This window comes from Rhizobium sp. PRIMUS64 (assembly GCF_023006465.1).
In the GTDB taxonomy this organism is placed as follows: domain Bacteria; phylum Pseudomonadota; class Alphaproteobacteria; order Rhizobiales; family Rhizobiaceae; genus Rhizobium; species Rhizobium leguminosarum.
Map to the genome: position 1 here is coordinate 1 of NZ_JALBGX010000045.1, position 51,850 is coordinate 51,850.

Genomic DNA, 51,850 nt, shown 5'->3' on the forward strand with positions numbered 1-51,850 from the left:
ATCGGCTCGTCGGCCGGAACGCTCAGCTCTTCATCGCCCGCCGGCTCCTGAAGAAGCGGATGGCCGACGTCGTTGGCGGCCCGGAGGCGGTTGCCGAGGATGGTTTCGATGCGGTCGACCAGCGGTGCGGTGCGCGCCGCCCTGGCGCGCTGCTCCTCCAGCACCCGGCCGATGGCGCGCAGCAATTCGGCCTCGGGCGGCGCAATATCAGGCCGGCTCGACCGGGGCACCCCGAAGGAACCCTCATGGGCACGCGGCCCTGCGGCTGCGCGATCCTGGAAGCTGTTTCTGGCCCTGATATCGTACATTTGCGCCACATCTCATGCACATGATGGCCGAGTTCGCTCATCCGCACGGACGCAGATGATTAAGCCACTCTAAATAATCATGGCAAAGAAATGGTTAACCGCAGCGGGTAAGAACTAAGCATAGTCCCTTAAATCGGAAACGATTTGAGGATAAAACTATGCGGCAATTTAAAGTGCTGCAGCGTCCTTTGCGCGTCTCAAAAGACGCGCGGCGCTGTGGGTCAGCTCGCCTTCTTGCGATCCGACTGCGGCTGCAGCGCGCTGCCGTGCTCTTCCGGATAGCTGAGGATCCTTTCACGCCGGCGGAAGCGATAGCGCAGGACATGGAAGAGGAAGACCGGGATGCCGATGACATAACGGCGCCAGAGGCGCGCCGGCTCCTGCAGCAGGCGATAGGCCCATTCCAGGCGCATCATCCGCACCGTCCTCGGCGCGCGTGGGACGGCGCCTGAGACGAAGTCGAAGAGAGCGCCCACCGTCAACACCAGACGCGCATGATCGGTGCGAATATGATCGTGAACCCACTTCTCCTGCAGCGGCGTCCCCATGCCAACGATCAGGATATCGACCTTCTGGCGCTCGAGCTCCTCGATGACATCAGTGGGATCGACCTTGTCGAAGTAACCGTCGGAAACGACGACGAATTCGTGCCAGGGCGTGTGCCTGCGGAAATTTTCCGCCGCCGCCTCGACGACCGAACGCTTGCCGCCGATGAGGCCGATGCGGCGCGGGGCCTCCATGAAAGTCAGGAAGGCCGGCACGAAATCGGTGCCGTTGAGATTGGCCGGAAACGGCGAACCATGGGCGATCTGCGATGCGATGTTGAGGCCGATGCCATCCGGCAGCACCAGATTGTGCGACATGATCCGGTAATATTCGTCGTCGCGCAGCGTGGTCAGCATGTTATGGGCGTTGACGAAACAAACCACGGTCTGGCCGACGGGAATGGAGGCCAGCTCGTTGATGAAAACGAGGGCGTCGTCCCAGCCGAGATCGCAGACCGGCAGATCGAAGATCGTCCGCCGCGATGCGAGCACCGCGAAGTTTGCAATCAGATTCATTCCTACCTCCTGCCGAGGGTGCTGCATGCGCCCGACATCCCGGAAAACAAGCCCATATTTCCGCACCGGAGGTCTCGAAAGGACCGGTCGCGTCCCGCCGGGACGCGTCGCTCCGAATCCCGGATAAGCGGCGCATGCCAAGCTGTGACACCTGATATAACAGGACGGTTTCAAACAACCCTTAGGAAAATTCCTTGAATTTCCATGCTCGCATAAGTGGTTTATTAACCACGCGCGCCAACGACAAACGGCGCCATCAGGCGCCGTTTGTCGTCAATGATGTGATGGTCCTTAGTGGGCCGCTGGCGCCGGGGCTTCACCGGCCGGTACGGTCTCGACGATCTTGACGGGTGTGCCGACCTTCTTCGGCTGACCGGCGGAGCTTTCCTTGACCTCTTCCTTGGAGAGATAGTCGAGCTGCTCCAGCATCACGTCGGCGACGTATTCGCCACCCAAACGCTCGTTCATGCCCTTCTTGATCTCCTCGCGGAAGGCGTTCGGATCGAAGGATTTGATGTGGGCGATATCGACCATCTTGTTGCCGACGAGCAGGCTGAAAAGCTCGTCCGTCGTCATCTCGCTCAGCGGCAATGTCACGCCTTTCAGCATGTCCTTGTTCATCATGAACGAAACGCGGCCGAGGAAGTAACCGGTGATCGCACCGTTACCGATGATCGGTACCGTGATCGTTTCGCCCTTCACCAGTTCGAGCGCGTTCTGCTTGGAATCCGTTGCCGCCGGCGCCGGCGCGGTCGCCAGGTACACCGAGAAATAGACCGATGCCAAGGTGATGGCGCAAACCCAGACACCGGTGAGGACGAGCTTGATCATCAGTTTCCACGCGCGGCGAATTGTTCCTGGGAATAGGTGCCGTCGGCATCGGCGTCCTGAACTGCGTTCTTCAGGAGGTCGGCCACGGCGCGAACCGCTTCGAGATGCGCCTCGACGCGACGGGCATTGAGAACCAGTTTCTTCTTCAGGCCGTGCAGCTGATCGAGATGGGCAGCGGCAAGCTCGGCCGGATCGGTGTCGCGGAAAAGCATCGACAGCTCGTAGAGGCAGCGGCTCTTATGCGCATTGGAGACCTTGAGATCGAACTGCGGATCGTTGCCGATCCGGGTGTTCTCATTGTCGATGATCATTTCGAGGCGTCCGAGAACGGATTTGATCCTGTATTCGTTCGAAACTATTTCCATTGTACCCCCGGTTATGCGTCGCTTAGAGCATGATGCCGTGCGCGGTTTTCGGACGACATCATGCTCTAACTATTTAATTGAGAACAAGATTCAGATTTTAGGCCAACGGGCCTAAAGTCATCCTGTTCTATCGGACTTGGCTTCGGCGGTCGGCGTGCCAAAAGTCTTGCGCTGGAAGTCATCGATCATGCTGAGCGCGGTGTTGCGGTCATCGTCATCGGTCGAGGCATTGACGATCTTGCCTTCCTGCCGGCGCAACTGCTCGCTGTACATCTGCTTGGCAATACCGATGCCGTCACCCTTGGCCATGGTGTTGCCGAGCTGTTCGGCCATCATGCCTTTCCAGATATCGCCGGTCGCGCCCTTGCCGTAGACATCTTCGCTTTCGCTCGGCAGCATGGACTTGACGAAATTCTGCAAGACCATGGCTTCGAACTTCCGGTAGCTTTCCGGAACTTCCTCGGCCTTGGTGCGGTTCTGGATGTTGGCGAGGCCGCTCTTCTGGCCGATATGGTCGAGAACGTCGACCGTATTGGAGAAGCCCTTGCCATTCTCGGCGAGACTCGTTGCGGCAAAGGCCGCACGATTTGCCTTCAACTTTTCCTGGGCCGCCTGAACCTCCATGGGGTCGGCAGCTTTGACAACGTCCAGGACCAGATCACTGGGGGGCGAAATAGCCACGTTACAATCCTCTGAATTTATGATCGTAACGACTATGGTTTTTGAAGCTTGCTGGAGGCTGGCGTTGCGAATTGCTGGTCGATGACATCGTAGACGGCGTTGTCATCGGCCTCGCGGCGCTCGGCGTCGAGGGCTTCCTGCATGCCCTCTTCAAAGCGGTCGCCCTTGGCGCGCTCGCGCGCCAGCCGCATCTCGTGGATCTGCTGCATGCCGGTCAGTTGCTGGTCCTTGATGCTGAGCCTGCCGAATCGGTCGGCGTAATTCTGCGAGAAGGCGTGGTGGACGGGGTCCATCGAGCCGAGGGCGATGATGACGTCGTCCATCGCCGCATTGACCTCGACACGCTGACGGCTGGTTTCGGCCAGGTCGTTCTCGGCCATTCGTTCGATATGCCGCTGCACCGAGAGCAGTCGCTTGAGCTTCTGGGAGCGCTTCTTTTCGATCATATCAGCCTCATCGCCCGATATAGATCGAGCCGAAGGACTGGCCGAACTGGCTGAGCAACGCCGCAATCGAGAAATAGATCAGGAAGAGCCCGCCCATCAGCAGATAGGGCGTGGAAATGAAGTAGACCGGGATCTGCGGCGCCAGCTTGTTGATGAAACCGATCGAGACGTTGAAGATCATGCCGTAGATCAAAAACGGGCTCGACAGCCGCAGCATGATGTAGGTGGTCTGCTCCAGCGTGTCGGTGAAGGAGATCAGCGTCGCGCGCATCTGCATCAAGCCGCCGAAAGGCATGGTCGTGTAGGAATCGATCAGCGCGCGGAAGACGATGTGATGAAAATCCATGATGAAGAGAATCATGATGCCGGCAAAGGTAATGAAGCCGGAAAGGCTGGTCTCCGGCGTGTCTTCGAGGATATCGGCGGAACCCGGCTGAGTGTAGCCGACCATCATCGCGATGATCGTCGCGGCGAATTGCATGCCGATCGTGTAGATCCTCGCCAGCATGCCGTACATCACGCCGATCAGCGATTCGCTGAAGATCAGTCCGATATAGGTTCCCGAACTTGTGTGAACGGCCGGGTAGACAGTGTCCCAGAGCAGCGGCATGACAGCGATCGAGAGCGCGCCGGCGATGAAGACGCGCAGCTGTTCGGGCACGCGCGCCGAGGAAAAACCCGGAAGAGCCAGCACACAGCCACCGATCCGGCAGAAAACCAGAAACAGCGCGAGAACGGTCCCTTGCGGGTCTGTTATCATGAAATAGAGCCCAAAATCTTTATCTCGATGCCCTTGGCCAGTTCGACATGCGACAGGACCGGGAGCGTGGCGAACAGCCGTTCGATGATCATGCGCACATAGGAGCGTGTTTCCGGCGACGTGACAAGGGCGAATGGCAGGCCGCGATCCATGAACTCACGGATAACTTTGGTGGCCTGCTCGCTGAACTCTTCCAGGCTGCGCGGATCGATGTCGAATTCGATCACCTCGCCCTTGGCGTCGCGCTTCAGCGCCTGGTGGAAAGCCAGATCCCATTTGCTGCCCAGCCGCAGGACGCGCAGCACGCCGTTGTCGGCCAGGTCGCCGCAGAGCTGCTGGGCCATGCGGATGCGGACATGCTCGACGATCTGCTCGGTCTTCCTGACATGTGGGGCGAGCTCGGCCACCGCTTCGAGGATGAGATGCAGGTTGCGGATCGAGACGCGCTCGGCAAGCAGCAGCTTGAGCACCGCCTGCAGGCCCGAATAGGACATGTGCGACGAGCAGATCTCGTCGGCAAGCTTCTTGTATTCGGGATCGAGCCGATCGATCAGCACCTTCACGTCCTTGTAGGACAGAAGCTGCGGCAGGTTGTTGCGGATGACCTCGCTCATATGGGTCAGCACGACGGAGACGTTGTCGATCGGCTGGAAGCCCTCGCGTTTCAGATCGTCGGCGAAGTTTTCGAGGATCGAGACGGCAGGCATACCGAAAGCGGGTTCACGGATTTCATCGCCGGGAATGCTCGGCCGGCGGCCGGCGCCGGTCACGACGAGGACTTCGCCGACGCGCAGCAGGTTGGAGGCGACCGTCGTGCCGTGGATGCGGATCTGGTAGGACTTCTCGGCGATGGCGATATCGTCGGTTACCTTGATTTCGGGCACGACGAAACCGTATTGCGTGGCGAACTTCTTGCGCATCTTGCCGACACGGAAGGCGAGCTCCTGATGGGCGCCGAGCAGGCGCGTCGAGACCATCTTGCCGAGTGCGAGCTCGATCTCCGAGGTGCGCAGCACCGACTTGACCGAATCCTTTTCCAGCTCCTTGTTCTGGACGACCTTCTTTTCCTCCTGCTCGCGGCGAAGCTTGTTTTCAGCTTCGACCTGACGCGGGATGAACCAGGCGCCGAAGGCGAGAAGACCGCCGAGGACCACGAAGGGGACAAACGGCAGGCCCGGCATCAGGGCCAGGACGAACATCAGCACGGCGGAGACAGAAAGCGCGCGGGGATAACCGCTCAACTGGTTGACGACCGCCTGGTCGGTGGAGCCGACGGTGCCGCCGCGAGAGACGAGAAGGCCGGCGGCGAGCGAAACGATGAGGGCCGGCATCTGCGAGACGAGGCCGTCGCCGACGGACAGCTTGACGAAGACGTCGGCCGCTTCGCCGATCGGCATGCCGTGGCGGAAGTAGCCGATGATGATGCCGCCGAAGACGTTGATGCAGGTGATGATGAGACCGGCGACGGCATCGCCGCGCACGAACTTCGACGCACCGTCCATCGCGCCGAAGAAGGAGCTTTCCTCCTCGAGTTCCTTGCGCCGGCGCTGGGCTTCCTTTTCGTCGATGATGCCGGCCGAGAGATCGGCGTCGATCGACATCTGCTTGCCGGGGATGGCATCCAGGGTGAAACGCGCGCCGACTTCGGCGATACGCGTGGCGCCCTTGGTGATGACGATGAAGTTGATGGTGATGAGGATCAGGAAGACGATCAGACCGATGACGAAGTCGCCGGACATCACCAGGCTTGCGAAACCGGCGATGACGCCGCCCGCTGCTTCATGGCCTTCATTGCCGTGGGACAGGATGACGCGTGTCGTCGCGATGTTCAGCGCCAGCCGGGTCATCGTCGCGATCAGTAGAATGGTCGGGAAAGACGAGAAATCGAGTGGTTTCTGGATCCACAGCGAGACCATCAGGATCAGCACCGAGAAGGCGATCGAGAAGGCCAGTCCCATATCGATCAGGAACGGCGGAATCGGCAGGAAGAGAATGCAGATGATGCCGATGATGCCAAGGGCAAAACCGACATCGCGCAGGCTCGGGGCGACTTTTGGAAGGGGGAGTGCAGGTGGTTGCGCCATGACGATTCCGTCTCTTCATGAGAGGAGGCGGACATGCGGCCCGCCCAATTCGGATCGAGAGTTAAATGGCGAAGCTTGCGCGAAGGTGGCTCAGAGCGGTTCTACGCAATCCCGGACGCAAAACCGCTGCGCACTTTTGCTGGAATTGCTCTAGAAGCCGGATTGGATGCGCGAGAAGACCAGATTGGTGAAAATGGAGATCTGCGAGCCGGCGAAAGGTGCGGTGACGCCGACCGTGATCAGCACCGCGACGATCTTCGGCACGAAGGTCAGCGTCGCTTCCTGCACCTGGGTCAGCGCCTGGATCAAGGCAATGATGAGACCCACTGCCATCGCGACGATGACGGCGGGACCCGCGGCAATCAGGACGGTCCAGATCGCTGCCTGGAACAGATCCAATGCATCAGCTTCATTCATCCGAAGGCAACCTCATATCGCCTTGAAGCAGCCCCGCCGCAGCCGGACCACCACTGGTTGGTATCACTCGACGCATCGGCGCCGCTAAGGTGCGCGGCGCTGTCGTATCAGGTATCGCTGCTGGGAGCCTTGTCGGCAACAGTGATTCCCGCTTGCACCAGTATATTACCGCCAGCCGTGGTCGTCGCTATGATTCCGTCGGAATAAACCTTGACGGATTCGATGGTGCCTTTGACGCTGCCGTCGGCGCTTTCCATGTATTTACCGACGTAGCTGCTGGCCTGGGTGAGGCTCGAGCTTGCGAGCAGCGTGTCCAGCTTGGTGTTGGTCTGGATCGTCTGTTCGACCTGCGAGAAGCTCGCCAGCTGCGACATCTGCTCGCTGGCGTCGACCGGATCCGTCGGATCCTGGTTCTTCATCTGCGCGATGAGCAGCTGAAGGAAATTGTCGTAATTCAGCGTTGCCTTCTGCTGAGCCGAGCTCGTCGAGTTCGAAGTGCCCGTCGTGCTCACGCTTGATGTGGCATCTACCGCCATGGTGCAATCTCCCTGCGAATCTGCTCGACCATTGTCGGCGGCATTTCGTGGTTGTTGAGAATACTGTCTTCGATCGTGTAGAGGCCACGGATCGCCTTGAGCGCATCGAAGGCGCGGCCCGTCGAGACGAGCGCATCAATGCGCTTCAGTTCGGCGAGGATCTCCTCGTTCTTGAAGCAGGAGAGCAGCATGGTGATCGACTTGCGGAACATCGCCGTCGAGTGGTCCTTGCCCTCAGGGTTGATGAGGATCATCTGCGCGATGAAATAGAGCTGACGCAGGGGCGTGGTGGCGCCCTCCGGCTGAAGGACGTGGTTTTCGAGAAGGAACGTCACATCATTCAGGAATTCCAGCGCGACCTTGCGGTCGACGCGCAGGACGGCGCCGTTGATGAAGATTCTTTCTCCGGCTTTCAGAGAAATTCGAAGTGTACTTTTCATTTAAGTCCATCCCTGATGATGGTGGTAACGTCGATGATGCCCTGGTAGTTATTGGACTGACGTTTTCTGATCCTGTCACATTCCTTCAATATCCAGATCGCGATCGAGATGAGGTTGGCCCTGAGCTCGATCTCCAGCTGGTTGTCGGGGTGTTTCAGATCCTCGATGAAGCTGATCCACACCCGGCGTGTATAAAACAGGGCTTCAATGGCTTCGCGGCCGTATTTTTCCTTTTCGCGCGCCAACGACAGCAGGTCTATGGACCGGTCAAGAACCTGCCATTCCCGCTCTTTCGCGTCGGCCACCGAGTCCTGCATGACTTCGGCATATGAGAACTGATACATTCATGCATCCTTCTTTATTGCGCGCCTTTGCTCATCAAAGGTAGTTTACAAGACTCAACTGCTGGATCTTCGAGACGATCGTGTAAGCGGTTTCAAGCTGCGTTTCCAAAGTCTTGACGAGGGTCGAGGCTTCGTAGGGATCGACACCCTGGAGATCGACCAGCTTGTTCTTGATGATGTTCGACTGGGCGTCGAGAGCGTCGTTGGACTTCTTGACGCGCTCCTGGGAAAGGCCGAGCTGGCTTGCCTGCGTTACAAGGCCGCTGGTCGCCTTCGTCGTATAGCTGATCGCCTGCTTGGACACCGTGCTCATCGCATCGCTGCTGAGGTTCTGGCCCAACAGCGCCGAGGTCATCACCGAGGCGAGCGCGAAGTAGCGCATGCCTTCGGAATTGGCGTTGGTCGAGGATTCGATCACTTCCGAGTTGCTGATGCGGCTCGTCATGTTCTGGCTCGATGCCTGCGACCAGCCGGTCGTCGGGTCGGTCCAGGCGGTCTCGCTGAACATCGGCTCTACCGTCGTGGTGATGAAGGTGCTCATTTCGGCGCCGGTGAGATCACTAACCGCCTTGCCGAGGCCCGTTGCATAAGTGTTCAACTGCGTGACGATCGCTGCGCTCGTCCCTGTCGTCTTGTCGGTCAGCGGCTGCACGTCGGTGTTAATGCCCGAGAACAGATATTCGCCGTTCACCATGGTATTGGCAGTGTCCATCATGGTGGACAGGGCGCTGGTGGCGGACTGGATGGCGACGGTGATGCTGCCGGGATCGTGGCTGCCCTGGAGCGCCGTAAGCTTCGAAACGAGGCCGTCGCCGACGTCCTTCATCTTGGAAAGGCCGAGCTGCGATGATTCCATGCGTGCGTTGACGAGCGAATTGCTTGATTTGATCGAGGCTATCCTGTCGACCTCGCGGCTGAAGTCGACGCTCCTGGCGGCGTTGCCGCCGAGCGAGACACCGATATCCGCATAGACTCCCGTCGTCGCCTCCATCGTTGCTTTCGTCATCTGGTTCTGCGCCTGACGGATCGTCAACCGCATCGCGTTCTGAATGGCCGAACTTGAAATAAATGAGCTCTTCATGGCTTAACTCGCAATATCCAGCAATGACTTCAACATTTCGTCAACGGCGTTCAGGATCTTGGTCGCCGCCTTGTAGGACTGCTCTATGTCAAGGAGCAGCGTCAGCTCCTCGTCGAGGTTGACGCCGGTCTCATTGGAATAGGCTTCGTCGGAGCGCGACAGCGCCGCCGAGGTGTTTTCCGCCGCCGTCGTCGCGTTGCTGCGGTACTGCTCGAGCCAGCCGAGGGAATTCGTGGCGTATTCCATGATGCTGACGTTCGAATCGATGCCGGTCGTGGCGTCGAAGCCGACCGCCGGTCCCGCCGCCGGATCGAAATCGATGTCGGAGCCCAAGGCGGTATAGAGACGATCGAGGTCCGTCGTATAGCCGCTGAGGTGGGTAGGGTTGTTGACGACGCCGTTGGCGTTGACACCGCCATCGCGCAAGCGCATCGGATCGCCGCCCTGCGAGGTGATGACGGTGCTGCTGACGCTGATGGTCGACGCCATGCCGGCAACCGCAGCGCTGCCGGTATCGACCGTGCCGCCGCTCCAGGTGAAGAGACCGGGCACATAGGCCGGCGTGCCCGACGTGCTCTGCTCCTTGAAGAGCGAGACCATGCCGCGGGCGATTTCATCGAGTTGCTTCTGGAAGTTGGGAGCGATCTCGTCGCGGACCTGGAGGAGAGACTGAAGGCTCCCCTGCCCTGTCGTCGTTGATCCGCTACCGCGCGGAAGTGCCACACCGTCGACATAGACCGAATTGCCGACAGTGGTGGCGGTATAGATGTCCTGAGACTTGAACGTCACGGTGCGCGGAACCGTCTCGAAGAGGATCGTCCCGTCAGACGTGCTCAGCACCATGTCGTTATTGTCGCGCGTCGTCGCGTTGACGCCGACGATCTGCGAAATCTGCTTGAGAGCCTTCTCGCGTTCGTCGAGGGCGCCGGATGCATCCGCACCCGAGGCTGTGGCGGTCTTCACCGCGTTATTGGCCTTCTCGAAGTCACTTAGGAGCGTATTCAGCTTACCGACGTCGGTGGCGATCTGCTTGTCGGCGGTGGCGCGAACGTCCTGAACGGATTGCGAGGCATTGTTCAGCGAGTTGGCGACATCCTGGGCGGCGGTGATGGCGCCCTGAGCGGCGACAGTGCTGCCCGGCGCCGTGCGGAAGGCCTGAAGCTTCTGCTGGAAAACACCGAGATAGGTGGATGGCGACGTTTCGTAATCGTTGCCACCCATGATCGACTTGAGGTCTTCGAGACCGCCGAGCAAAGCCTGCTGGGCGCTGTCCTGAGAGGATGTCTTCAGGTATTGACGCAGCAGGGCATCTTCCTGTGCCCGGTCTATCTTGACGACCTGCGCGCCATTCAAGGACGTGGTGAGCATCGCCTGCCGGCGCACGTAATCTTTGTTGCCCGCATTCGAGATATTGTTCGATACGACACTGCTCTGCGTGCCGGTATTGTTGAATATGCTCTGCGCGGTATTAAGTGCGGATGTGAGCGACATGGCTTACCCGGTACCTTGCTTATCTCTTGAGGTTGACGAGGACGTCCATAATGTCGGACCCCGTCTGGAAGACCTTGGAATTGGCGGTATAGCTGCGCTGCGATTCGATCATCTCGGTCAGCTCACCGGCGAGGTCGACGTTCGAACCTTCGAGAGCGCCTGATTTGATCGTGCCGAGGCCGTTGGTCTGCGGGAAGCCGGTGACAGTGACGCCCGACTGGCCGTTGGCGCTGTAGACGTTGCCGCTCTGGAGCGTCAGCTTGTCCGGGCTGGCGACGTTGGCGAGTGGGATACGGTAGAGCGGCTTGTTAGTGCCATCCTCGTACTTGGCGTAGACGATGCCGTCGCCATCGATCGTGACGTCCTTGACCGGGCTTGCAGCCTGGCCGTTCGGCGTACCGGTGCCGGCAAAATCGGCGCCGAGTTGGGTGAAGCCGGTAAGATCCATGTTGATCGTCTGGCCGGTCACCGGATCGACGATGTTGACGGCGCCGCCCGAGACCATCTTGCCGTTGGCGTCGAAGTTGAGCGTTCCCAAGCCGACATCGCCGCCGGCGGTTGTGTAGGGGAAGGAAGTCGTGCCGCCTACCGCCGCATCGGCGTTGCGGTAGATCGAAACCTCCCAGCTGCTGTTAACGGCGGGAGGTACCGGCGGCGGCGCTGCCGCGACCGATGTCTTGGTGAAGTAGAAGTCGTACATCACCTTGTTGCCGAGTGTGTCGTAGGCGACCATGGAGAACTTCTTGGTGTCGGCTGTCGGCGTGGCGGGGTTGGCGCTCGGCCGCGTCGCAGCGGCCGCAACGACATTGGCGCCGGAATCGAGATTGCCCTTGAATATCCCGGATGTCGAGGCGATGGCGGTCAGCCCTTCCTGGTTGACATTGACGGGAACCAGGCCATCGAAGCCGTTGACGACAACAGCAGGAGAGCCGGAGTCGTAGGAGTAGCCCATCAGCATGAAGCCGGCGGCATTGACGAGGTTACCTTCGTCGTCTTTCTGGAAGTCGCCGGCGCGGGTCAGAACCGGCGTGCCATCTGCTCCCTGGACGATGAAGAAGCCATCGCCCGAGATCGCAAGGTCGGTGCTCGAGGTGGTGTAGGAAATATCGCCCTGGTCGGAGACAGACTGGCGGACCGAGGATTGAACGCCGCCGGAATTGTAATTGCCGCCCGAGGAAGGCAGAACCAGCGACGAGAAGCTCGTCGACACGGACTTGTAACCGGTCGTGTTAACGTTGGCGATATTGTCGGCGACCGTGCTCAAGCGGTTAGCCTGAGCGTTCATCCCCGATACTGCCGTCTTCATGCTGCCGAAAATGCTCATCTGAAAACCTCGTTTTACCTGTTATGCACGAGAGTATTTGTCGGGCCTTGCGTGAAGCTGTCTGTCATGGCGAGTCGCGAGGCCAAGTTTAAGGTTCAGCCGGGCGCCGCCGCCCGGCCGAGAAAATCAGGCCCAATCAATGCAGTAGCCAAGGAAGCGCTTGGAATCGACCGGATCGACGCCGAGCTTTTTGCGCAGCTTCTTGCGCAGCTTCGAGATGTGGCTTTCGACGACGTTCTCCTCGACCTCTTCATCGAAGATGCCGTAGATGGCGTTGAAAATCTGGGTCTTGGTGACCCGGCGACCGCGATTGGCGATCAAATATTCGAGGATGCGGCGCTCGCGCCGGGGAAGCGCGAAGACTTCGCCGTTGATCTCGGGGTCACGGCCATCCGAGAAGACGCGGATCCCGCCGATCTCTGTGTAATTGGTGATCGCCTTCAGCCGGCGCCGGATCGCAGCCGCTCTTGCAAGGATTTCGCGGGGATGCACTGGTTTGCGCACCACGTCGTCGACGCCGCAGTCGAACAGCGCGAGGGTGTTTTCGAGCGAGTGCTGGTCGCTGACCGCAATCACCGGCGCCATCGACCGATCCCGGATCGCCCGGGGCAGTTCGAAGTTGCGTTGGCCCTGACCGATCAGAAAGGCCTCGACTGCAGCTATATCGGAATCGGCGGCGGTCTGTACCCACTCGCCAAATTCCGCTGGATCAAAGCCGGTGGAGGGAATGCCCTCACGACCAAACAGAGATGTGTATCCATCTTTCACGAGCTCACGCTCATCAACCACTACGATCATTCGTCCGCCTCCGAATCAGTGTGGCACTTCGATGATCTATGGGTACGAATCGCACGAATCGGCGACAACTCGTTAAAGTTAATGGCAGAAACTAATAATTGATTAAGATCTGGGTAGCGATTTGATCTATATCTAGTGGGTGCACCTGTTTATGCACACCAAAATTTCGTGGAAAAGTTAACGGTCCGTTAATTATGGCTTGCGCACAGGATTCACGCCGGATTCCTGCCACATTGTGACACAGTTTCGTCACAATGCGCCTCTTCCATCTTTGGTTGAATCAATTTTGACAAAAGTTACTCGCATTGGGAGTCCACTTGCCGTAGCCCGTGGCGACCAGATTGGCGATGACGCGGCAGACATATTGCTTCTGTGCCGGATTATTGTTGGGTCCGGCATGGTATCTGGCTACCGCCATCGTCCATGTCTCGTGACGGTCATGTAGGTTGCGGAGAAATTTTGCAGCATATTCCACGTTGCGATGCGGGTCGAACATCTCCTCAGCGGAGCGGAAATTCTCGCCGTGAAAGTAATGGTTGATCTGCATGCAGCCGATGTCGATGAGCTTCGCGCCGCTGTTGCGGGCGACATCGAACTGCCTCATCGCGTCCTGCTCCGAGGGCGGAAAGATCGCTTTGCCTTCGACGTTCATGGCATAGGGATAGAGTGAGCCCTTGCGGCCGGTCTCCGTCAGGCCGACCGAATAGAGGATGCCTTCCGGGATACCGTATTTGGCCGCTGCCGACTGGATCTCGCGCTCGCAGGCGCCGGTAGAAGCGACCGCCTCAGAGGTAAACGCCGCCAGTGCCGCTGCTACCGCCAGCACGAGCGTCTTCAATACCCGTCTCGCCTGCGCCATTGAAGCCTCCGTCCGTCCGCTGTGCCGTCTGATTGTGGCGCTCGCGCGCCTCGCCGCCCTGCCCCTGCTGGGGGAGCGACTGCTGCTGAGAGGCCTGGCTGCCCGCCTGGTTGCCGGCGTCGGGACGCTCGACCGGCGCCATGCTGATGGTGACGTTTTCGACCGCGTAGCCCTGGCTGCGCAGAGCTTCGAGAATCTTGCCGTGATCCTCCTTCATTTGACGATAAGCCGCCCCGGTTTCGACCTTGAGGTCGACGTTCAGAGCGTCGCCGGACAGGCGCATGGTCGCCGTCACCAGACCGAGGTCGAGCGGGTTCATCTGGATCTTCAGCGTATTGACCACCTTGCCGGTGCTCGTCCATTCCGCTGCGTTGGAGAGCGCCGAGCTCGGCTCCATGGCGCGCGCCCATTCGGAATCGCCCGAGAGAGCAGCGGTCACGGCGGCGGAATTCGAATTCTGCATCAGGCCGATATAGCGTCGCGATTCGAGCACTGAAACGTTTTCGACATCGGCTTTCTTCGAACCATCCTTCGGTCCGGCCTGATCGGTACCGATGTGAACATCCATCGACACGCCGCGGCCATCGGCGCGGCTGATCCTGAATGTCTTGCCATCGGCGGCTTCGGCATTCTCCGATCCGGGAACCTTGCTGTCATCCGCCTTGCCGCTCTCGATGTTGCTGCTGACCGCCGCCAGGGCGTCGGACGCATGGCCGCCCATCTTGGCGTCGATACCGTCGAGCTTCTTGTCGGCCGTTCCAGCCTCATCGACCTTGGCGGAGACGTGATGCGCGGCTGCCGCCGCCGGCAAAGTCACTGCACCATCGGCAGGTTCCTGCTTCAGCAAGCCGAGAACATCCGAAATGCCGCCGTCATCGTCATCGCTGGTCTTGTCCGTGTCGGTTTCTAATGCGTCGCCCTTGGCGTGCTTGGCGCCCTTGGCGGCCGGAGCGACCTCATCTGCGGAACGGTCCTTCGGATCGAGCTTGCCCAAGGCGAGATCTGCCGGCACTTTGACCTCAGCCTTTGCGGGTTTTGCTGCGACCTTGTCGACACTGGCGATCGTTGCCGGCTGAACATCAGCCTGCGCCTTCAGCGCGGCGTCGCTAAGATCGATCAATGGCTTTGCGCTGCTGCGGCCGCGGATCGTCTGCGCCACTTTGTCGGCGCTTCCATCGGCAACCACGCCCTGATCCCCCTGCGCATCATCGGCATCGTCATTGGCGGTACCGCTGCTCGCCTTGGCCAGCGCGTCGGAGAAGCCATTCTTTTGGCCGGCGGCATCGTCTTTTCCGGCCGGTCGCGCAGATTTCGCAATCGCGGCGGACTCCGCACCGGGGGCTCCGCCCGAGACGCTCATATCCATCATTGTTCGTTGCCTTCCTGCGCCAGAAGACCGTCGATCTCGTCGAGCTTGGATCGATTGGTCGTCACAAATGCGTTGAATGAGGGGTCGGTATCCTGGCTCTGGCCAGTCGATGCCACACCTCCCGGAACAGGCTCGGGAAGCGCGCCTGGCGCTTCCGATTGCGTGGCTATTGCCACAGCCTTTTCAGAAGTGATTTCTTGATGATCAGTGTTAGGGTTGGAGGCTTGCGTCAAGCTTGCCGGCTCGGGAGCGCGCAGGATCTGCTCGGCAACGGATCGCGCCGCCTCCTGCAGCGCCTGATCCCGCGGCGAAAGTGTGTTGCCGTCGATGCCGCTGACATTCTTCGCCGCCCGGTCGATATCCTCTGTGGGAAGGCCGGCCATGCCGCCATAGAAATCCGCGAGCGGACCGAAGGCATTGTCGGTGCCGCCGCCAAGCGACTGCACCCGTCCGACCGCCATGCGCGCCAGCTCCGGCTTGCCTGATATCGCGGCGGCGCGGGCGATGCGCAGATAGACCTCGCGCTGGCGCGGAGCGTCCATGAAGGACAGGATATCGATGACGTCCTGCGGTTTCACGTCGTGATCGTGGCCGACGACGAGCGTGACGAAAAGATCGGCGAACTGGCTGGCATAGGGCGAATGCAGGAAGCGTCTGACATAACGCTGCGAATAGGCCATTCCCTTGTCGAGCATCCCCTTGTCGACGCAGATGGCAACGGAGCGGCGCAACGCCGCTTCCTCGACGATCGTACCGGGTGCTGCAAGACGCGCCTGGTCGTAGAGATCCAGCGCGTCTGTCGGTTTCGTCGCGATCAGCACGTTGCCGCCGATCAGCGCAAGATAGGGGCCGATCTTCTTGTCGCGATATTCCCTGGCCGTCTCCTCCAGCGTCTTGGCGACAAGCAGCCCCTTGCCGCTCAGATATTTGCGCAGCACATCGGTGACGCGGTTGTCGAAATAGCCGTTGACGTCGTGGGCGATTAGATATTCGAGCGTCTGGGGATTGCCGCCGCTCATCGCGTAGATCAGCGCCGCGTCGACATTGCGGTCGTCGTCGAACGTCGAAGGATCGACAGTGCGCAACCGCTCGTCGATCGTGCCCAGCATGAAGCGCTGCATCTCGCCGGCCGAATGATCGCCGCTGACGACGGAATCCTGCACGAATTGCAGCGACCGCAGCATCTTGTACGGCGCAAGATCATCCGGATCCTGTGCATTGCCTGCGGCCGGCGAAAGCATCGCCAAGCCAAGGGCCACAAATCCGACGTAGCGATGCTGCCGACGCGCCATTCGACTATCCTTGATCCGCCTGCACCAGAATCTCGATCCGGCGGTTGGTCGCGTTGAACGGGTCAGACGGCAGCTTCAGCCGACGGTCGGCGAAGCCGGAAACCTGGGAGATGCGTTTCTCGTCGAGCCCGCCGCGCACAAGCATGTAGTAGGCGCTCTGGGCGCGATCCATCGAAAGCCGCCAATTCTCGTTCTGCGTGCCCTTATACTGGCGCCCGTCCGTGTGGCCGCGGATGGCGATCGCACCACCCCTCGCCTTCAGGATCGCACCGATCTTTTCCATGGCGAGCACCATCTCCTGGCGCGGAACCGCAGAACCGATATTGAACATCGAATCGTCGGTCTGGTCGGAGATGCTGACCAGCAATCCGCCCTCGGACGCCGTCACGGTCAGGCCTTCGGCGAGCTTGCCGGCGACACCGCCGATCTGCTGGGCGATCTGGGCCTGCAGCTGCTCGGCTTCCTTCTTCTGCTGCTGCTCGGTCTCGGAGGCACTCTTGTCCGCATCCTTCTGATGATCGGCGTCTTTCTGAGCGTCGGCTTTCTTGCCCTCAGGCGACTTGCCGTCCTTGGCTTCGACCGCGCCCTTGGTTTCCTTGGTTTCCTTGGTTTCTTTGGTTTCCTTGGCCGCCTTCTGATCGGTGGTCAGCGGTATCGGCTGCATATCCTCGACCTTGGCGATCTCGCTTGTCTTGCTCTCGACCGCCTGCTGGTCGTCGCTCTTGCCGGGCGGCAACGTCTTGCCGGCTGTCGTGACCTCGACCTGCTTCGTCCAGAAATCCGGATCGAAGGGATCACGATAGGCCTCGCCGCCGTCGGCGCCGGTGGCCGGGCCCGAATCGGCGGCACCGCCGTCGCCCTTGGCGCTGACATTGGCCTGCTGGCCGACCTCCTGGGCGATCTCGGCAAGAACCGAATACGGATTTTCGAAGAAATCGGCCTCGGAATAATTGGTTTGGTCGCCTGATGTCGATGTCTGGTCGTCACCATCGGCGGCAGCCTTGCCGTCGTTCGGATCTTCTTCCTTCTGCTTCGACTTCTCCTGCTTCTCTTCGCCCTCGGCGTTGTCGACGGGCTTCTTCAGGCCCTTCTCGGTGGGCTTTTCGTCGGACAGTTTGATCGGATTGAAATAGGTCGCGACCGACGCCTTGGTCTCCTCGTTGGCGGCATTGACCAGCCACATGACCAGGAAGAACGCCATCATCGCCGTCATGAAGTCGGCATAGGCAATTTTCCACGCACCGCCATGGGCGCCATCGTGATCACCGCCGCCATGTCTCTTGACGATGATGATCTCGTTCTTGCCGTGGTGGTGGTTTTCGCCTTCGCTCATTCGAGAACTTTCTTCAAGCTGGCTGCCCAGGCGGACATACGGGTGACGATGACGGATTCACCGATTTCAACGGCGAGATCGATATCGTCGGTCTCAATGTGGCGAACCGCCCCGGCATGTTCGCCGAGCTCGGCCTTCACTATGTCGAAAAGCCGGGTCGGCCCCCTGACGACGATCGCTCCGGCCGCGCCTTCGAGGATCGCGTCGCGCAGCAGGGCCGCGAGGCTTTCGGCAGCCTTGGCGGCGAGCGCGTCCGTCATCACAGGCGCGATGGCGACGGCGGCGCCGGCGCTGACCAGCTGAGCGACCTCTTCGGCGATATCGCGGATGCGGGATGCAATGACCGCCGCCGCCTCGACTTCGTAGCGAAGCTTCAGTTCCTCGAGTTCACGCGCATGGACCTCCGCCAGCGCCCGCGCCTCGAGTTCGTATTTGTCAGTCAATTCCGCGGTCGCAGCGGCATGACCTTCCGCATAGGCTTCGCGGCGCTCTGCCTCGATATCGATCGCCGGTTCGCTCGGCATTTCGGGGAAAGCGTCGCCGCCGAAATCATCCATGTCGAGGATTGGCGCTGACGATTCCGGTTCACCGAAATCCTTCAAATACCGGGAAAGCGAAATGCTCATAAAAAAACCATCCAGCATTCGGGAGGCATGCAACATGCCCGCCCCCGCTCAAAGTGACCTTGCGCGCCGCCATCCCCTTCGAAACGGACAAGGGCCTGACCTTGCGCCGGCACGGATTCGGACGATGCCTTCATGCCGGAAACTAGGAAGTCAAACTTGCGCGAGGATGAATGGCGCCGCCGCCACCCGTGATCGCGCCGCCCCTATTCCAGCAGGATCAGGATCTTGCTTGCGGCCGTGTTGAGGATCGAGATCGCTTCGACGGCCATTTGTTTCTGGGTTTCGATCGCCTTCTGCCGAATCGAAGCCTCGTCCATGTCGGTATCGACGAGCGCACCGACGCTCTTGTCGATCGAATCGGACAGATCGGCGGTATAGTCGATCTGATCATCGATGCGCGTCTTCATCACCCCGATGGACGCGGCCGTCGTCGTCAGCGAGGAGAGCAGCGAGTCGGTGACGTCAAGCATGTCGGTGAGTTGTGCATCGGTCGTGGTTTTGCCAATCGCAATTTCCGTACCTGTCGCCGGCGTGGTGGAGTTAGCGTTCAGCAAATAATAGTTCCGCGACGTCGTGCCGCTGTTATTGATCGCATTGGCATCGACCGGCTTGGTCAGCAGGCCGCCGCTGGCATTGTTCTTGTCGATGAGGATGGTCTGCGAGGATGGGAAATCGATGGTCTGGGCCTGATATTCGCCGGTCGGAGCGCGCACGAAACCAGAGATGACCTGCCATGTCGGCGGCGCAGCGGTGTCACCGTTCAACAGCCAGTTTTCACCCGCAAACGACGTCGATTCGACGACGGTCTGCAACTGCTCTTTGTATTCGCTGATCTCGGCGTTGATCTTGTCCTTGTCGGCGCCAGGCTCTCTTGCCGAAACCAGCTTGGCGCGAATCTGGCCGATGAGATCGATCGCCGAGTCCATCGCCGTGTAGGTCGCATCCACCTTGGCAGCGCCGAGACCGAGCGCATCTCCGATCGTTCCGAGATTGGTGCTGTCCGAACGCATGACGGTCGCGACCGACCAGTAGGACGCATCGTCGGCGGCCGTCTCGATACGATATCCCGAGGACACCTGCTGTTGGGTCTGGTTGGCTTCTTTGTTGATGCTGCGCAGCACCGCAAGCGCATTCACCGCGGCCGCGCTGGTAATCTTAACGGTCATCGACAGGTCTCGGAATCGGGGTGAAAGGGCAGGCCGGATTACCGGCGGCGACTGAAGTGGCGTCATGCCTCCGGCAGAGTTTCTACCGGCGTGTCGCAAAAGCAAATCAACTCGAGGCGAAGTTAACTCGATACCAACCTATTGGGCAAGAGCGCAGCACTGAGCCTGGCGCAGCGATCGAAATGTCGACCAAAGCATTGATATAAAAGAAAGAACCGCGCCATTTCGGGCGCGGTCCGGGAGGCTTTGCGCTTGCTGCCAGACGGTGGCGCAAGATTCGGTCCAGCTTCAGCGCCAGATTTAGCTGCGGAACAGCGTGAGGATGTTCTGAGCGCTGGAGTTGGCGATCGACAGCGACTGGATGGCCAGCTGCTGCTGCGTTTGCAGCGCCGTCAGCTTGCTCGATTCCTCTTCCATGTCTGCATCGACGAGGCGGCCGACGCCCGAGTCGATCGAGTCGCTGAGCGCGCCGACGAAGTTTTCCTGCAGCTCGATGCGAGTGGAAATCGAGCCGAGCTGCGATGCAGCCTTGGTCATCGCATCCAGGCCGGCCTCGATTGACGTCAGGGCCATGGAGATCTCAACCGAGCCGAAAGTGCTGATGTCCATCGAGTAGATCGAGCCGATCGTACCAGATGATGTGCCGAGAATGCCGGAGCTCGTCTCGATCGTGCCAGTCGAGGTCATGCCGAAGAGGACGTTGCCCGCGGAGCTCGAGTTCAGAATGTAGTCCGTTGTCTTGACCGAGACATTGCCGTTGCCATCGCGCACGAAGGTGGAAACGACGCTCTTGGTGCCGTCAGCGCCGGCAACCCAGTTTTCACCGGAGAAGGAAGCCGATTGCGCGATGCTCAGAAGCTGCTGCTGCAGCTGGCTGATTTCTTCCTGAATCTTGGTTTTGTCGACGCCCTTTTCGGTCGCGGCGACGATCTTCGCCTTGATTTCGCTGATGACGTCGATGGCGCTGTCCATCGCGGAGTAAGCGGTGTCGACCTTGGCGGCGCCGAGGCCGAGAGCGTCGGAAACGGCGGAAAGTGCCTTGTTGTCCGAACGCATGGTCGTTGCGATCGACCAGTAGGCGGCGTTATCGGCTGCCTTTTCGACGCGGTAACCCGACGATACGTGGTTCTGCGTCGTCTCTAGGCTGTCGTTGATTCCGCGGAGTGTCTGAAGAGCGGCCATCGCCGCGACGTTCGTCAAAATGCTGGTCATGAAATGATTGCCCCTTGTTGGCAAATGGAAAAAAGGGACATTCCGGGAAGCTACCGGGAACGGGGATCAGCCTCATGCCTGTTAACCGGTTCTTAAATTTGGTTAACTCGCCGTCTCGTTGACCGCAGAAGACAGCATTATGGTTAATCAACAGTTAACGGAAATTAAAAAAGCCGCGCTCCATTGAAGCGCGGCTCGATTCCGAGATGCCCGCCGGAGACCGGCGGGCCGATATTTCCGAGGGTTATTAGCCGCGGAACAGCGTGAGGATGGTCTGCGAAGAGGAGTTCGCAATCGACAGCGACTGGACCGCCAGCTGCTGCTGGGTCTGCAGGGCGCTGAGCTTGGAGGACTCTTCTTCCATGTTGGCGTCAACGAGACGGCCGACACCGGAGTCGATCGAGTCGCTGAGGGCGGACACGAAGTTTTCCTGCAGCTCGATGCGCTTGGAGATCGAGCCGAGCTGAGCGCCGGCGCTGGTCATGGCCTTCAGAGCCGATTCAACGTTGGTCAGAGCCGACTGGATCTCGCCGAGGGTGAAGTTGGTGATGTCCATTGCGTAGACAGAACCGGTCGCACCATTCGAAGTACCGAGGATACCCGTGGAGGTTTCGACCGAGCCGCCGCTCATACCGAACAGAACGTTGCCCGTGGAGCTGTCGTCGAGAATATAGTCGGTCATCACGACCGAAACGGCGTTGGAGCCGTCGCGGACGAACGACGAAACGACGTTCTTGGTGCCGTCAGCGCCGGCAACCCAGTTTTCACCGGAGAAGGAAGCCGACTGCGCGATGCTCATCAGCTGCTGCTGCAGCTGGCTGATTTCTTCCTGGACCTTGGCCTTGTCGACGCCGTTTTCAGTCGCGGCAACCAGCTTGGCCTTGATGTCGCCGACGACATCGATAGCGCTGTCCATGGCGGAGTAAGCGGTGTCGACCTTTGCAGCGCCGAGGCCGAGAGCGTCGGAAACGGCGGAAAGTGCCTTGTTGTCCGAACGCATGGTCGTTGCGATCGACCAGTAAGCAGCGTTGTCGGAAGCCTTGCCGACGCGATAGCCGGACGAAACGTGAGCCTGGGTTTCCTGGAGACCCTGGTTGATACCACGGAGAGTCTGGAGGGCTGCCATTGCAGCGTTATTGGTGTTGATGCTCGTCATAGTTTGCTTGCCCCTTGTTGGCAGATCTTAAGAAGGGACATTCCGGATTTCGGCCGGCCCACAGCGATCAGCATCATGCCTGTTAACCATCTCTGTTAAGGTTAACTCGCCGTTTCGATGGGCCTAGAAAACAGCAAGATGGTTAAAGAAAGCTAAATCGAGATCGGAAATTATTCAAAAATATCTGAGGCTTAGAAGGATTTTCATTAACCTTATATTAAAACATTTCGCGGCCGGGGATGACCCGGCCGCGAAACTTGGAAACCTTGTGCCGACCGGTCTTAGCGGAAGAGCGACAGGATGTTCTGCGAAGAGGAGTTCGCGATCGACAGCGACTGGATCGCCAGCTGCTGCTGGGTCTGCAGGGCGCTGAGCTTGGAGGACTCTTCTTCCATGTTGGCGTCAACGAGACGGCCGACACCGGAGTCGATCGAGTCGCTGAGAGCAGACACGAAGTCGTCCTGGGCGTCGATGCGGCTGGAGAGCGAACCGAGAGCAGCGCCGGCGCTGGTCATGGCCTTCAGAGCCGCTTCAACGTTGGTCAGAGCCGACTGGATCTGGCCGGCGGTGAAGTTGGTGATGTCCATCGCGTAGATCGAACCGGTCGCACCACTCGAAGTGCCGAGGATACCGGTGGAGGTTTCGACCGAACCGCCGCTCATGCCGAACAGAACGTTGCCCGCAGAGCCGCTGTCGAGAACGTAGTCGGTCGTGGTGATCGAAACGGCGTTGGAGCCGTCGCGGACGAACGAGGAGACGACGCTCTTGGTGCCAGAGGCGCCGGCAACCCAGTTTTCGCCGTTGAAGGAAGCCGACTGAGAGATGCTCAGGAGCTGCTGCTGCAGCTGACCGATTTCTTCCTGGACCTTGGCCTTGTCGACGCCGTTTTCAGTCGCGGCAACCAGCTTGGCCTTGATGTCGCCGACGACATCGATGGCGCTGTCCATGGCGGTGTAAGCGGTGTCGACCTTGGCAGCGCCTACGCCGAGAGCGTCGGAAACGGCGGAAAGTGCCTTGTTGTCCGAGCGCATGGTCGTTGCGATCGACCAGTAAGCAGCGTTGTCCGAAGCCTTTTCAACGCGGTAACCAGAAGAAACGTGGTTCTGCGTGTTGTTGAGGCTCTGGTTAACGCTACGCAGCGTCTGGAGAGCGGCCTGCGCGGAAGTATTGGTGTTAATGCTTGTCATAAGTCTGTCCCCTGGAAAACTAGATACAAAAAGGAGGACATACCGGACTATAGTACCGGCGATGACGGACCAGCTTCATGCTACTCGGCGCCTTTTTTGTTTGGCCCAAACCCGTCATGTCCAGGGCAATCTCGCAGCCAATGCTTGCCAACTCCTTAAAAGTACAGGCCCCAGGCCGGCTCCTCGCAGGGGATAGTTAATGCTTGCTGAATATATTCCTTGGCACTCTAATTCTCTTGAAAACCAAGCGTTTTCCCTAGGCAAAAGTCGGCATTTCCCCGCGAAAACAGAGGTTCACCAAGCGCACCGGTTTCAAGCAAGCTTCGAATGCCAATGTGGCAGGCGCCGGGATAGCACCATCGGACCGATCCGCCCGTTTTTGCGGAGGACGGCCTGTCCGTGCCTCGGCGGTCGACGCCAGAACATTTCCTTCACGGAGTTGGGTTTTGAACAGCAAAGTTTCGTTCTCTGCGGCATCCAAGGATTACCAGATGGGCCGCTACACACAGTCCTTGGCAACGCTCAACCAGCTGATGGATATTCAGCAGGACGCCAAGACCTATGCGCTGCTGGCCAAGAACCTCGTGCAGCTCGGCTTCAAGGCCGATGCCGCGAAAGCCTATGGCCTGGCCGGCAACTGCGAAGGACCGAACTCCTACGAATACCAGAAACAGGCGGCCAAGCTGCACTACGAGACCGGCAGCGAGGACGATGCTCTGCTGATCGCCATGCGAAACCTTAGCAAGGCGCAGGAAGACCCGGAACTCGCCTTCATCATCACCGCGATCTATCTGAAGCGGCAGCAGCGGGATATCATCCGCCCGTTCAAGACGGTGCTGTCGCAGAGCGCCAATCCCGATCATATGCGCCTGGCAGCCCTGCTACTGAGCGACGATCTGAACGATGCAACCAACCAGAGCCTCTCGCGCAACCTCTTCAAGCGGTTTCCAGGCAATCTTGCATTCCGCTTCCTGCATCTGGTTTTCGCCCGCGAATTCAATGAGTTCGAAGAGGCAAGCAAACATCAGGCGGTGATCGATGCCTCACTCGCAAAGGGCGATGTCGAGATCCTGCGCAAGGATAACCCGTTCTATCATCTGCACTGGTGCGGCAACGAGGATTTCAACCGATATGCGACGATCGGCACCACCCCCCTCAACCCGGAACGGGTGGCCCTCCGCCGCAACCAGCCGCACAGCTGGTCGGACAAGATCCGGATCGGCTACATGTCATCGGATTTCTGGGATCGCCACGCCACGATGAAGCTCTTGCAGCGCATCCTCGAACTGCACGACAAGGACCGGTTCGAGGTGACGCTCTTCTGCCATACTGGCCCTGAATACCTCAAGCACAACAATACCGATCGCAGCCGCTGGGGCCGGATCGTTACTGTTCATGGCTTCTCCGACCAGGGGATGCTGGCGGCGGTGCGCGAGCATAATATTGACATCATGGTCGACCTGAAGGGCCATACTTCGGGCAGCCGCGCGTCGGCCTTCAATTTGCCGCTCGCGCCGGTGCATGTCGGCTGGCTCGGTTTCCCCGGCAGCACGGTCAATATCGATCTCGACTACGTCATCGGCGACCATTCTGTATTGCCCGAGGTGGCCAAGCCCTTCTACCATGAGAAATTCTGCCGGCTGCCGGAGAGCTACCAGCCGAACGACCCGATGCATCGCCCGAAGCCGCGTCCTGTCACCCGCGAGCAGCTCGGCCTGCCGGAAGACGCCTTCATCTTCGCGTCCTTCAACGGCAACCGCAAGATCACGCCGGAGACGATCGACAGCTGGTGCCGCATCCTCAAGCGCGCGCCAAACAGCGTGCTCTGGCTGATGGCGAACACGCCGCGCAACCAGGCGAACCTCTTGAAGCAATTCCAGGCGGCGGGGATCTCCGCCAAGCGGATCATCTTCTGCCCGCGCGCGCCCTACGAAGAGCACATCGACCGTCAGCAGGCGGCCGACGTCGGCATCGACACCTTCCCCGTCAACGGCCACACGACCACTTCGGAGCAGCTCTGGGGCGGACTGCCGGTCCTGACCGTCAAGGGCACCAACTTCGCCTCACGCGTCAGCGAGAGCCTGCTCAGGGCCATCGACCTGCCCGAACTCGTGGCAAGCGACCTGCAGGCCTATGAGGACCTTGCCGTCGAACTGGCTGAGAATCCCGCGCGGATCGCGCAATACAAGGCGCATCTCAAGGAGAAGCGTTATATCGCGCCGCTCTTCGATGCCGAACGGTTCTGCGACCATCTGGAGCAGGCCTATGAAATCATGGCTGAGCGTGCCAAGCAGGGTCTTGCACCCGATCACATGGACATTCCGGCGCTGCCGCCGCGCACGGCGCCGTTCGCGGCCGAGTGAGGCTTTCGATCTGCACTCCGTTGCGCGTCGGTTCAGGCGCGCAACGGGCGCTGAAGCACTTTGGGATGGCTGCATAGTTAAAAACCCGCCGGAGCGATCCGGCGGGTTTTCTCATTGGCGAATATCAAGCTGCGACAGCCGGTTAGAGCAATTCCAGGAAAAGTGCGAAGCGGTTTTCCGTCCGGAATTGCGTAAAAACAAAAGGATAGAGCGGTTCTGCGCTTCCGTTAAAAGCTGAACCGCTCTAGCTGAACGAGCGCACCAGGCTGCCGACGAGCAGGTTCCAGCCGTCAATCAGCACGAAGAAGAGAATCTTGAAAGGCAGCGAGATCGAGGTCGGCGGCAGCATCATCATGCCCATCGCCATGGTGATTGTGGCGACGATGAGGTCGATGACGAGGAACGGCAGCACGACGAGGAAGCCGATCTCGAAGCCGCGGCGAATTTCGGAAATCATGAAGGCCGGGATCAGCACGCGGTAGTCGATCGGATTGGTCGTCTGGATATTCTGCCCGCGTTCGCGCGCCAGATCGACGAAGAGCGCCAAATCCTTGTCGCGGGTATTGGCCGCCATGAAGGTGCGGAAGGGTTCGGCGATACGCTGGACCGCCTCGGTCTCGTTGATCTGATTGGCAAGCAGCGGCTGTACGCCGTTCTGCCAGGCCTGATCAAAGGTCGGCGACATGACATAGAAGGTCATGAACAGCGACAGCGACAATAGGATCATGTTGGAAGGCGTCGAGGAGAGGCCCATCCCTGAGCGCAGGATCGAGAAGGCGATGATGAAGCGCGGGAAGCTCGTCACCATGATCAGGATGCCCGGCGCGACCGAAAGAATGGTCAGCAGGCCGAATGTGCGGATGATCCAGGCGGCGACGGAGCCATCGACCGGCACGTTCAACAAGTCAGTCGGCAGCTGCTGTGCCACCGCCAGTTCCGGTACCGCCATCATGGCGGCAAGGAAAACTATGAGACGAATCATTCGATGACAAATGTCCTGAACATGACCTTCGATACCCGCCCTTGCGAGCGAAGGTCAACACGTTCCTGTATGTCATCCTTGAGATATTGAAAGCCGCGCGGCCCCTCGATCTGCTGAAGGGAAACGGTTCTGATATAGGCGAGGATATCCTGATGAATATCCTCGGAAACCTTGACATCCGGCGGCCCGTTGAACAGCAGCGCGACTTCGAGTCGCACCCAGTTTTCCGAGGGGTAGGCGAGGTTCGAGGTGATCGGCTCGAGCTGGACGACGTTGTTGGCCTCGGTCGAGATGCGCGCCAGACCTTCCTCGGCCTTTTTCTTGGCCTCGGCATCCTTGGCCTGCTCGACCTCCTTGGCACCCTTGATGTTGGGCGCGACGATCGTGCCGACCGCCCAGCCGCCGCCGGCGCCGAGCAGGGTCAGGACGACGACGCCGATGATCGTCATCAGCGTGCCGGATTTCTTCGGTTGACCTGCGCTTGCGTCTGGCTCTGCCATCGTCGTTCAGCCTCAAAGCGGCGAGAAAAGATCGACGGCCTGCTGGCCGCGCGGAGGCTGCTGCACTTCCATCAGGCGGCCGCGGCCACCATAGGAAATGCGGGCTTCGGCGATCTTGTCGTAGGAGATCTGGTTTTCGGCATTGACGTCCTGCGGACGAACGATACCAGCAACGTTCAGGATGCGCAGTTCCTGGTTCAGGCGGACTTCCTGCGAGCCCGATATGACGAGGTTGCCGTTCTCGAGAATGCCGGTGACGACGGCGGCGACCAGAAGGGTGAGCTTGTCGGTGCGCTCGATCTTGCCCTTGCCGTCGGTGCTGGTATCGGAGCCATAGGTCAGATCGGTCTTGGACTCGGGCGTCCAGCCGAAGATCTGGGCGTTGACGTCCCAGTTCATGCCGCTCGAATTCTTGCGGCTGCGGTTGGTCTCGTTGTCGAAGGAGCCCTTGTCATTGATCTGGATGTCGACGGTCAGGATGTCGCCGACGTTGAGCGCGCGCGCATCCTTGAAGAGAGCGGCCTGCGAATCGCTCCACAGCGAGTAGCCCTGCGCCACGGCGCGCGGCTGCTTCGGATAGAGCGCCATCTGCGGCGTCTGGCCGTAGGCAAGACCGCTTCCGATCGGGCTCATGGCGGGCGCGCGGCCGATCTCGCTGACCGCCGTCGGAGACTGGCAACCTGCAAGGAGTGCGAGGGCGGCGATCGCGGCCGGGAAACGCATATTCATGAAGGATCCTTCGACGTATTGGGATCGGACGCACTGGCGATGACGCTGGCGATGGCAGCGGCCTTCTGCGGGTCCATCTCGTTGAGGATGAGGCTCGACTGCCGCGGGCCGAGCCGCATGATCACGGCGGAAGCCACCTCGATCTTCATGTCCTGCAACTGGAGTGCGGCCGCATCCGGCTTCATCTTCTTGTAGATCTCAGTGAGGCCGGCTTCCGCCTGCTTCAGGAAATCGTCGCGCCGCTTCAGCCAGTCCTGATATTCGGCCTTGCGCTTGTCCATCTCCGCCATGCGGGCGTCGATGTCGGCGCGAAGCTTTTCCAGTTCCTGCTTCTGCAGGAGATAACGCTGGTCGCGGGCGGGCTCGGCAATGTTGGTACAGAACTGCTTGATCTCGTCCTGGGACGTGATGTCGCCAGCCGGCGCATGTTCCTGCGCGAAGGCGCCGGGGATCGACAGAAGGACGAGGCCCGCGGCCGGCAGCGCCAGACGGCGCAGCAATTGCAGGACCGTCATGTCAGGGTTGATGATCTTGATCATTGCAGCACAAGCTCCGCCTGCAGGGCGCCTGCCGATTTGATGCCCTGGAGAATGGCGATAATACCATCCGGTTTCACCCCTATGTTGTTGAGGCCGGCGACGAGGGTCCGGAGGTCAGGGCCGTCGATGATCGCGACGCGCCCGCCGGTCTGCTCCGCGGCGATATCGGTCTGAGGCTGGACGGCGGTTACGCCGCGCGAGAAAGGTTCGGGCTGGATGATCTGCGGCGTTTCGGTGACCTGAACCGTCAGGGTACCGTAGCTGACGGCAACCGGCGAGACGCGGACGTCCGAGCCGATGACGATCGTTCCGGTGCGTTCGTTGATGACCACCTTGGCCGGCGTATCGGTCTCGACGATGAGATTTTCGATATCGGCCATCAGCCGGGTGAGATCGGCCGTGCGCGGCTTCTGGATCACGACCTCCTGCGAATCCTTGGCTTCGGCAACCGGGCCGCCGAAGCGCGCCGAGGCATAACCATTGACGATGTCGGCGATACGGATCGCCGTCGAGAAGTCGGGGTTGCGCAATTGCAGGACGAGATTGACCGAATCCTTGAAGCGGGACGGCAGTTCGCGCTCGATGATCGCGCCGCCAGGCACGCGGCCGGCGGTGGTGACGCCTTCGGTGACCGTCGCCGCCTGGCCCTGCGCCTGAAAACCGGAAACAATGGCGGCACCCTGCGCGACAGCGTAGATCTGGCCGTCGGCGCCGGAAAGCGAGGTCATGACAAGCGTGCCGCCGCGCAGCGACGTCGCATCGCCGAGCGAGCTCACCGTCACGTCGATACGGCTGCCGGGGCTTGCGAAAGGGGGCAGGTTGGCGGTGACCATCACGGCCGCCGTGTTCTTGGCGTTGGACTGGCCGCCCTGCGTCGAGATGCCGAGATTCTGCAGCATCGCGCGCATCGACTGCTCGGTGAAGGGCGAGGACCGGAAGCCGTCGCCGGTCCCCTGGAGGCCGACGATGAGGCCATAACCGATCAGCTGGTTATCGCGGCCGGCCTGAAGGGAGGCGATGTCCTTGATGCGGGAGGTCAGCGCCCAGGCGGGCGCGACATCAGCCAAACTCATGGCGAGAACCGCGACAAGAGTAACGAAACGGAAGAACAATTTCATTTTGCCCTCACATGGACCGTGCCGTCCGCAAGCACCGTGCCGCTGACGATGACACCGGAATCCATATTTCGCGCGCGGACGACCTGCCCGGTCGCGCCATCTTCGAGCGGCGTGCCGGCGGCGGAGATCGTCATCGCGCCGAGCGAGAAGACCAGGCGGATCGAAGAGCCACGGGTCACGGTATAGGCCTCGCGCAGGGCCGAAACCGAGATGGTGCGGCCCGGCAACAGCGTGCGCTTGGAAACCATGCCTTCGACCTGCGAAACGGATTTGGCATAGTCGCCGGCGAGGTTGGGGTTGGTGACCTCGACCTCCTGAAGCTGGCTGGCCGACAATGTGTCGCCGGGGTAGATGATCGTGGTCGGGACGACGGCATAACCCATGCCGGCATCCGCGTTCGCAGGCAAGATAATGCCCGCGACTGCGATCGTGGCTGCCGCCACCCATCCTGAGATGTGTCCTGCCCGGCAAAACATCATGTTTCGGCCCTTCCCTTACTTCAGGTTCTTGCTGACGATGGAGGCCATTTCATCAGCGGTGGTGATCACCTTGGAATTCATTTCGTAAGCGCGCTGGGCCGAGATCAGCTCGGTGATTTCCTTCACCGGGTCGACGTTCGAAGATTCCAGGTAACCCTGCTTCATGTAGGCGAAACCTTCCTCATCGGGATTGCCGATGACGGCTTCGCCGGAGGCCGGCGTTTCCTGGAAGAGATTGTCGCCGAGCGGCTGGAGACCCGCCTCGTTGACGAAGTCGGCAAGCGTCAACTGACCGAGCACGGTCGCATCCGTCGCACCCGGCAGCTTGGCAGAAACCTGGCCGGAGCGGCTGATCGTCAGCTCGGTCGAGCCTGTTGGAATGGTGATGCCGGGAAGGACCTCGTAGCCGTCGATGGTGACGAGCTGGCCCTGGTCGTTCTTGTTGAAGGCGCCGGCGCGGGTGTAAAGCGTCGTGCCGTCGGTCGACTGGATCTGGAAGAAGCCCTTGCCGATCAGCGCCACGTCGAGATCGTTGCCGGTCTGGGTCAGTTCGCCCTGGAGATGCAGGTTGCGGACCGCCGAGGTCTGGACGCCGAGGCCGATATTGGCACCTTCCGGAACGACGGCCTGGTTGGCGCGGTTGGCGACACCCTTGGCACGTTCGGTCTGGTAGAGAAGATCCGAAAATTCGGCGCGAGCGCGCTTGAAACCCGTCGTATTGATGTTGGCGATGTTGTTCGCGATGACTTCCAGATTGGTCTGCTGGGCATCCATGCCCGTTGCTGCGATGGCGAGCGCTCTCATGTGTTCGTCCTCAAATCAGTTACATCTGCATCTTGGTGACTTCGAGAAAGGCCGAGACGACCTTGTCGCGGATGGCAATCGCGGTTTGCAGCGTCTGCTCGGCCTGGAGCATGGAATCGACGACTTCACGCGTCGTCGCCGTGCCCTTGATACCGGCAAAGGACATGCTTTCCGCACCCTTCAGGCTGCTGACCGCGTCGCTCGCCATGTTGCCCATGACCGAGGCGAAGCTCATGCCATTGGCCGCACCGGCGGCGCCCGGCATGGTGGCGGCAGACGACGAGGCGGAATTTTCGGTGTCGACGGCGCCGAGCGCGCGGGTCATCGAAAGGTTGCTGACATTCTGGACGCTGCTGATCATTATTATTGGCTCTTCAGGAGATCGATCGTGGAGGAGATGAGATCGCGGGTCTGTTTGATGGTCTGCAGGTTGGCGTCATACGAGCGGTTGGCTTCGCGCATGTCGGCCATCTCGACGAGGATGTTGACGTTCGGCAGCTTGACGACGCCCTTCTGGTCCGCAGCCGGGTTGCTGGGATCGAATTCAGTGCTGAAGTCGCCTTCGTCGACGCCGACCTTCTTGACGCCGACCGTCTCGACGCCGCTGGCGCGATCCATCTGCTGGCCGAAGGTAATCGTCTTGCGCCGATAGGGCTCGGCGCCGGGCGTGTCGCCGGTCGAGCGGGCGTTGGCGATGTTTTCCGAGACGATGCGCAGGCGCGTTGACTGCGCTTCGAGCCCGGAGCCGGCGATTTTCATTGCTGCTGAAAGCGGATCCATGACTTTACCTTCTGACGGTCATCAACATCATGCGGTTGAAGGAACTGACCAGCGAGGTGTTCAGATCATACTGGCGCTTGATATCGCCCGACTTGGAAAGCTCCTCGGCCAAACCGACGGTATTGCCGGATTCCTGGACGCCGATTTCCTGGTCGAGTGCAGCGTCCTTGACGTCGATATCGCCGCTGTTGCTGAAATCGTTACCGCTCAGATGCGCCGGATTGGTGCGCGCCATGGCGATGTCGGACTTGTCGAGCACAGCGTCAAAGGGCGTGACGTCCTTGGCGTGGAACTTCGGGGTATTGGCATTCGCGATGTTGCCGGCAACAACCTGCTGACGAATCGTCAGCCATTCCGCCTGTCGCGAAGCCAAGTCGAAAAGTTGGATTGGTTGCATGAAACTCTCCTTTTTTACTGTCCCGAACCTAGTGCGGTAATCTTGCGTGGGACTTACGGGAATTCAGGCTTCGCGAGGCTTTTGTGCGAACGCCGCCATCAAAAGAACAGGGGCAAAAGAACAGGGGCTCCGGCCGGTTCGCGGCGGAGCCCCTGTTGCCTGGCTTTGCAGACAGGTTCAGTTGTTCTGGTAGGTCTCGCCCTTGGAGGTGACGATCACCCATTTGCCGTCGCGCTGCTCCAGTGTCGCAAGGCGGCTTTCATCGGGCAGGATCGAGCCGATGCGCACCACATACATGCCGGAGGGATCCTCGATCAGCGCCCGGCCGTTGGAAACATGCAGCAGTCGGAAGGATGATTTGCCGGGGAAGGGCTGATCCTCCAATATGGGGCCGCCATCGCGCTCCTTGCCGAGATCGGACACCGTAGCGGTCGTCAGCGGATCAATCGGCGGGGCCTTCTTGTCCCCCTCGTTCTTGTTGACCATGGCAAGCGGCGAGACGCTGAAGACGTTACGCGCCGGCCAATCCGGCAGTTCGCGCGAATTGCTGCTGGTGGCAACGTTGATGCCGAACTTTTCCGCGTTGAAGAACACGTACCAGGGGAAGAAAGCCGAGGCGCCGGCAAGCGCCAGGCCGGTAAAGGTCAGCAGCCGATCCAGGATGACGGTTTTCCTGCGCTGCTTCAGGGAAGCGATGCGTTCGTCGTCAAATTCAGTCACGTCTATCTCCTCTGGATGGGGCCGCCCTGATTGCCCATGCCGGCTGCAGCCTTGAGCGCGCCGGCGAGATCGGCAAAGGCATCGGGCGAGTCGCGGTCGCCCGGGGACTGTTTCAGGACGTCGTAAATGATTGGCACCTGCTTGACCGCCATGTCGAGATCGGGATCGGCACCTTGGCGGTAACCGCCGATCAGGCGCAGGTCGCGCGTCTCTTCAAAGCGGTGAATCAGCACCTTCAGCCGCGACACCAGCTTTTCCTGGTCCGGCGTCCAGGCCTTGCGGGCAAGACGCGAGATCGAGGCGAGCGGATCGATCGGAGGATAACGCCCTTCTTCGGCGAGACTGCGCTGCAGGACGATATGGCCATCGAGGATGCCGCGCGTCGAATCGGCAATCGGGTCGTTGTGATTGTCGCCGTCGACGAGGATCGAGATGATCGCCGTGATGGTTCCGGCGCCCTCGGGGCCGGGACCGGCGCGTTCCAGCAGGCGTGGCAGCTCGGTGAAGACGGAAGCGGGATAGCCGCGCGCGATCGGCGGCTCGCCGGAGGCGGTCGCCACCTCGCGGATCGCATGGGCGAAACGCGTGACGCTGTCGACGATGAAGAGGACGTTCTCGCCCTTGTCGCGGAAATGTTCGGCGATGGTGACGGCCGTCAGCGGCGCCATCTTGCGAAGCATCGGGCTCTCGTCGCTGGTTGCGACGACGGCGATCGCCTTCCTCATATTGCTGCCGAGCGTATCCTCGATGAATTCGCGCACCTCGCGGCCGCGTTCGCCGACGAGCGCAATGACAACCTTGTCGAAAGCATCGGCGCGGGCGAGCATGGACAGAAGCGTCGACTTGCCAACACCGGAGCCGGCGAAGATGCCGAGGCGCTGCCCCAGGCAGAGCGGCGAGAAGATGTCGATCGCGCGCACGCCGGTCTTGAAGCCGGTCTCGACACGCTTGCGGGTCATCGAGGGCGGCGCGGTATTGGAGATCGAGCGGCGATCGAGCCCTTCGGTGACCGGACCCAGCCCGTCGATCGGCTCGCCGAGCGAGTTGACGGTGCGCCCACACCAGCTGTCAGATGGTGAAATGCGGAAGGCGCCCTTGCGGATGACGGTATCGTGGATGCCGATCGGCTCGCCGGGTTCGATCGGGCAGACATAGATCAGTTCCGGTTCGACGCGCACGACTTCGCCCAGATGAATCCCGGTCGCCGATTTATGGGCCACGAACTCGCCGAGACGAACATGGCGGGAGAGGCCGTGAACCGTGTAGTGGCCGGCGGCGATGGTCTGCACGCGACCGCCATGGGCAACTGCGAATTCTGGCGATGCGTATCGGTCGACGAGGCCCGCCAGATGCGCCAGCTTCGGGGAAAGGCCGTCCTCAGACAGTAGCGTGGTGCTCATGCTTTAACTTTCAACTTTCGCCTAGCGGCTGCCCCCAAGTGTCTGGACGGCTTCCTTGAAGGAATCTTCGCTGTCGCGCATCAGCGACGAGACGCTCTCGAAGGCGCGGTTGACTTCGATCAGCTGGGTGATCTCGCGCATGGCGTTGACGTTGGAGTTTTCGAGATAGCCCTGCTCGACACCGACATTGAAGCGGTCGACGACGGCGCGCGGCTGGTCGGTGGTCATGATGCCGCTGTTTTCGTAGCGCAAGTAACCCTTGCTGATATCGGCCTCGAACAGACCGAGCGAAGCGACCTGGCGGTCGCCCTGATAGATGATGCCGTCGGTGCCGACGGCAGGCTCGCCGCCTTTGGTGTTCAGCTGGATCGGGGCACCGCCGGCGTCGAGAACCGGATATCCCCGGATCGAAACAAGTTCGCCGGTTTCCTTGATCGTGAAGCGGCCATCCCTCGTCAGGACGCGGCCGGCCGGCGTATCGAGCGAAAACCAGGCATCACCCTTGATGGCGAAATCCAGCATGTTGCCGGTGTGCTGCAGTTCGCCGTTTCCCTCGTTCAGATAGTCGTTGCCCTGGGAAACGAAGGCGACTTTGGTGTTCAGCTTGTTCTTGGTATTCGCCACCATCTCATCGAACTTCACCTCGGTGGCACGAAAACCGGTCGTATTCACGTTCGCCATGTTGTCTGCGATGGTGTTCAGACGCTTTTCGAGGGCCATCTGCGACGACAGAGAAACATAAAGACCGGATTGCATGTCGGTAAGCTCCAAGCATTGGCGATGAACGGGACGAAAAGCCGGGCGTCGTCTTGAGTGGTTCGGCCGGGATTTCGCTGAGGCGGCATCTCAGAAACGGGCGCGGGCACCCATTCGTCTCCTTTAGACTGACGGCAGATGCTTGCGCGAAGCTGGCACGCGGAAATGCCTCGCGATCGGGCCTTTCATCAGCCTCACGCAAGGCAGAAACCCTATCCGTCTCAAAGAAAAGCAACGTTCAGATTGGGCTGACGATGAATATCATTATCGGATTTATAGTGACTTGCGGCTGTATCGTCGGCAGCTTCATGGCGATGGGCGGCGAAGTGGACGCGCTGTTCCAGCCCTTCGAATTCCTCATCATCGGCGGCGCCGGTCTCGGCAGCTTCATCATGGCGAACCCGATGAAGGTGGTGAAGGACTCCGGCAAGGCGCTCAGCGAAGCCTTCAGGCACGCCGTGCCAAAGGAACGCAATTATCTCGATACGCTCGGCGTGCTCTATTCGCTGATGCGCGACCTGCGCACCAAATCGCGAAACGAAATCGAAGCCCATATCGACAATCCGGCCGAATCGACGATCTTCCAGGCAGCTCCGACGGTTCTGAAGAACAAGGAGCTGACGGCGTTCATCTGCGACTATGTACGCCTGATCATCATCGGCAACGCCCGCAGCCACGAGATCGAGGCGCTGATGGACGAAGAGCTCAACACCATCATGCATGACAAGATGAAGCCCTACCACTCGATCCAGATCATGAGCGATTCCTTCCCGGCGATCGGTATCGTCGCGGCCGTTCTCGGCGTCATCAAGGCGATGGCCCACATCAACGATTCGCCTGAAGTGCTCGGCCACCTGATCGGCTCGGCGCTCGTCGGCACCTTCCTCGGCATTCTCTTGTCCTACTGCGTCTGCTCGCCGCTGGTCTCCCAGATCAAGGTCGTGCGCAACAAGCAGCACCGCCTCTACGTCATCGTCAAGCAGACACTGCTTGCCTACATGAACGGCTCGGTGCCGCAGGTCGCTCTCGAATACGGCCGCAAGACGATCTCGGCTTACGAGCGTCCGTCCATCGATGCGGTCGAGCAGGAAATGATGAACCCAGGTGGCGAAAACAAGGCGGCTTAAATGACTATGAGCAATGCTTCGCACGACAAACCGACAATGGATCCTGCCCTCCTCGCCAAGCTGACAGGCGGGCTTGGCGACAGAGGCAGGGTCGCCAAGATCTGCAGTTCCTTCGGGGAAATCTACAGCGAATTCTTTCCCGACGTCATCAAAAGCGAGACCGGCCTCGACGTGACGGTCAACTATCTCGGCTGCGAGATCGGCTACAAGAACCACCTCATCGAAGACCTGAGCGCGAACGTCACACTCGTCGACGCGACGCTGCGCAACTGGTCGCAGAACATTACGCTTGCCTGCGGCAACGGCTTCGTCATCACGCTGATGGAGCATCTGCTCGGCGCCACCGCCGATACGATCGAGGAACCGGCCGACCGGATGCTTTCGATCATCGAGCTCGATCTGGCGGTCATGGTCTTCGACAAGATCGCCAAGGTGCTGCGCTCGGCCGTCAACGCGCCGGGCGGTTTCGAACCGAGCCTTTCGGCCCCGCACGCCCATGACATGCGCGCCCGGCCGCAGGAAGATCGTCCGGATGAATTCGCGGCCGCCATCAACATGTCGATCGCGCTTGCCGGCATCGTTTCGGAATTTTCGTTGATCGTTCCGCAGACGGCACTGCTCAAGACCAAGGTGACGCCGCCGAAGCCGAAACGCCAGGCCAGCAGCAACTCAGCGGAATGGACCGAACAGCTCGGTGACCAGGTCCGCCGCTCACATGTCACGCTCGAGGCCAAGATCAGGCTGCAGGACCTGACGCTGCGCACGATATCGAAGCTGATGGTCGGCGACGTCATTCCGTTCCGCGACCACGGCGACGTGCGTGTCGAGGTCAGCGCCAACAGCAAGGAATTATATGTGTGCGAGTTCGGGCGTTCAGGCGAAAACTACATGGTCCGCGTCAAGGATACGATGAACTCGGATGATGAACTCATCCGTCACTTAATGAATTAATCGGTTCTCTGGCTTTTGGGCTGCAAAGGCAGTTTGAGGCAAGTTTCAACTGGAATAGTGATTTCATGGCTACGAAGAAAACACAGCAGAACAGCGACCTCTCCCTGGATCTTCCGGGCAGCGAAGCGGATCTCGACCAGGCGATCGACGATCTGCGCGGCGTGCTGAAGCAGGATGCCGACGGCGACCTGTCGCAGTTTGGCGACGACCTGCAGAGCGACCCCTTCGCAGCAGGAACGGACCTGGCGGCCTTTGGCGGCGAGACTTCGGAAACCTCCTTTGGCAGCGACGATTTCGGCGGCGACTTCGGCGGCGGCGATGCCAGCCCGGCTGCGGGCATGGATTTCGGCAGCAGCTCCTCCTTCGAGGCGTCGCCGGCCCCGCTCGGCAGCGCTTTGAATTCCAACTTCGACCTGATCATGGACATCCCGATCGACGTCCAGATCATGCTCGGCACCAGCCGCATGCAGGTCTCCGGCCTGATGAACCTCAATGAAGGGGCGACGATCGCCCTCGACAAGAAGATCGGCGAACCGGTCGAGATCATGGTGAATGGCCGCAGGATTGCCCGCGGCGAAATTACGGTGCTTGATAACGACGACACGCGATTCGGTGTGAAACTAATAGAAGTTTTGAGTACGAAAAAAGCCTGATCCCTGTGTGGGACGGAGAGGTTAGACCATGATGGACTTTGACGATTTCGGCGGCGCGCTAGCCGGGAAACCGTTGACCCAGGCTGAAAAGGCGGCGGCTGTTCTTCTCGCTATGGGAAAGGGAGTCGCCGGCCGGCTGTTGAAGTATTTCACCCAGGCCGAACTGCAGACCATTATCTCATCCGCCCAGTCGCTACGCGCCATTCCGCCGGACGAGCTGCTGTTGCTCGTCTCCGAGTTCGAAGACCTCTTCACCGAGGGCGCCGGACTGATGGACAACGCCAAGGCGATCGAGGCCATTCTGGAAGAAGGCCTGACGCCCGACGAAGTCGATAGCCTGCTCGGCCGCCGCACCGCATTCCAGGCTTACGAAACCTCGATCTGGGATCGCCTCAGCGAGGCGGAGCCGACATTCGTCGCACAGTTCCTGCTGCGCGAACATCCGCAGACCGTCGCCTATATTCTTTCGATGATGCCCTCCTCCTTCGGCGCCAAGGTGCTGCTGCAGCTTCCCGACAACCGCCGCGCCGACATCATGAACAGAACGGTCAACATGAAGGCGGTCAGCCCGAAGGCTGCACAGATCATCGAAAACCAGGTCATGACGCTGCTTGCCGAGGTCGAGGCAGAGCGCAATGCAGCCGGCTCGACGAAGGTCGCCGATCTCATGAACGAACTCGACAAGCCGCAGGTCGACACGCTGCTCAGCTCGCTCGAATCGATCAGCCGCGAGTCGGTCAACAAGGTTCGCCCGAAGATCTTCCTGTTCGAGGACCTCATGTACATGCCGCAGCGCAGCCGCGTCATGCTGCTCAACGACATCTCGACGGATGTGCTCACCGTCGCGCTGCGCGGGTCGCCCCCCGAGATCCGCGAATCGGTTCTCTCCGCCATCAGCCCACGTCAGCGCCGCATGATCGAATCGGATCTGCAGAGCGGCATGGGCGGCGTCAATCCGCGCGAGATCGCGATTGCCCGCCGCGCCGTGGCCCAGGAAGCGATTCGCCTGGCCAATTCCGGCCAGATCGAGCTCAAGGAAAAGGAAGGCGACGCTTCGGCGGCCGCCTAAAACGCGTCGCAGTGAACTGATTCATGCGACTCGTTTTAGTTCCTTGTTTTATGCACGTCGTTATCCCGGAACCGCTGCACACTTCCAGGCGACATGCATCGGCACGTCGAGACTGTTGACAAATCCGGCATGCCGAAAGGCGGCTGTTGATCGCCGTGCCACAGGCGACTACCCTTCCAGCCATAGACCGCGCTCTAAAGCGCGTCGCATAGAACTCCGGTTCCTGCGACGCGCTTTAGAATCTTTGTTCTGATGCCTGTCGTTATCGCAAAACCGCTGCACCTTTTTGGGCGGCATGCATTAGCTGCGGCTATTTTTTTGACGGAGGGCCGCGACTTGGCAGACGATGACAAGGACAGCAAAACAGAAGCCCCAACCGCGAAAAAGCAAAGCGATGCCGCGGAAAAGGGCAACTTGCCGTCTTCGCGCGAACTTTCCATCTTTGCGACGATCCTCGCGACCTTCATTTACCTCGTATTCTTCCTTCCCGACAGCGTCGGACGCATGAGTGAAACGCTGCGCGACATCTTCGAACAGCCCGATCAATGGAAGATCGAGACGGGGCCGGATGTGCTGGCGCTGTTCGGGCGGCTCGGCTGGGCATGTGCGGCGCTGGTGGCGCCCGCCTTCATCCTGTTCATGGTGTTCGGCATCGCCTCCTCCGTCTTCCAGAATCTGCCGACACTGGTGCTTGAACGCATCCGCCCGCAGGCCTCGCGTATCTCGCCGATCAAAGGCTGGTCACGGCTGTTCAGTGTGCCCGGCCTGGTCGAATTCGGAAAGTCGCTGTTCAAGGTCGTCGTCGTCGGGGTGATCCTGTTCTTCGTGCTCAGGAGCGAATATTTCGGCTCGATCGACGCGATGTTCTCCGATCCGCAGACGATTCTCGTGCGAATGATGGCAGCGATGCGCAAGATCATCATCGTCATGCTGATCGCCACCGCGATCGTGGCAATCGCCGATCTTTTCTGGACGCGCCATCACTGGTTCACCGAGCTGAAGATGACGCGGCACGAGGTGAAGGAAGAAAACAAGCAGGCGCAGGGCGACCCCTTCGTCAAGAGCCGGCAGCGCTCGCTGATGCGCGACCGCGCGCGCCGGCGCATGATCGCCAACGTGCACCGCGCGACGCTGGTGATTGCAAACCCGACGCATTATGCGGTGGCGCTGCGTTACGCGCGTGAAGAGAACGATGCGCCGGTGGTGCTGGCCAAGGGTCAGGACCTTATTGCGCTCAAAATCAGGGAGATTGCCGAGCAGAACGGCATACCGGTGTTCGAGGATCCGCCGCTTGCGCGCTCCATGTTTGCGCAAGTCTCGATCGATAGTGTCATCCCGTCAGTCTTCTATAAGGCCGTTGCGGAGCTCATCCACCGGGTCTACGCCGCAGACGCCAAGAACAAACGGGTCAGATAAGCCGAATGAAAAAATGCCCCCACTCTACCCAGCGTGAAAAGATCCTCGCAGACGCGATCAGCCCGGTCGCCACTGAACTGCGCCTTCTGGATGCTTCTGACCTTATTTCACTGCTGCGCTTCGAGTATTACGGCAATCTTTCCGATCTCGTCGCTTCGGCGGCGGAGCTTTTCTTTCATCCGGGCACGGTGAATTTCGGCCTGGGCGGCAATTATACGCTGGAGTGGGGTGGCAAGCCCGAAGTCGTTCTCGACCTCGAAATCAAACCGCGCGGCGTCACCGTCTACGCGCAGCTCACCCTTGCCGAAGATCACGCCGGCATCGAGATCAATCATATCGCTTTCCAGGACCCCTCGGCCGATCCTGACGAGAACACCATCTTCCTCAAAAAGAGCCTTCGGGAAGCGCGTTACAGCGTCAACCAGCCGCCTCAGGCGCTGGCCGGCTAATGTCTTTCAAGCCAACCGCGCGCTTTCACATTCGCCTTGGACCGGAATTCAAAGCGTTACAGCGTCGCTTGCGCGTCTGAAAAGACGCGCAACGCTGGAATGGGTTCAGCTGATATAACCGAGCCGGATTGCCTTGGCGATCGCCTGAATACGGTTGACGGAATCGAGCTTGATGGTCGCCGAGCCGAGATAGGCGTTCACGGTGTGCACCGACAGGCCAAGCTTGTCGGCAATCTCTTCGCTGATGCGGCCGTCGCCGGCAAGCTGCAGACAGGCGATCTCGCGTTCGCTGAGCGCCTCGGCGGCGGCGGTGCGGCGTTCGTCGAGCGAGAGTAGATCCATCATGATATGGCAGCAGCGACCGTGCAGCTCGACGATGGTATCGCTCGAGGGATCGATCTCGTCGCCGGTAAAAAGGATGAAACCGTTGCCGACGGCGCCGAGCCGCACCGGAAAGGCAAGTCCGGAGAAAGGCAGAATACCGTCCTGCAGCCGCGTCATGAACGGCGCGAAGTCCGCCGGACCGGGTGCCGCACGGTCGTAACCGCCGGCCCATGAAAGCGGCAGCAGCGATTTGTCGATATGGTCGAGAAGAATATCGCCATAGGCGTCCGTGAAGGCCTTGCCGAAACCGGCATTGGACGGTCCCCAGTTCTCAAGCTCGCAGACAAGCCGCTGCTTTGCCGGAAGGCCCGAACCGCTGACGCGGAAGATCGCGAATCCTTGCGCATCGACGAGCTTCTGCATCGCGATCAGCCGCGGAAAAAGATCGGACCGGCTGGAAATCCTGCTCACACGCACCATGCGCAGCTGCTCAGCGCTGCTCATCGTCCTGCCTGATGGGTGCCCCATAGATCCCCCTATACGAGATTATTCCGGACGGCGAAAGCAATGGCCTCGGACCGGGTCTTGGTCGCCGTCTTGCGCATCACACTGGTGATGTAGTTGTTGATGGTATTGCGGGAAATTCCGAGGATCATCGCGATCTCGTCGCTGGTCTTGCCCTCGGCAATCCAGAACAGGCATTCCAGTTCCCGGTCCGTCAATTCGAAATCGCGATCGACCCTCGTCCCGCCGCAGCGAAGGAAGCTCGCGACATAACCTGCAAGCAGACCGACATCGCGCAACCGCTCCGGCGAAAGAATGAACCCCTCGCCGAACAGGAACATCAGAGCCAGCCGCGACCGGCCGACATTGAAGGTCACCGAACAATATTGGCGGCTGGCGCCGTCCGGAACTTCGGCACTGTCAGGCAGAAGAGCAAAATTCGGCTGGAAGACCTGCATGCATCTTTCCAGCTCGGTCGAACGGGCATAGCCGCGGACCAGATCATTGGCGATGTCCCTGACCAGGTCGAAGGGCCAATCAGACGAAACGATGAAATCGAGGCCACTTTCCTGGAGGAGATCGCAGCGCGCCAGAAGATAGTGCGAAGCACCCACGTAGTCCGTCAGTGCGCGCAGGCCAGACTGCAACCTGCCGCTGCTGGTGACACCGTGGAGGCGCTGGAGCAGCTCATCGCGCGGCAACAGATCCGGCACCACCGCACTCGCGAAATTCGCCATCTGCCTCTCGCCTTTGCTCGCCTGAATTACATTCATATCCATTGGCAACGTCCTGCGGCTGAGAAACGATCGAACTCGGTGCAACAGCAATTTTTCTGTAAGGGATTCAATTCAAGTCCCGCTCGAATCCCATTTCGAATCACCTAAGGGTAAGCCAGCCGATGCAAATCACCATCTCCGACTTCTAGGGATTTACTTTCGCTGTCGCCAATGCACTGATTCGATCACTCGTTCCAGCCTTCAAGATATAAGGAGGCTAAGGTGATTCTGGCGGTATCGCAACTTGCTTCGCGTTTTACGCGAGTCCATCTCATCATGTCGCGCTACAGCCACATTTCAGTGATCGGGTCTATCGTCTTATTCGAATTCCCGACCCTGAATGTCAGGCCGGGTCTCTCGTATCTGCAGTCACGGCTTTTCAGCAAACAGCGGTTGGGGAATCACGCTTCGGGTACCGACATGAAAAAAGGCCGGTTGCCCGGCCTTTGCTTTACGCTGCGTCGTCGATCGCCCATTTCCTGAGGATTTTCGCGGCGCGTTCCTCGTTGATCTCGACCATACGGGAAAGCTTGCGTTCCGGGCCTTCCTTGACGCGCCGATTGAAGTTTCCATCGTCGTCGCCGAGGCTGAGCAGGTCTTCGGTACTGTCGAAGCCGAAATCGGACCCGAAGCCGTCCATGAGAGCGCCACCGGCGGCGCCTGATGCAGGCGCGAAGTCCGGAAGCTCGAGGCCGGCCGCTTCCGGCGTGGCGTCGCCGAAAGCCGCGGAGCTGCCGTTGCCGCTGACGCTGCGCACCAGCGGCCGCAGACCCATCCAGACCACCACGAAGGCGACCGCGACAAAGGCGAGCGAGTTGATGATGCCGGCAAGGTTGCGGCTCAGCATGTCCATAACGCGTACACCACCGGTGGCGTCTTCAAGCAGCTGGTTTTCGAGGAAGTCCATGGCCGTGACGGTGACGACGTCGCCGCGCTTGGCGTCGATGCCGGCCGCCGAAGCGACGATCTTCTGCATTTCGGCAAGATAGGCATCAACCTTGGTCTGGTCGGCGGGTTCTCCGACCATCTTGGCGATGCGGCCCTTGTTGACCACCACAGCGATCGAAAGCTTCTCGACCTTATAGCTGTTACGCGTCGTCGCCGTCGTCTTGCTGTTGATTTCGTAGTTGGTCTGCTCTTCGCGCTTGTCGGATTTGTCCTGCGATTCGGGCCCGGCGGAACCGCCGGCCTCGGGGGCCGCCTGCGGAATGTTCTGCTCGACCGTCGTCGCGCTATCGGACTGCTTCTGCTGTGACTGCTGGGCTTCCTTCGTCGAGCGAACCGAGCGTTCGACCTTGGATTCGGGATCGTAGGTCGTTTCCTGGATCTGCTGGGCGTCCGTGTTGAGATCGGCGGTGACGCTGGAGCGGAAGTTGTCCATGCCGAGGAAGGGTGCCAGCGCCTTGTCGATGTTGGATTCGACTTCCTGCTGAACGTTCTGGACGATGTTGAGCGAGCGGTTCAGCGAGCTGTTGCTCGCCTCGTCGCCGGAAGCGAGCAGCTGGCCGGCAGAATCGAGAATGGTCACGTCATCGACGTCAAGCCCCGGCACAGCCGAGGCGACGAGGTGGCGGATAGAGGTCGCTGCGCTGCGCCCGGTGGTCGCGCTGGCGCGAATCATGACGGAGGCAGTCGGTTTCTGCTCCGCCTTCCGGAAGTTTCCGACCTCCGGCATGACGATGTGGACGCGTGCGGCTGTTATGCCCGAGATCGACTGGATGGTGCGGGCGATTTCGCCTTCCAGCGCCCGAACCCGCGTCACCTCCTGCATGAAGGAGGTCAGGCCGAGAGAGCCGACATTGTCGAAGAGTTCGTAACCGGCATTGGCGCTGTTCGGCAGGCCGCGCTCGGCAAGCATCAAGCGGGCCTTGCCCGTCATCCCCGCGGGGACGCTGATGCTGGTGCCGTCCGTGCCGACCTGGAAATTGATGTTGGCTTCGGCAAGCGCCATGCTGATCTGGTTGAGATCCGGCGAGTCCAGACCGACATAGAGCGTTTCCTGTGCCGGCTTGTTGACGAAAAGGGCAGCCGCAAGGACGATTGCGATAGAGACGGCACCGACGCCTCCAAGAATCATCAGGCGCGTTCGGCCCAAGGCGCCGAAGTTCTTAAATATCTGAACTAATTGATTTAACAGATTCATTCTGTTCTCGCACGATCCGTCAAAGACAAAGCAGGCTTATTGCCTCATCAGACGAATAGTCGGCGAAACTTGTGCGAGCGTTTCGTGGAGAACGGCAGGGCCGAAAAGGTTCCAAAGCATGTCGCGCAAAAGTGTGCAGCGGTTTTGCGAAAACGACATGCGCAAAATGGGCCTAAAGCGCAAGGCGCGAATCTGGAAGATTGCGACGCGCTTTAGAAGAAATCGAAGTCGCCGGCTGCCTTGCTCAATGGCTGGGAATGGCCGTGGCGTGTGGCGCCGCCCAATGCCTTCTGCATCTCTGCCAGCTTGACGAGGCTGAGCGCGGTTGCGACATCGACTGCCCAGCCGTGCGGGATTTCACCGGTGATGGTATCGATAAATTCGGCAAGGCCGCGCGATTTCTGCACTGCCAGATCAATGCCCTGCATGACCTTCATGGCATCCGGCGAATTCAGGATTTCGGCGCCGCCGATTTCGAGAAGCTGCGGCTCGATGCGCTCGATGAGATAGGCGACATCGTGCAGTTCGGACACGATGCGCATCAGGATGTCGCTCAGCGCTTCAACAGGCGCAGGCGGCTCCATCACCGGGTTAAATGTCATATGAAAATCCTCGCCATCAAAAAAATTCGATACTGGTTTCGACGGGCTTCTGCGGAGCGGCGGGACGCTGCTCGAGAGCGACAGTTCTCTGCGTTTCGGCGCCGGTCAGGGGGTATTGCCGCGCACGACCGGAGACCGGCCAATATTCAAGCTTGCGTCCATGCTCTCCACCGGTCGAGGAACCGACCACCGGAATGCCTTCATCCCTCAGGAACTGCACGGCGAAGGCCGCGTTCTGCTCACCGACATTGGAGAATGTCGAGATCGTCTTCGCGCCGCCGAAGATTTTTGCTTCCAGCCGGTCGCGCCGGGCGCCCTGCTTCAGGAGGCCGTTGATCAGCAGTTCCATCAGATGCACGCCGTACCGCGTGGCATCGCCACCTGAAGTCGGCGACGTCGCCGAACCGGGCAGCAGAAAGTGGTTCATGCCGCCGACACCGGCGACAGGATCTCTGAGGCACGCAGCCACGCACGAACCGAGAATGGTCGAGAGGACCGCATTCGGATCGCTCAGAACCTTGTACTCGCCCTGAATGATGTGCACGCGGCGGGCTGCCCCCTCAGTGATCATTTCAGGGCTCCAAACACGGCTTCGATGGCCGCTTTCATCTTCTCGATCGTGAACGGCTTGGCGAGCACGTTGTTGGCGCCGAGCTGGGCCGCCTTCTGCACCAGCGCGCGGTCGCCCTGGGCGGTCAGGATGATGAAGGCCGCCTTCTTGGTGTTCGGGTTGGTGCGAACAGCCTGAAGGAAGCCGATGCCATCCATCTTCGGCATGTTGAAGTCCGAGATCACCAGGTGGTGCGGCTGCTCGGCCATGATCTTCATGCCCTGCTCGCCGTCGCCGGCCGAGGTGATCTGCTTGAAACCGAGCTGGGTCAGCGCGTCGCTGAGCAGCAACCGGCTCGTTACCTGATCATCGACGATCAGAACTTTGATTTTCTCCGCGATCGACATTTATTCGGTCCCTTCCTTTCGGGCGGCTGTCATTTTCAATATTTCTTCACCGATGGCAGACAGCGGGAGCTGCTGCTCAACGGCGCCAAGTTCGTGAGCAACCCTTGGCATTCCGTAAACGACACAGGTTTTTTCGTTCTGGCCGAGCGTTCTGGCGCCGGCGTGGCGCATTTTCAACAATCCGGCGGCGCCATCGCGGCCCATTCCGGTCAAAATCACACCGACGGCATTGCGGCCCGCCAGTTCCGCGACCGAATCGAAAAGTACGTCCACCGAGGGGCGGTGACCGTTGACCGGTGCCCGGTCAACGAGACGGCAGCACGGCGCCGAGGCGCTGCTGACCTGGAGGTGACGCTCGCCGCCGGGCGCCAGATAGATCTTGCCGATTTCGAGACGGGCACCATCGGTCGCTTCCTGCACCACCGGCGCACAGAGACGGTTCAGTCGTTCGGCGAAGCTCTTGGTGAAGGTCGGCGGCATATGCTGGGTGATAACGGTCGGCGGGCAATTCGCCGGAAATTTCTGCAGCACGGCGATCAGCGCCTCGACACCGCCGGTCGACGAGCCGATCGCGACGATCTTGCGGCCGACCCGGAAATCGGCGACCGAGGGTGGTGGCGCGACGGCGGCAGCAGGCTGGGAATACTGGCGTTGCGTGCGCGCGGCGGCCTTGACCTTCTCGGCGAGGTCGCCAAACGGCCTGAGTTCGCCCGGCGCCGGCTTGCCGACGCAGTCGAACGCGCCGATCTCCAGCGCCGCAAGCGTCGCCTCGGCGCCGCGATGGGTCATGGTGGATACCATGATCACCGGCATCGGACGCAGCGTCATGATCTTTTCGAGGAAATCGAGACCGTTCATGTTCGGCATCTCGATGTCGAGCGTCACGACGTCGGGGTTCAGCCGCTTGATCGCTTCGCGCGCTTCCAGCGCATCGCCGGCCTGGCCGATGACGTTGACCTCGGGGTCGGAACTCAGCACGGCGGTGATCAGGCCCCGCATCGTCGGGGAGTCGTCAACAACGAGAACTCTTGCCGGAGCGCTCATGCCTTCCTCCCGAGACCTTTGGCCGTATAGCGATAGGTCGTGATGCCGATATTGTCGAAGACGTGTTTTGCCTCACCCGAAACGCGCTCGGAATGGCCGATATAGAGATGCCCGCCCTCCGGCAGCAAACCGGCGAAACGTTGCCAGATCTTCATCTGCGTCGGCTCGTCGAAATAGATGACGACGTTGCGGCAGAAGATGACGTCGAACTTGCCCTTGAACGGCCATTGCGCCATCAGGTTCAGCTCGTTGTAGGTGATCAGCCGCTTGACGCGGTCGTCGACCTGGAACTTCCTGCGGCCCTGTATCTCGATTTCGCTGAACCATTGCTTGCGCATGGCAGGCGACACGGTTTCAAGCGCGCTCTCGTCATAGGCGCCGGCCCGGGCGATCGCGAGAATCTTCGGATCGATGTCGGTTGCCAGGATCTTGAAGTCGTAGTCCGCGACATTCGGCATCAGCGACAGCACCGTCAGCGCGATCGAATAGGGTTCCTGCCCATCGGAGGAGGCGGCTGACCAGATGCGCACCCTGCCGCCCGATCTCGCCCGCTGCAGAAGTTCCGGCAGGACATGGTCGCGCAGGTGGTCGAAATGGTGGTTCTCGCGGAAGAAGCGGGTAAAATTGGTGGTCAGGTGCGAAAGCATCTCGCGCCGCGGCGCAGCACCCGCCGGCGAAGCGACGAGCTCGCAGTATTCCCGAAAGCCGGACAGACCGAGATTGCGGATATGCTTCGATAGACGCGAATAGACCAGCGACGCCTTCGTCTCGTTGAGGAAGATGCCGGCATCCGAATAGATCATTGCGGCGATCTCGGTGAGGTCGCGGCGCGTCAGCGGATATTCTCCGCTCGCCAGGACCTCGTCGGATCCCTGTCTCTGATCTTTTGCGCCCATTACACTCATGCGGCTTCGCTTTCGGTCTCTGGAAAGAGGGATTCGAGTTCGATCAGGCAGATCATTCGCTTCTCGATGGCGAGAATGCCGCGGGCAAATTGACGCTCGAGTTCGGAGGAGATCTCGGGCGTCGGCTGGATGGTTTCGTCGGTCACCGTCAGGATATCAGAAACGGCGTCGACCAGGAGGCCGACGACCTTACGCCGGACCTGGGCGACGATGATGACATGACGGGCGGTCGGATCGGCCGGCTTCATGCCGAGCCGGGCCGCAAGATCGATGATCGGCAGCACCGCACCGCGCAGGTTGATGACACCCAGCATATAGCCAGGCGAATGCGGCATCGCGGTCGCCGGAGTCCAGCCCCGGATTTCGCGAACCGACATGATGTTCACGCAAAATTCCTGATCCCCGATGCGGAACGCGATCAGCTCGCGATCCCCCTCGTTCAGATTTTTTACAGTGTACGACATTCCCTTAGCCCACCGCTGCTAACGACATTTCCGCTTTGAGCGACTGGCCGCGCGAGGCGCCGACAACTGCGTCGACATCGAGGATGAGAGCCACGCGGCCGTCACCGAGGATTGTGGCGGCAGCAATGCCCGGCACGTGGGTGTAGTTCGCTTCCAGGCTCTTGATGACCACCTGGCGCTGACCCTGGATGGCGTCGACCATCAGGGCGCGCTGGCCGCCGCCTTCGGATTCCACCAGAAGCGCCACGCCCTCGACCGGATTGGCCTGGGTGGCGCGGAAGTTCAGGATGCGGCCGACATCGACCAGCGGGCAGAAGCTGTTGCGGATCGAGATCAGCCGGTGGTTGGCACCGAAGGAATGGATCGCGGCAGCTTCCGGCTGCAGGGTTTCGACGATCGCGGTCAGCGGCACGACCAGCGTCTGGCCGGCGACGGTGACTACCATGCCGTCGAGGACGGCGAGCGTCAGCGGCAGGCTCATGGTGAAGACCGAACCGTGGCCCGGCTTCGAGGTGATGTTGATGCGGCCGCCGAGCGCCTGGATCGAGCGCTTGACGACGTCCATGCCGACGCCGCGGCCGGAGATGTCGGAGATCTTGTCGGCCGTCGAGAAGCCCGGCAGGAAGATCAGGTTGTCGATTTCCTCGTCCGACAGGTTGGCGTCGGCCGGGATGAGGTCGTTGTCGATCGCCTTCTGGCGGACCTTCTCGCGGTTGATGCCGGCGCCGTCGTCGGCAAGCTCGATCAGGATGCGTCCCGAACGATGCTTGGCGGTGAGGCGGACCGTGCCTTCGGTGTTCTTGCCGGCAGCTGCGCGCTTTTCGGGTGTTTCGATGCCGTGGTCGACGGCGTTGCGGATCATGTGGGTCAGCGGCTCGGCCAGCTTGTCGATGACCGTCTTGTCGACTTCGGTGTTTTCACCTTCGGTGATCAGGCGGATCGATTTGCCGGTCATGTCGGCGATTTCGCGGACGATACGCGACATGCGCTGGAACACCGGCTTCACCGGCTGCGCGCGGATCGCCATGACCGAGTCCTGGATCTCGCGGGTGAGCTGCTGCAGCTCCTCGAGGCCCATATTGATCGAGGAGGTGCCGGTCGTGTCATTCTCGATGACACTCTGCGACAGCATCGCCTGGTTGATGACCAATTCGCCGACGAGGTTGATCAGGCGGTCGACACGGTCGAGATCGACGCGGATCGTCTGGCCGGCACCGGCGGCATTGTTCTGGGCGGCAGCACTTGCTGCGGCCGCTGCGGCGGCTGCCGATTCCTTCTTCTCGACGCGGGCGGCGGCTGCGGCCATCTGCGTGACGTTGGAGGCAGTTTCGGCGGCGGCAACGGCGGCGGCCGTCTCCTCGGCCCGCGCGTCTGAGGCGGAAACCTCTTCCGTTGCGCCCGTTTCGTCCAGGATCGACAGATCGAAGGGAACCGGCACCATCGGCAGTTCGTCGTTGCTGGTCGCGTCCGCCCTTGCTTCTTCGACCGGCTTCACCGTCAGTTCGCAATCCCACTCGGCGAATTCGAAGACGGTGCGAATAGCGTCCTCGCCTTTGTCCGTCTTGATCGTGACGTTCCAGAAGAAATAAGCGCCTTCCGGATCGAGTTCCTCGAGGCCCGGCAGCTCATCCGTATTGCAATAGATCGTCATTTCGCCGAGGCGCGAGAGGTCGCGCAGCAGCAGGGTGGCGTCATTGCCCTTGGAATAGAGTTCGTAGCGCGGCTTGAAGATGACTTCATAGGCCGGCATGCCGCCCGCATCGCCTTCGCCGCCAAAATCGTCGAAGGAAAAGGGGACTGGCTGGAAGCCGCTGTCGTCGGTCGGCTTGGGGGTCGGCGCCGGAGCGGCCGGAGCAGCCTTTGCGGCGGCCTTCGGCGCCGGCGCTTCGGACGATGCCGAGGGAGACGGCAATTCGCCGTTGGCCAACGCCTCAAGTTCCTTGACGAGGCCGCGGCTGCGGCTTTCATCGACGCTGCCGCCGTCGCGTGCGGCGTTCGTCAGGTCGGCGAGCACGTCGGCCGACTTCAGCATCACCTTCAGGACATCCTGGTTCGGCTCAAGCTTGTTGGATCGAACGCAATCGAGAGTGGTCTCGAAAACATGGGCGAAGGCTACCAGATCGTCAAGGCCGAAGGCGCCGGCGCCACCCTTGATCGAATGCACGGCACGGAACACCGCATTGACGGTTTCCGGATCGCGATCGCCATCATTCATTTTCAGAAGACCGGATTCCAGCTCGGCGAGCTGCTCCTCGCACTCCTGGAAAAAGATCTCTTTGATTTCGTTCATATCCATAGGAGCAAATCCTGGGTTTAAGCGGTTACACGCTCAATGGCATCGATCAGCTTGGCCGGGTCGAAAGGCTTGACGATCCAGCCCGTGGCACCGGCCTGGCGGGCGCGGTTCTTCTTTTCCGCGTCGCTTTCGGTGGTCAGGACCAGGATCGGGATCGCCCGATATTTCTCGTTGCGGCGGACACCTTCGATGAAGCCGAAACCGTCGAGGCGCGGCATGTTGATGTCGGTCACGATGACGTCAGGATTGGACTCTTCGAGAACCTCGAGGCCCTCGATACCGTCTTCCGCCTGGATCGTCTCGAAGCCGGCATTGTTCAGCGTCACGAGAAGCATGTTTCGGATGGTGCGGGAATCATCCACGGTGAGCACTTTTTTCTTCATTGCCGAATCTCCTTGGCAAGCAGGTGGTCAATATTGACGCCAACCAGCTGCATCGTTTTCTGAAATGCGTCGGACACCTTGGAGAAGGTGAACGGCTGCTTGTCCTGCTCCCAGGTCTTCTCGGCGGACATCAGAACCTGGGCGCAAAGAGCACCGATCCGTTCGACGCCGGAAGCGTCTATCGAAAGACCGCTACCCCGGAGGGAGAGGAGTTTATCGCGCAAGGCGGAAGCCTCGTTGAGGTCGAGCACCGCTGTCAAATCCAGCGTCTTGCCACTCTTCTTTGCTGCCATCAGCTTTTCCTTGTCCCCTTATCCCCGGCCCGAAAAGACGAGCTGGGGCAATCATCCGATAGGTTAGTAAACATTCCGCCCACCTCCGACGCCTGCGAAGGGCTGTGGAAGGCCAAAATCGTCATTTTCGTATTCGTCCACGGCCGGTGCCGGACGGGCGGCGGCCTCGATGGCGCGCGGCGGTGTCACGCGAACCGGTGCTTGACGCCCGGCAGTGGCATTTTCCCGGGCGATGCGGAATTCGCGAATCGTCTGGCCGAGCTCGAGAATGACGGTGTGGAGGTGGTCGGCGCCTTCAGCGGAGCGCTCCGCAAGTCCAGCACTATCCGCCACTTCGCCACCCAGGCCCTTGACGTCTGAAGTCACGCTGTCGAGGCTTGCGGCATGTTCGCCGGTTCGAGTGGCGATGCCGGCGATGGCGGCGTTGATGTCGGTGACCTGACGCACGATGCTGCCGATCGAATCCTGCGTGCGCCCGACCATCTGCACGCCGGCGTCGACTTGCGCCTTGGTCGTCGTCACCAGCGTCTTGATCTCGCGGGCGGCTTCGGCCGAGCGCTGGGCAAGGGCGCGAACTTCCTGGGCGACGACGGCAAAACCGCGGCCGGAATCGCCGGCGCGAGCGGCCTCGATACCGGCATTCAGCGCCAGAAGATTGGTCTGGAAGGCGATCTCGTCGATCGCGCCGATGATCTGGCCGATCTTTTCGGCCGACTGCTCGATATCGGCCATGGCGCTGATCGCGCGGCCGACGACCTCG

57 protein-coding genes and 1 pseudogene are annotated in these 51,850 nt (G+C 60.4%); 7 read left to right on the forward strand and 51 right to left on the reverse strand.

Annotated features, from left to right (window positions below; all coding sequences use genetic code 11):
• From MOV76_RS18640 to MOV76_RS18760, 25 genes and pseudogenes are all read right to left on the reverse strand, one after another.
• Window positions 1-308, reverse strand: a pseudogene (locus MOV76_RS18640) (succinoglycan biosynthesis protein exop); the annotation flags it as partial.
• 221 nt (window positions 309-529) lie between these two features.
• On the reverse strand, window positions 530-1,369 hold the full coding sequence (locus MOV76_RS18645; protein ID WP_018445798.1) for a WecB/TagA/CpsF family glycosyltransferase: 840 nt from the start codon (window positions 1,367-1,369) through the stop codon (window positions 530-532).
• Between the two features lie 291 nt (window positions 1,370-1,660).
• Window positions 1,661-2,200 (reverse strand): hypothetical protein, encoded by a 540-nt coding sequence (locus MOV76_RS18650; RefSeq protein WP_131703063.1) that lies wholly within the window; start codon window positions 2,198-2,200, stop codon window positions 1,661-1,663.
• Entirely contained in the window at window positions 2,200-2,565 is a 366-nt protein-coding gene (locus MOV76_RS18655) for a hypothetical protein (RefSeq protein WP_003556590.1), read from the reverse strand. Before MOV76_RS18655 ends, MOV76_RS18650 begins: the two co-directional genes overlap by 1 nt.
• 117 nt (window positions 2,566-2,682) lie before the next feature.
• Window positions 2,683-3,246, reverse strand: coding sequence for a rod-binding protein (locus MOV76_RS18660; protein WP_018244835.1), 564 nt, complete (start codon window positions 3,244-3,246; stop codon window positions 2,683-2,685).
• Between the two features lie 32 nt (window positions 3,247-3,278).
• Window positions 3,279-3,692, reverse strand: a complete 414-nt coding sequence (locus MOV76_RS18665; RefSeq protein ID WP_018244834.1) for a hypothetical protein — start codon at window positions 3,690-3,692, stop codon at window positions 3,279-3,281.
• 7 nt (window positions 3,693-3,699) lie between these two features.
• A complete protein-coding gene (gene fliR, locus MOV76_RS18670) occupies window positions 3,700-4,452 on the reverse strand; it encodes a flagellar biosynthetic protein FliR (protein ID WP_018244833.1) in 753 nt (250 codons plus the stop codon).
• Entirely contained in the window at window positions 4,449-6,536 is a 2,088-nt protein-coding gene (gene flhA, locus MOV76_RS18675; RefSeq protein WP_018445802.1) for a flagellar biosynthesis protein FlhA, read from the reverse strand. The genes fliR and flhA overlap by 4 nt, the downstream gene beginning before the upstream one ends.
• A 150-nt stretch (window positions 6,537-6,686) precedes the next feature.
• Window positions 6,687-6,953, reverse strand: a complete 267-nt coding sequence (fliQ, locus tag MOV76_RS18680; RefSeq protein WP_017967052.1) for a flagellar biosynthesis protein FliQ — start codon at window positions 6,951-6,953, stop codon at window positions 6,687-6,689.
• A 107-nt stretch (window positions 6,954-7,060) separates the two neighbouring features.
• Window positions 7,061-7,489 carry a flagellar hook assembly protein FlgD gene (flgD, locus tag MOV76_RS18685; protein WP_130715632.1) on the reverse strand — a complete coding sequence of 143 codons (429 nt, stop codon included), beginning with the start codon at window positions 7,487-7,489 and terminating at the stop codon, window positions 7,061-7,063.
• The gene (gene flbT / locus MOV76_RS18690; RefSeq protein ID WP_018244830.1) at window positions 7,480-7,929 is read right to left on the reverse strand and encodes a flagellar biosynthesis repressor FlbT; all 450 of its coding nucleotides are present in this window, start codon (window positions 7,927-7,929) and stop codon (window positions 7,480-7,482) included. The genes flgD and flbT overlap by 10 nt, the downstream gene beginning before the upstream one ends.
• Entirely contained in the window at window positions 7,926-8,273 is a 348-nt protein-coding gene (gene flaF, locus MOV76_RS18695; RefSeq protein ID WP_003545562.1) for a flagellar biosynthesis regulator FlaF, read from the reverse strand. The genes flbT and flaF overlap by 4 nt, the downstream gene beginning before the upstream one ends.
• A 34-nt stretch (window positions 8,274-8,307) precedes the next feature.
• Window positions 8,308-9,354 (reverse strand): flagellar hook-associated family protein, encoded by a 1,047-nt coding sequence (locus MOV76_RS18700; RefSeq protein ID WP_130728889.1) that lies wholly within the window; start codon window positions 9,352-9,354, stop codon window positions 8,308-8,310.
• A gap of 3 nt (window positions 9,355-9,357) precedes the next feature.
• Complete coding sequence (flgK, locus tag MOV76_RS18705; protein WP_166480604.1) at window positions 9,358-10,845, reverse strand: flagellar hook-associated protein FlgK; 1,488 nt, start codon at window positions 10,843-10,845, stop codon at window positions 9,358-9,360.
• 19 nt (window positions 10,846-10,864) lie between these two features.
• A complete protein-coding gene (locus MOV76_RS18710) occupies window positions 10,865-12,169 on the reverse strand; it encodes a flagellar hook protein FlgE (protein ID WP_130651735.1) in 1,305 nt (434 codons plus the stop codon).
• A gap of 126 nt (window positions 12,170-12,295) precedes the next feature.
• A complete protein-coding gene (rem, locus tag MOV76_RS18715) occupies window positions 12,296-12,967 on the reverse strand; it encodes a transcriptional activator Rem (protein WP_003545558.1) in 672 nt (223 codons plus the stop codon).
• A gap of 280 nt (window positions 12,968-13,247) precedes the next feature.
• A complete protein-coding gene (locus MOV76_RS18720; RefSeq protein WP_112905974.1) occupies window positions 13,248-13,805 on the reverse strand; it encodes a transglycosylase SLT domain-containing protein in 558 nt (185 codons plus the stop codon).
• Window positions 13,753-15,195, reverse strand: a complete 1,443-nt coding sequence (locus tag MOV76_RS18725; RefSeq protein WP_247265055.1) for a flagellar hook-length control protein FliK — start codon at window positions 15,193-15,195, stop codon at window positions 13,753-13,755. Before MOV76_RS18725 ends, MOV76_RS18720 begins: the two co-directional genes overlap by 53 nt.
• Window positions 15,192-16,487 (reverse strand): chemotaxis protein MotC, encoded by a 1,296-nt coding sequence (gene motC / locus MOV76_RS18730; RefSeq protein WP_112905972.1) that lies wholly within the window; start codon window positions 16,485-16,487, stop codon window positions 15,192-15,194. Before motC ends, MOV76_RS18725 begins: the two co-directional genes overlap by 4 nt.
• A 4-nt stretch (window positions 16,488-16,491) precedes the next feature.
• Window positions 16,492-17,820, reverse strand: coding sequence for a MotB family protein (locus MOV76_RS18735; protein ID WP_247265056.1), 1,329 nt, complete (start codon window positions 17,818-17,820; stop codon window positions 16,492-16,494).
• Window positions 17,817-18,446 (reverse strand): hypothetical protein, encoded by a 630-nt coding sequence (locus MOV76_RS18740; RefSeq protein ID WP_047622571.1) that lies wholly within the window; start codon window positions 18,444-18,446, stop codon window positions 17,817-17,819. Before MOV76_RS18740 ends, MOV76_RS18735 begins: the two co-directional genes overlap by 4 nt.
• Window positions 18,447-18,649: 203 nt before the next feature.
• Window positions 18,650-19,612: a flagellin gene (locus MOV76_RS18745; protein WP_018244821.1), complete on the reverse strand. Its 963-nt coding sequence runs from the start codon at window positions 19,610-19,612 to the stop codon at window positions 18,650-18,652.
• A gap of 300 nt (window positions 19,613-19,912) precedes the next feature.
• A complete protein-coding gene (locus tag MOV76_RS18750) occupies window positions 19,913-20,824 on the reverse strand; it encodes a flagellin (protein WP_018244820.1) in 912 nt (303 codons plus the stop codon).
• A 247-nt stretch (window positions 20,825-21,071) separates the two neighbouring features.
• Complete coding sequence (locus tag MOV76_RS18755) at window positions 21,072-21,980, reverse strand: flagellin (RefSeq protein WP_047622530.1); 909 nt, start codon at window positions 21,978-21,980, stop codon at window positions 21,072-21,074.
• A 281-nt stretch (window positions 21,981-22,261) separates the two neighbouring features.
• Window positions 22,262-23,167 carry a flagellin gene (locus MOV76_RS18760; protein WP_018244818.1) on the reverse strand — a complete coding sequence of 302 codons (906 nt, stop codon included), beginning with the start codon at window positions 23,165-23,167 and terminating at the stop codon, window positions 22,262-22,264.
• Window positions 23,168-23,613: 446 nt separating this feature from the next.
• Between MOV76_RS18760 and MOV76_RS18765 the strand changes: the two genes are divergently transcribed.
• Complete coding sequence (locus MOV76_RS18765; protein WP_247265057.1) at window positions 23,614-25,530, forward strand: glycosyl transferase; 1,917 nt, start codon at window positions 23,614-23,616, stop codon at window positions 25,528-25,530.
• A gap of 244 nt (window positions 25,531-25,774) precedes the next feature.
• Here MOV76_RS18765 and fliP read toward each other — a convergent pair whose 3' ends face one another.
• The 13 genes from fliP to flgF form a co-directional block, all read right to left on the reverse strand.
• Entirely contained in the window at window positions 25,775-26,512 is a 738-nt protein-coding gene (fliP, locus tag MOV76_RS18770) for a flagellar type III secretion system pore protein FliP (protein ID WP_018244816.1), read from the reverse strand.
• Entirely contained in the window at window positions 26,509-27,012 is a 504-nt protein-coding gene (locus MOV76_RS18775; RefSeq protein WP_018445812.1) for a flagellar basal body-associated FliL family protein, read from the reverse strand. The genes fliP and MOV76_RS18775 overlap by 4 nt, the downstream gene beginning before the upstream one ends.
• Window positions 27,013-27,024: 12 nt before the next feature.
• Window positions 27,025-27,741, reverse strand: coding sequence for a flagellar basal body L-ring protein FlgH (gene flgH, locus MOV76_RS18780; protein ID WP_003556536.1), 717 nt, complete (start codon window positions 27,739-27,741; stop codon window positions 27,025-27,027).
• Window positions 27,738-28,280: a MotE family protein gene (locus tag MOV76_RS18785; protein ID WP_018445813.1), complete on the reverse strand. Its 543-nt coding sequence runs from the start codon at window positions 28,278-28,280 to the stop codon at window positions 27,738-27,740. Before MOV76_RS18785 ends, flgH begins: the two co-directional genes overlap by 4 nt.
• Window positions 28,277-29,398 carry a flagellar basal body P-ring protein FlgI gene (locus MOV76_RS18790; RefSeq protein ID WP_027685986.1) on the reverse strand — a complete coding sequence of 374 codons (1,122 nt, stop codon included), beginning with the start codon at window positions 29,396-29,398 and terminating at the stop codon, window positions 28,277-28,279. Before MOV76_RS18790 ends, MOV76_RS18785 begins: the two co-directional genes overlap by 4 nt.
• Window positions 29,395-29,877 (reverse strand): flagellar basal body P-ring formation chaperone FlgA, encoded by a 483-nt coding sequence (gene flgA, locus MOV76_RS18795; RefSeq protein WP_018244812.1) that lies wholly within the window; start codon window positions 29,875-29,877, stop codon window positions 29,395-29,397. The genes MOV76_RS18790 and flgA overlap by 4 nt, the downstream gene beginning before the upstream one ends.
• A 15-nt stretch (window positions 29,878-29,892) precedes the next feature.
• A complete protein-coding gene (flgG, locus tag MOV76_RS18800) occupies window positions 29,893-30,681 on the reverse strand; it encodes a flagellar basal-body rod protein FlgG (RefSeq protein ID WP_028734020.1) in 789 nt (262 codons plus the stop codon).
• A 19-nt stretch (window positions 30,682-30,700) separates the two neighbouring features.
• Entirely contained in the window at window positions 30,701-31,042 is a 342-nt protein-coding gene (locus MOV76_RS18805) for a flagellar hook-basal body complex protein FliE (protein ID WP_028734021.1), read from the reverse strand.
• A gap of 2 nt (window positions 31,043-31,044) precedes the next feature.
• Window positions 31,045-31,461 carry a flagellar basal body rod protein FlgC gene (flgC, locus tag MOV76_RS18810; protein ID WP_027685989.1) on the reverse strand — a complete coding sequence of 139 codons (417 nt, stop codon included), beginning with the start codon at window positions 31,459-31,461 and terminating at the stop codon, window positions 31,045-31,047.
• 4 nt (window positions 31,462-31,465) lie between these two features.
• Complete coding sequence (gene flgB / locus MOV76_RS18815) at window positions 31,466-31,858, reverse strand: flagellar basal body rod protein FlgB (RefSeq protein WP_027685990.1); 393 nt, start codon at window positions 31,856-31,858, stop codon at window positions 31,466-31,468.
• A 177-nt stretch (window positions 31,859-32,035) separates the two neighbouring features.
• Window positions 32,036-32,578, reverse strand: coding sequence for a flagellar protein (locus MOV76_RS18820; protein ID WP_131703069.1), 543 nt, complete (start codon window positions 32,576-32,578; stop codon window positions 32,036-32,038).
• 2 nt (window positions 32,579-32,580) lie between these two features.
• Window positions 32,581-33,978: a flagellar protein export ATPase FliI gene (fliI, locus tag MOV76_RS18825; RefSeq protein ID WP_018244807.1), complete on the reverse strand. Its 1,398-nt coding sequence runs from the start codon at window positions 33,976-33,978 to the stop codon at window positions 32,581-32,583.
• 21 nt (window positions 33,979-33,999) lie between these two features.
• Complete coding sequence (gene flgF, locus MOV76_RS18830; RefSeq protein ID WP_028734025.1) at window positions 34,000-34,734, reverse strand: flagellar basal-body rod protein FlgF; 735 nt, start codon at window positions 34,732-34,734, stop codon at window positions 34,000-34,002.
• 254 nt (window positions 34,735-34,988) lie between these two features.
• Between flgF and motA the strand changes: the two genes are divergently transcribed.
• The 6 genes from motA to MOV76_RS18860 all read left to right on the forward strand — a co-directional run bounded on the left by motA (window position 34,989) and on the right by MOV76_RS18860 (window position 40,399).
• Entirely contained in the window at window positions 34,989-35,861 is an 873-nt protein-coding gene (gene motA / locus MOV76_RS18835; protein WP_018244805.1) for a flagellar motor stator protein MotA, read from the forward strand.
• On the forward strand, window positions 35,862-36,812 hold the full coding sequence (locus MOV76_RS18840) for a FliM/FliN family flagellar motor switch protein (protein WP_130728880.1): 951 nt from the start codon (window positions 35,862-35,864) through the stop codon (window positions 36,810-36,812). It abuts the gene before it with no gap.
• Between the two features lie 65 nt (window positions 36,813-36,877).
• The gene (gene fliN / locus MOV76_RS18845; protein ID WP_128401093.1) at window positions 36,878-37,465 is read left to right on the forward strand and encodes a flagellar motor switch protein FliN; all 588 of its coding nucleotides are present in this window, start codon (window positions 36,878-36,880) and stop codon (window positions 37,463-37,465) included.
• Window positions 37,466-37,493: 28 nt separating this feature from the next.
• Entirely contained in the window at window positions 37,494-38,534 is a 1,041-nt protein-coding gene (fliG, locus tag MOV76_RS18850) for a flagellar motor switch protein FliG (protein WP_003545520.1), read from the forward strand.
• Between the two features lie 336 nt (window positions 38,535-38,870).
• A complete protein-coding gene (flhB, locus tag MOV76_RS18855; RefSeq protein WP_247265058.1) occupies window positions 38,871-39,950 on the forward strand; it encodes a flagellar biosynthesis protein FlhB in 1,080 nt (359 codons plus the stop codon).
• 5 nt (window positions 39,951-39,955) lie between these two features.
• Window positions 39,956-40,399 (forward strand): hypothetical protein, encoded by a 444-nt coding sequence (locus MOV76_RS18860; RefSeq protein ID WP_018072559.1) that lies wholly within the window; start codon window positions 39,956-39,958, stop codon window positions 40,397-40,399.
• 105 nt (window positions 40,400-40,504) lie between these two features.
• Here MOV76_RS18860 and visR read toward each other — a convergent pair whose 3' ends face one another.
• The 13 genes from visR to MOV76_RS18925 form a co-directional block, all read right to left on the reverse strand.
• Window positions 40,505-41,251 carry a transcriptional regulator VisR gene (gene visR, locus MOV76_RS18865; RefSeq protein WP_018244799.1) on the reverse strand — a complete coding sequence of 249 codons (747 nt, stop codon included), beginning with the start codon at window positions 41,249-41,251 and terminating at the stop codon, window positions 40,505-40,507.
• An 8-nt stretch (window positions 41,252-41,259) separates the two neighbouring features.
• Complete coding sequence (gene visN, locus MOV76_RS18870; protein ID WP_028734030.1) at window positions 41,260-42,006, reverse strand: transcriptional regulator VisN; 747 nt, start codon at window positions 42,004-42,006, stop codon at window positions 41,260-41,262.
• A gap of 448 nt (window positions 42,007-42,454) precedes the next feature.
• Window positions 42,455-44,146 carry a flagellar basal-body MS-ring/collar protein FliF gene (fliF, locus tag MOV76_RS18875; protein ID WP_018244797.1) on the reverse strand — a complete coding sequence of 564 codons (1,692 nt, stop codon included), beginning with the start codon at window positions 44,144-44,146 and terminating at the stop codon, window positions 42,455-42,457.
• A 212-nt stretch (window positions 44,147-44,358) separates the two neighbouring features.
• On the reverse strand, window positions 44,359-44,748 hold the full coding sequence (locus tag MOV76_RS18880; RefSeq protein WP_018072555.1) for a hypothetical protein: 390 nt from the start codon (window positions 44,746-44,748) through the stop codon (window positions 44,359-44,361).
• Window positions 44,749-44,764: 16 nt separating this feature from the next.
• Window positions 44,765-45,319: a chemoreceptor glutamine deamidase CheD gene (cheD, locus tag MOV76_RS18885; protein WP_018244796.1), complete on the reverse strand. Its 555-nt coding sequence runs from the start codon at window positions 45,317-45,319 to the stop codon at window positions 44,765-44,767.
• Window positions 45,316-45,705, reverse strand: a complete 390-nt coding sequence (locus MOV76_RS18890; protein WP_003556488.1) for a response regulator — start codon at window positions 45,703-45,705, stop codon at window positions 45,316-45,318. Before MOV76_RS18890 ends, cheD begins: the two co-directional genes overlap by 4 nt.
• Window positions 45,706-46,749, reverse strand: a complete 1,044-nt coding sequence (cheB, locus tag MOV76_RS18895; RefSeq protein WP_193446806.1) for a protein-glutamate O-methylesterase CheB — start codon at window positions 46,747-46,749, stop codon at window positions 45,706-45,708.
• Entirely contained in the window at window positions 46,746-47,654 is a 909-nt protein-coding gene (cheR, locus tag MOV76_RS18900; protein WP_247265059.1) for a protein-glutamate O-methyltransferase, read from the reverse strand. The genes cheB and cheR overlap by 4 nt, the downstream gene beginning before the upstream one ends.
• Entirely contained in the window at window positions 47,651-48,118 is a 468-nt protein-coding gene (locus tag MOV76_RS18905) for a chemotaxis protein CheW (RefSeq protein WP_012756045.1), read from the reverse strand. The genes cheR and MOV76_RS18905 overlap by 4 nt, the downstream gene beginning before the upstream one ends.
• Window positions 48,119-48,122: 4 nt before the next feature.
• On the reverse strand, window positions 48,123-50,414 hold the full coding sequence (locus MOV76_RS18910) for a chemotaxis protein CheA (RefSeq protein ID WP_018244794.1): 2,292 nt from the start codon (window positions 50,412-50,414) through the stop codon (window positions 48,123-48,125).
• Window positions 50,415-50,431: 17 nt separating this feature from the next.
• Window positions 50,432-50,797, reverse strand: a complete 366-nt coding sequence (gene cheY1 / locus MOV76_RS18915) for a chemotaxis response regulator CheY1 (protein ID WP_003545492.1) — start codon at window positions 50,795-50,797, stop codon at window positions 50,432-50,434.
• A complete protein-coding gene (locus MOV76_RS18920) occupies window positions 50,794-51,090 on the reverse strand; it encodes an STAS domain-containing protein (RefSeq protein WP_003545491.1) in 297 nt (98 codons plus the stop codon). The genes cheY1 and MOV76_RS18920 overlap by 4 nt, the downstream gene beginning before the upstream one ends.
• Window positions 51,091-51,153: 63 nt before the next feature.
• Window positions 51,154-51,850 (reverse strand): methyl-accepting chemotaxis protein (locus MOV76_RS18925; protein ID WP_247265060.1); only part of this gene is annotated, 697 nt, incomplete at its 5' end.

Excerpts from the sequence above, each read along its gene's own strand:
- flhA (WP_018445802.1), bottom strand. The coding sequence starts at position 6,536 with ATGGCGCAACCACCTGCACTCCCCCTTCCAAAAGTCGCCCCGAGCCTG.
- flaF (WP_003545562.1), bottom strand. The coding sequence starts at position 8,273 with ATGTATCAGTTCTCATATGCCGAAGTCATGCAGGACTCGGTGGCCGAC.
- MOV76_RS18700 (WP_130728889.1), bottom strand. The coding sequence starts at position 9,354 with ATGAAGAGCTCATTTATTTCAAGTTCGGCCATTCAGAACGCGATGCGG.
- MOV76_RS18750 (WP_018244820.1), bottom strand. The coding sequence starts at position 20,824 with ATGACCAGCATTTTGACGAACGTCGCGGCGATGGCCGCTCTTCAGACA.
- MOV76_RS18840 (WP_130728880.1), top strand. The coding sequence starts at position 35,862 with ATGACTATGAGCAATGCTTCGCACGACAAACCGACAATGGATCCTGCC.
- flgG (WP_028734020.1), bottom strand. The coding sequence starts at position 30,681 with ATGAGAGCGCTCGCCATCGCAGCAACGGGCATGGATGCCCAGCAGACC.
- MOV76_RS18760 (WP_018244818.1), bottom strand. The coding sequence starts at position 23,167 with ATGACAAGCATTAACACCAATACTTCCGCGCAGGCCGCTCTCCAGACG.
- fliI (WP_018244807.1), bottom strand. The coding sequence starts at position 33,978 with ATGAGCACCACGCTACTGTCTGAGGACGGCCTTTCCCCGAAGCTGGCG.
- MOV76_RS18645 (WP_018445798.1), bottom strand. The coding sequence starts at position 1,369 with ATGAATCTGATTGCAAACTTCGCGGTGCTCGCATCGCGGCGGACGATC.
- MOV76_RS18775 (WP_018445812.1), bottom strand. The coding sequence starts at position 27,012 with ATGGCAGAGCCAGACGCAAGCGCAGGTCAACCGAAGAAATCCGGCACG.
- MOV76_RS18890 (WP_003556488.1), bottom strand. The coding sequence starts at position 45,705 with ATGTCGATCGCGGAGAAAATCAAAGTTCTGATCGTCGATGATCAGGTA.
- MOV76_RS18880 (WP_018072555.1), bottom strand. The coding sequence starts at position 44,748 with ATGACATTTAACCCGGTGATGGAGCCGCCTGCGCCTGTTGAAGCGCTG.
- cheB (WP_193446806.1), bottom strand. The coding sequence starts at position 46,749 with ATGAGCGCTCCGGCAAGAGTTCTCGTTGTTGACGACTCCCCGACGATG.
- fliG (WP_003545520.1), top strand. The coding sequence starts at position 37,494 with ATGATGGACTTTGACGATTTCGGCGGCGCGCTAGCCGGGAAACCGTTG.
- rem (WP_003545558.1), bottom strand. The coding sequence starts at position 12,967 with ATGATCGTAGTGGTTGATGAGCGTGAGCTCGTGAAAGATGGATACACA.
- cheR (WP_247265059.1), bottom strand. The coding sequence starts at position 47,654 with ATGAGTGTAATGGGCGCAAAAGATCAGAGACAGGGATCCGACGAGGTC.
- flgC (WP_027685989.1), bottom strand. The coding sequence starts at position 31,461 with ATGGATCCGCTTTCAGCAGCAATGAAAATCGCCGGCTCCGGGCTCGAA.
- flgD (WP_130715632.1), bottom strand. The coding sequence starts at position 7,489 with ATGGCGGTAGATGCCACATCAAGCGTGAGCACGACGGGCACTTCGAAC.
- cheY1 (WP_003545492.1), bottom strand. The coding sequence starts at position 50,797 with ATGAAGAAAAAAGTGCTCACCGTGGATGATTCCCGCACCATCCGAAAC.
- flgH (WP_003556536.1), bottom strand. The coding sequence starts at position 27,741 with ATGAATATGCGTTTCCCGGCCGCGATCGCCGCCCTCGCACTCCTTGCA.
- MOV76_RS18710 (WP_130651735.1), bottom strand. The coding sequence starts at position 12,169 with ATGAGCATTTTCGGCAGCATGAAGACGGCAGTATCGGGGATGAACGCT.
- flgF (WP_028734025.1), bottom strand. The coding sequence starts at position 34,734 with ATGCAATCCGGTCTTTATGTTTCTCTGTCGTCGCAGATGGCCCTCGAA.
- MOV76_RS18740 (WP_047622571.1), bottom strand. The coding sequence starts at position 18,446 with ATGAGCATTTCGCTTTCCCGGTATTTGAAGGATTTCGGTGAACCGGAA.
- visR (WP_018244799.1), bottom strand. The coding sequence starts at position 41,251 with ATGGGGCACCCATCAGGCAGGACGATGAGCAGCGCTGAGCAGCTGCGC.
- MOV76_RS18725 (WP_247265055.1), bottom strand. The coding sequence starts at position 15,195 with ATGATGGATATGAGCGTCTCGGGCGGAGCCCCCGGTGCGGAGTCCGCC.
- visN (WP_028734030.1), bottom strand. The coding sequence starts at position 42,006 with ATGGATATGAATGTAATTCAGGCGAGCAAAGGCGAGAGGCAGATGGCG.
- MOV76_RS18860 (WP_018072559.1), top strand. The coding sequence starts at position 39,956 with ATGAAAAAATGCCCCCACTCTACCCAGCGTGAAAAGATCCTCGCAGAC.
- flgB (WP_027685990.1), bottom strand. The coding sequence starts at position 31,858 with ATGCAACCAATCCAACTTTTCGACTTGGCTTCGCGACAGGCGGAATGG.
- fliP (WP_018244816.1), bottom strand. The coding sequence starts at position 26,512 with ATGATTCGTCTCATAGTTTTCCTTGCCGCCATGATGGCGGTACCGGAA.
- cheD (WP_018244796.1), bottom strand. The coding sequence starts at position 45,319 with ATGATCACTGAGGGGGCAGCCCGCCGCGTGCACATCATTCAGGGCGAG.
- fliF (WP_018244797.1), bottom strand. The coding sequence starts at position 44,146 with ATGAATCTGTTAAATCAATTAGTTCAGATATTTAAGAACTTCGGCGCC.
- MOV76_RS18735 (WP_247265056.1), bottom strand. The coding sequence starts at position 17,820 with ATGAGCGAAGGCGAAAACCACCACCACGGCAAGAACGAGATCATCATC.
- MOV76_RS18785 (WP_018445813.1), bottom strand. The coding sequence starts at position 28,280 with ATGATCAAGATCATCAACCCTGACATGACGGTCCTGCAATTGCTGCGC.
- fliN (WP_128401093.1), top strand. The coding sequence starts at position 36,878 with ATGGCTACGAAGAAAACACAGCAGAACAGCGACCTCTCCCTGGATCTT.
- MOV76_RS18805 (WP_028734021.1), bottom strand. The coding sequence starts at position 31,042 with ATGATCAGCAGCGTCCAGAATGTCAGCAACCTTTCGATGACCCGCGCG.
- MOV76_RS18910 (WP_018244794.1), bottom strand. The coding sequence starts at position 50,414 with ATGGATATGAACGAAATCAAAGAGATCTTTTTCCAGGAGTGCGAGGAG.
- MOV76_RS18665 (WP_018244834.1), bottom strand. The coding sequence starts at position 3,692 with ATGATCGAAAAGAAGCGCTCCCAGAAGCTCAAGCGACTGCTCTCGGTG.
- MOV76_RS18790 (WP_027685986.1), bottom strand. The coding sequence starts at position 29,398 with ATGAAATTGTTCTTCCGTTTCGTTACTCTTGTCGCGGTTCTCGCCATG.
- MOV76_RS18745 (WP_018244821.1), bottom strand. The coding sequence starts at position 19,612 with ATGACCGTTAAGATTACCAGCGCGGCCGCGGTGAATGCGCTTGCGGTG.
- MOV76_RS18920 (WP_003545491.1), bottom strand. The coding sequence starts at position 51,090 with ATGGCAGCAAAGAAGAGTGGCAAGACGCTGGATTTGACAGCGGTGCTC.
- flgK (WP_166480604.1), bottom strand. The coding sequence starts at position 10,845 with ATGTCGCTCACATCCGCACTTAATACCGCGCAGAGCATATTCAACAAT.
- motA (WP_018244805.1), top strand. The coding sequence starts at position 34,989 with ATGAATATCATTATCGGATTTATAGTGACTTGCGGCTGTATCGTCGGC.
- fliR (WP_018244833.1), bottom strand. The coding sequence starts at position 4,452 with ATGATAACAGACCCGCAAGGGACCGTTCTCGCGCTGTTTCTGGTTTTC.
- motC (WP_112905972.1), bottom strand. The coding sequence starts at position 16,487 with ATGGCGCGTCGGCAGCATCGCTACGTCGGATTTGTGGCCCTTGGCTTG.
- MOV76_RS18655 (WP_003556590.1), bottom strand. The coding sequence starts at position 2,565 with ATGGAAATAGTTTCGAACGAATACAGGATCAAATCCGTTCTCGGACGC.
- MOV76_RS18650 (WP_131703063.1), bottom strand. The coding sequence starts at position 2,200 with ATGATCAAGCTCGTCCTCACCGGTGTCTGGGTTTGCGCCATCACCTTG.
- fliQ (WP_017967052.1), bottom strand. The coding sequence starts at position 6,953 with ATGAATGAAGCTGATGCATTGGATCTGTTCCAGGCAGCGATCTGGACC.
- MOV76_RS18755 (WP_047622530.1), bottom strand. The coding sequence starts at position 21,980 with ATGACGAGCATCAACACCAATAACGCTGCAATGGCAGCCCTCCAGACT.
- flgA (WP_018244812.1), bottom strand. The coding sequence starts at position 29,877 with ATGATGTTTTGCCGGGCAGGACACATCTCAGGATGGGTGGCGGCAGCC.
- MOV76_RS18905 (WP_012756045.1), bottom strand. The coding sequence starts at position 48,118 with ATGTCGTACACTGTAAAAAATCTGAACGAGGGGGATCGCGAGCTGATC.
- flbT (WP_018244830.1), bottom strand. The coding sequence starts at position 7,929 with ATGAAAAGTACACTTCGAATTTCTCTGAAAGCCGGAGAAAGAATCTTC.